A 56,886-nucleotide genomic window follows, 5' to 3' on the forward strand; every position below is an offset into this window, starting at 1 on the left:
ACCACCCGGGCCCCGGCCCGGACGGGGCCGACGGCGGCCGGGAAGGCGTCCCCTACCTGGTGCTGGAGCACGTGCCGGGCCCCAGCCTCGCGGAGCTGATCGGCCGCCCGCCGGTGGTGCCGGTGGCCCGCGCCCTGGAGTGGGCCGGGCAGATCTGCGACGCGCTGACCGCCGTGCACGAGGCGGGCGTCGTGCACCGCGACCTCAGCCCGGACAACGTGCTGCTCTCGCACCCCTACCCGGACCTCGGCAGCGCCCTGCTCACGGACTTCGGCCTCGCCGTCCGCTGCCCCGACGGCTGCTCCGCCCCCGCCCCGGCACTGCTCACCGGAACCCCCGCCTACCTGGCCCCCGAGCAGGCCCGGCCGGGCGCCCGGACGGACGGCCGCAGCGATCTGTACGCGCTCGGCTGCCTCCTGTACGCTCTGCTGACCGGACGCCCGCCCTCCGCAGCGGACAGCGCCCCACGGCGGCGCGACGACTCCCGCGCCGGAAGCACGGACACCGCCGGGCCGCCGACGTCCCCGCCCGCCCGGACCCGGCCCGGGCCGCCCGGCCGGTACCGCGCCGGAGTGCCCCGCGCCGTCGACACGTTCGTCCTGCACCTGCTGGCGGAGGACCCCGCCGACCGTCCCCCGCACGCCCGCGCCGCCCGCGACCGGCTGAGCGCCCTGTGCCGCGGGCTGCCCGGACCGCCGCCACGGCTCCCGCAGACCGAGCTGCACGCCGTCGAGGAGCGGGCCTACACCCTCGTCGAGCAGGAGGACCACACGGCCGCCGTCCCGCTCCTCGAACGCGTCATCGGGGAGTACGTGCGCGACCCCGGCCCCGAGCACCCCGGCACGCTCGGTGTGCGCCATGTGCACGCCTACGCCCTCGCCGCGGCCGGCCGGCACACGGCGGCGGCACGTGTCCACCGCCGACTGGCCCGGGACCGGGCACGGGCGCTGGGCCCCGAGCACCCCGAGACCCTCGCCTCCCGGCACCACCACGCCTACAACCTCGGCGAGTCGGGCCGCTGCGCCGAGGCCGCAGCGCTGTTCCGGAGCCTCGCCGAGGACCGGGCCCGGCTGCTCGGCGCCACCCACCCGGGGACGCTGAGCGCCCGGCACAGCCACGCCGTCAACCTCGCCGGGGCCGGCAGCCGCGTCGAGGCCGCACAACTGCTGGCCGCGGTCGCCGAGGACCGCGCACACGTCCTGGGCGCCGGCCATCCCGACACCCTGCTGTCCCGGCACGACCACGCCTGCGCACTGGGCGAGTCCGGCCGACCCGACCACGCCGCCCGCCTGTTGAGCACCGTCGCCGAGGACGCCGCACGCCTGCTGGGGACCGACCACCCGAGCACCGTCTCCGCCCGGCGATCCCGGAACGGCTTCCGCACGACGGCCCGGCGGCAGGAGCGGGAGCCGCCCGGGTGAGACCGGGCGAGGGCGCGGGCGGCGGGTGCGGTGATGGCCGCGCCCCCGCCGCCGGGACGGTGGCCGACCGGGGCCGAGCCGTGGAACCCGCCCGGAAAGCGGCGTGTGCCGGGCCCCGGGTGCGGTCGGGGCCCGGCACACAGGGGCGCCGTCAGTCCGGCCGGGGCCCCGCGGTGTGGGCGACGGTGCGGAGGAGGGGGCGGCTTGCTGCGCTCGCTGCCGCCAGGCCGGTGAAGCCGACGGCCAGGCAGCCCGCCAGCAGGGCGGCGCTGCGCCCGTCGAACTGGGGCGAGCCGCCCGCGAGGGTCAGCGGTGCCGCGCAGAACACCCCGGTGAGCACCGAGGCGCCCGTGAGCACCACGGCCGGCAGGAGCGACTCCGTGCGGCGGGCGGCGTCCAGCGCGCGCAGGGGGGTGCCCGCCAGGTGCAGCAGGCCGTAGGTGCGGCGGCGGTCCAGGACGGCGCCGGCGGCCGTGATGCCCGCGGAGGCGATGGCGACGGTGAAGCCGGCCCCGAGCACGCCGAGCGTCGCCTTCTGGAAGTCCCCGGCGAACTGCTCCCTCTGCCAGCCGACTTCCTCGCCCGTGACGGGCCGGCGGCCGGGCACCACATCGGTGAGCGCCGCGCGTGCGGCGTCCAGCCGGCCCGGGTCGGCGACCGTCGCGGTGACCTGGCGCTCGCCGCGTGCGCCGGTGCCGGTGGCGACCCAGTCGTCGTCCGTGCCGACCTTCGCGTCGATACCGGCGCGCTCCAGGCGCCCGGTGACCTCCTGCTGCACCTGGGCGACCCGGTCCCCGGGCACCGAGAGCGCCAGCCGGTCGGGGCCGCCCCACGGGGTGCCGCCGCCGATGCTGAACAGGACGAAGAACCCGGCGACGAACCCCGCCAGCGTGAGGCCCGAGACGGCACGCCAGGCGGACTTCGGATCGTCCAGCAGCCGCCGGCCCGCCAGCAGCGTCGCCGGGCGGCGGGCGGCGGCGGTGACGAGGGAGCCCAGCACGCCGACCACCCAGGGGCCGACGAAGGACAGGGCGACGAAGACGGCGGCGAAGAAGTACACCACCATGTCGATGTCCAGCTCCTTGCCGCGGGACATCAGCCAGTAGCCCACCAGGACCGCGACGAACAGCGCGGCCCGCACGATGTTCATCCGGGGCGCGCGGGAGCGCTGCACGACCCCGAGCGGTCCGACGACGACCTGCCGCAGCCCCCCGAGCGCGCTCGCCGTCACCATCGCCACCACGCCGGCGAGCACCGCCAGCAGTGTGGGCACCCCCACCCACAGGTCGGCGGTGTACCAACTCCCGCCCGCCACAGGCACCTCGGCGGCCAGCGGCAGCAGCGCCGCATAGCCGAGCGCGCCCACGACGGCGCCCGCCGCACCCGTCAGCAGCGCCTCCGCCGCCGTCATCCCGGCGATCCGGCCGGGCGTCGCGCCCAGCAGCCGGACGGTGGCCAGCCGCGCGTCCCGCCGGGAGACGGACAGCCGGGCCGAGGAGGCGCCCAGCACCAGCAGCGGCACGACGACGAGCACCGTGGCGAGCTTCATCAGGTCCTGGTACTGCGCGCCGTAGCCGTCGGCCGTGCGCTCGCCGGTGAAGTCGGCGACGCGTGTGGGGGTGACGATGTCCCCGGGGCGGCGCGGGTCGGTGCCGCGCTCGGTGGTCATCGCGGGATCGCCGGGCCGGTGCCCGACGACGGCGACCTTCTCGCCCGGGCGGGAGAGCGCCTCGCGGCCGAGCGTGCCCGTGGTCTCCTCGCCGGGCAGCGTGCCGAGCGCGGGCGAGGTCCACACCTCGCCCGGCGCCGGGAAGCGCGGCATGCCGGGCGGCGCGGGCGCCGAGCCGTGCGCGCCCGGCAGCGCGGCCACATCGACGACGGTGACCGGCTCGCCGTCCCGGAAGGTGGTGTCCACCGCCTGGACGGCCACCGCCCGGTCGCCCTTCGCCTCGACGGGGCTGCGCCAGTCGGCGTGCGCGGCCCGCTCACCGAAGCCGAGGTTCGCGCCGACGCACAGGAGCAGCAGCGTCGTGCAGACCGCGGCGGCGGCGACGGACAGCCCGGCGGCGAGCAGCCCGTGCCGCCCGCCGCCGCGCAGCAGCCGCCAGGTGAGCGTCCAGGTGGTGCGGTCCAGCGCCCTCATCGTGCCGCTCCGGTGCCCGCGCCGGCCGGGGAACCGGGCTCCGCCGTCTCCCGCACGATCCGGCCGTCCCGCACCCGCACGGTGCGGTCGCACCAGCGGGCCACCGACTCGTCGTGCGTGACCACGACCAGGCCCGCGTTCTGCTGCCGGGTGATCTGCGTCAGCAGCCGGATCACGTCCTGCCCGGTGGCCTGGTCCAGCGCGCCCGTCGGCTCGTCGGCGAAGACGACCTGTGCGCCGCCGACCAGCGCCCGGGCCAGCGCCACCCGCTGCGCCTGCCCGCCGGAGAGCGCCCCGGGCCGGTGGTCCTCCTTGCCGGCCAGGCCCAGCGGCGCGAACCACTGCCGCGCGCGCTGCACGGCCGTACGGCGGTCGGTGCCGCCGAGCATCAGGGGCAGGGCCACGTTCTCCACGGCCGGCAGTTCGGGCAGCAGCTGCCCGAACTGGAAGACGAAGCCGAACCGGGTGCGGCGCAGCTCGCTGCGGGCCGGTTCGCGCAGCTGGTCGATGCGCTCCCCGCCCAGCAGGACCTCGCCGCTGTCCGGGCGCTCGATGTTCGCCAGGCAGTGCAGCAGCGTCGACTTGCCGGAGCCGGACGGGCCCATGACGGCCAGCGATTCGCCCGCGTGCACCGCGACGTCCACACCGTCCAGCGCGCGGGTGGCTCCGAAGGACTTGCACAGCCCGGTGCCGCTCAGCACCGGCGGGGGAGAGGGGAACTGGTTCATGCCCCCACCGTCCGCTTCCGGCGCCGGGCCCCGCCTCGGCCGGTCGGCCGGTCCCGCGCCCTCCCGTCGTCCTTTCGGCCGAGCCGGTGGCCGGGGCACATCCGTACGCTGCGGGTTGTGCCAGAAGTGACAGACACGAACGAACAACGTCCGAGCCGGCCACTGACCCGGCGTGCCGCCCTGACCGTGCTCTGGGGAAGCATGGCGGTGCTGTGGGTGTGCGACGTGGTGAGCGTCGAGGCGTCCTCCGCCTACCAGGGGCCCGGCGCGTGGTGGCTGCTGGCCCCCGGCGTCGTCGCCGGCGTCGCGGTGCTGCTGCCCGACGACCGGCTCGCGCTGCCCTGGCGGGCCGGCGCGGCCGTGGTCGCCTCCGTGGCGATGACGGCGACCCATCTCGTCGCGCTGGAGCCCGAGTTCTCCGGCTGGGGCCTGCTGGAGACGCTCTGCCTGCTCCTGCTGCTGGGGCGGGCGGCGCGGGAGATGCGGCAGCCGTGGCGGGCGTCGGCCCTGTGCACGGCGCTGGGGGTGGCGGTGGTCGTCGCGCCGCTGCGGCTGCGGGTGGCGGACAACATCCTCTACTCGTGGCTGCTGACCCTCGCCGTGGGCGGCGTCCTCGGGCTCGCCTGCTATCTGCGCGTCCTGGACGGCCGCAGGAGGCGGGCCGTGGTCGCCGTCCGGCAGAACGAACGGCTCGCCCTCGCCCGCGAGTTGCACGACTTCGTCGCCCACCACGTCACGGGCATCGTCGTGCAGGCCCAGGCCGCGCGCACCATCCGCGAGACGGCGCCCGAGCAGGTGGACCAGCTGCTGTGCGGCATCGAGCAGGCCGGCTCCGAGACGCTGGAGTCGATGCGCAAGCTCGTCCGGGTGCTGCGCGAGGACGACACGGGAGCGGTCCGGCCCGGGGAGCTGTTCGCCGAACTCGCCGAGCTGGTCGCCGCGTTCTCCGAGCGCGATGTGCCCGCCACCCTCCAGGTCGCGGCCGGCGCCCGGCAGGTGCGGCCCGACCCCGAGGTGGAGACCTCGGTGCGCAACGTCGTCCGCGAGGCGCTGACGAATGTGCGCCGGCACGCCTCGGGAGCCCCCTCGGTCCTGGTGCGGCTCGATCTGGCAGGCCCGGAGGAGGGGCCGCGGCGGCTGCGGGTCGAGGTGCACAACGCGCCCCCGGCCCGGCAGCCGCAGCCGAACGCCGAACCGCTCGGCGGCCGGGGCGGCCTGGGCCTCGTCGGGCTGACCGAGCGCACCGAGGCCGTCGGCGGGCGCCTGCACGCGGGGCCGGCCGAGGACGGCGGCTGGCGTCTGACCGCCGAGTTCCCGGTGCGTGACGCTGTGGCAGGATCATCCGCATGACCGGCGGTAACGAAACGGCGAGCCCTCTGCGGGTCCTGATCGCCGACGACCAGGACATGGTGCGCACCGGCTTCCGGATGATCCTCCAGGCGCAGCCCGGCGTCGAGGTCGTCGGCGAGGCGGCCGACGGTGCCGAGTGCGTCGAACTGGCCCGGCGGCTGCGCCCGGACGTCTGTCTCGTCGACATCCGGATGCCGAAGCTCGACGGGCTGGAGGTGACCCGGCTGCTGGCCGGGCCGAGGGCTCCCGACCCGCTGCGCGTGGTCGTGGTGACCACCTTCGACCAGGACGACTACGTCTACGGGGCGTTGCGCGGCGGCGCCTGCGGCTTCCTGCTCAAGGACGCGGGCCCCGGGCTGCTGGTGGAGGCGGTGCGCGCGGCGGCGCGCGGGGACGCGCTGGTCTCGCCCGCGGTGACCGTGCGGCTCCTGGAACAGCTCGGCGAGCAGCCGTCGGCCGGGCAGGACGAGCCGTCCCAGGGCCCGTTGACGGAACGGGAGTTGGATGTGGCCCGGCTGGTCGCCGTCGGCCGGACCAACCAGGAGATCTGCGAGGAGCTGTACGTCTCCCTGTCCACCGTCAAGAGCCATCTCGCCAGCATCCAGGCCAAGTTGGAGCTGCGGAACCGGGTGGAGATCGCCGCCTGGGCCTGGCGGTGCGGTGTGGTACGCGACGGCTGAAACCGTTCTGCGGCGGGGCCCGGCGGGGACCGCTCTCCTGACCGATCCCCGCCGGGCCCCGCCGATCCTTCGCTGGTCCCCGCCCGTCCTTCGCTGGGCGCCGCCGGTCCTTCGCTGGGCGCCGCCGGTCCTTCGCTGGTCCCCGCCGGTCCTTCGCTGGTCCCCGCGGAGCCCTGCCGATCCCTCGCTGATCCGCGCCGCTTCCGCCGGGCCCCGCTGCCGGGCCCAGCCGCCCGGTCGCGCCGCCCGGTCGCGTCGCGTCACTCGCCGTGCGCCGCCTTCCGGGAGCCCTCGTCGTCGCCCGGCTCCTCCTTCTCCAGCACGCCGTAGTCGAAGTTGACCTTGTCGCCCCGCACCTTGGTCACCGAGACCAGCATCGGCTTGCGCTCGCCCTTGAAGACGGCCTGGCAGCGCACGGTGTCGTACTTCTTCGGGCGCAGCCCGTCCGGGCAGCTCACCGACTCCGGCGCATCCTCCCAGGGGCGCGCGAAGTTCTCCTTGGCCTGCTTCTCCACCTCGGCCCGCGGCACCTTGCCGTCCGCCTGGTCGACGGTGGCGACCGAGCTGTTGTCCAGGATGTTCCAGGCCCCCACCGCTCCGACCGCCAGGACGGCGGCCGCGGCCAGGGCGATGACGATGCGCTTCATGGAAATGCTCCTCGGATCCCGTTCCGGCCGGCCCTCACCGACCGTTGTGCTCCGAGCCTGCCTGCCGGAGCGGGCCCGCGGCCTCGGCCGGGCGGCCGGTTGGTACGCCACGGCCTCGGCCGAAGGGACGAGAGCCGCAGCGTAGCGGGCCGTTCCGGCGGGGGACCGGCCGGGTTTCCGGGGGCCGGCTCAGTCCGGCGCGGGCCGGGAGCGCAGCTGCTCCAGCTGCGCGTGGCTCAGCTCGTACGCCCGTCGCATGTGCCGGGTGACCACCCGCAGTTCGTCCTCGGAGTGCCACGCCGATTTCGACGACCGCGCCTCCCTCGACGCGGCACTCGCCGGAGCCGGCCTCGGCGTCGACATCGCCGGGCTGCGCCGCGCCCACCCCGAAGTCGGCTGGCACAGCTTCACCGACTGGGCGGCCGGCCAGGACTGGCCCGCGCTCCTGCGCCCGGTGCCCGCCCGGCGGTGACCTCCCGGGAGGGTGTCCCGGAGCCGAGGGGCGCGAGTCGGCCCGGCTCTGCGGTCAGCGCAGCAGTCCCGTGACGGTCTCCACCGTGTCGGCCTCCTCGGGCCGTTTGTCCTCGCGGTAGCGCAGCACCCGTGCGAAGCGCAGCGTCACACCCTCCGGGTAGCGCGTCGAGCGCTGCACCCCGTCGAAGGCGATCTCCACGACCAGTTCGGGCCGGGTGCGCACGCCCCAGGGCTCCTCCGCCTCGGCCACCTCGCGCAGCCGCCGCGTCTGCCACTCCAGCAGCGCGTCCGTCATGCCCTTGAAGGTCTTGCCGAGCATCGCGAAGCCGCCGTCCGCCCGCCGCGCGCCCAGATGGATGTTGGACAGCCGCCCCGAGCGGCGGCCGTGCCCCCACTCGGCGCCCAGCACCACCAGATCCAGGGTGTGCACGGGCTTCACCTTCAGCCACGAGGCCCCGCGCCGCCCCGCCGAGTAGCCGGCGTCCAGCGCCTTGACCACCACACCCTCGTGCCCGCGTGCCAGCACCCGGGAGGCGAACTCGCGTGCCGCCTCCCGTGCGCCCGGCGCGCCGGGGTCGGCGACCACCAGCCGGCGCACCCGCTGCCGCTCGGGCACCACCCGGGCCAGGGCGGCATGGCGCTCCACCGCCGGGCGGTCCAGCAGGTCCCGGTCGTCCAGGGACAGCACGTCGAAGAAGACGGCGGACAGCGGCAGTTCGCTGCTGGCCCCGGCGACGTCCAGCCGGGAGGCGACCCGGCCGGACACCTCCTGGAACGGCCGCGGCCACCGCCCGTCCGGATCGTCCTCCCCGGCGGGGTCCCCGAGCGCGATCACCTCCCCGTCGAGCACGGCACGCTCGGCGGCGGCGTGCCGTGCGGCGGCCACCACCTCCGGCAGCCGGTCGGTGATCTCGTCCAGGGTGCGGGTCCACACGGTCACGTCGCGGCCGTCCTTGTGCACCTGCACCCGGATGCCGTCGAGTTTCTCCTCGACCGCGCTCGGGCCGAGCTTGTCCAGCGCCTCGTCCACGTCCCGCGCGGTGTGCGCGAGCATCGGCAGCACCGGCCGCCCCACCTGGAGCCGGAACCAGTCCAGGGCCCCGGCGCCCTCGGCCAGTACCGCCTCGGCGACCGTGCCCAGCGAGCCGCCCAGCATCACCGCGCGCCGCACCTGCGCGGCCGGCGCGTCCACCGCACGGGCGAGCCCCTCGACGGCGAGCGCGTCCAGTGCGCCCTGCCGCAGCTCGCCGCCGATCAGCCGGACGAGGAAGCGCTGCTCGTCGGCGGTCGCCCGGGACAGCAGCCCGTCCAGCAGCCGCCGGCGCCCGGCCTGGGCGCCCTTGCCGGAGACGGCCGCGATCCGGCCGAGCGTCTCGTCCACCTCCTCGGTGGTCAGCGTGGGCGCCTCCGCCGGCGGCGGCGGCTCGCGCAGGGCGCTCCAGCCCACGCCGGTGCGGCGCTGCGGCAGCCGCCCGGCCAGATAGGTGACGACGACCGGCACCTGGGAGGGCTCCACCCGCCGGAACAGCCCGGCCAGCAGCTCCACCTTCCGGTTGCGCGCGGACGCCCCGGCGATCTCCGCGGACGTGTGGGCGACGTCGGCCAGCAGCATGGCCCCATCGTCGCCGAAGGTCCCCGGTGCCGCAGCCCGCCGGCGGCCCGCCCGGCCGCCCCTGCGGCTGCCCGTGCGGAGGCGGACGGGCGGGCGCAGAATCGTGGCGTGGATCTTCCTGTGCTGCCCCCGGTGAAGCCGATGCTGGCCAAGCCCGTCGCCACGATCCCGGACGGCATGCAGTACGAGGCCAAGTGGGACGGCTTCCGCTGTCTGGTCTTCCGGGACGGCGACGAGATCGAGCTGGGCAGCCGCACGGGGAAGTCCCTGCTGCGCTACTTCCCCGAACTGGCCGTCGCGCTGCGGGAACTGCTGCCCGAGCGGTGCGTGCTCGACGGGGAGATCGTCGTCCCGGTCGGCGGGCGGCTGGACTTCGAGGCGCTCCAGGCCCGGATCCACCCGGCCGCGTCCCGGGTCCGGCTGCTTGCCGAGGAGACCCCGGCCGAGTTCGTGGCCTTCGACCTGCTGGCGCTGGGCGACGAGGCCGTCCTCGACCGGCCGCTGTCGGCCCGCCGGCAGCTGCTGGAGTCGGCCCTGGGCGCGGCGCGCGGGCCGCTGCACCTGGCCCCGGTCACCGAGGACATCGAGGTGGCCCGCGCCTGGTTCGAGCGGTTCGAGGGGGCGGGGCTCGACGGCGTCGTCGCCAAACGGCCCGATCTGCCCTACCGGCCGGGCGAGCGCGTGATGCTGAAGATCAAGCACGAGCGCACCGCCGACTGCGTCCTGGCCGGGCTGCGGCCGCACCGCGGGGACGCCGCCGCGGTGGGTTCGCTGCTGCTGGGCCTGTACGACGGCGCGGGCGCGTTGCAGTACGTGGGCGCCTCCTCCTCGTTCCCCGCGGAGCGCCGCCGCGCCCTGATGCGCGAGCTGGCCCCGCTGCGTACCGGGGCGGCCGAGGGCCACCCCTGGGGGCGGTGGGAGGACGCGCAGGCCCACGAGGAGGGCCGGATGCCGGGGGCGCCGAGCCGGTGGAGCGGGCAGAAGGACGCCTCCTGGGTGCCGCTGCGTCCCGAGCGGGTGTGCGAGGTGGCCTACGACCACATGGAGGGCGACCGCTTCCGGCACACCGTCCACTTCCGCCGCTGGCGCCCGGACCGGACGCCGGGCAGCTGCACCTACGCCCAGCTGGAACAGCCGGTGCGCTACGACCTGGGGGAGGCGCTCGACGGGCGCTGACCCGCCCGGCCGCCGGACTCCCCGCCCGTCTGCTCGTCCGTCCTGCGGTCCGCCCGCTCGTCCGCCTCGTCCGGCTCGTCCGGCTGTTCGTCCGCCGCTGCGCCGGTTCCGCCGTCCGGTGCGCCGGGCGGCGCGGGGCCGCGTGCCGCGGTCGGCTTGTGCCCGTGTGCCGCGATCCGGCCCGGCCCGCGGGCGTCGGCCGGCTCGGGCAGTCCGGCCGCGAACGCCTCGCAGCAGGAGTCCAGCATGGCCAGCAGCTCCTCGGTGGGGCTGTCCGGATCCCAGCTCCAGATCGCGGTGCGCACGGTGGTCATCCCGGCACCGGCGACCAGCCGCGGATACAGGGAGTCGGGCGACAGCCCGGTGCGTGCCGCGATGCCCTCGGCGAGGGCGTCGGCCAGATGGCTGTTGCTGTGCAGCAGCTTGGGCACCAGCTCCGGGTGCGCGGCCAGCAGCCGGCGGCGCTCGCGCCAGCCGGGGTCGTCGACCATCGGCGGGATGGAGGCGCGCAGCGCCCGGTGCAGGGCCTCCAGCGGGGCCTCTTCGGCGGGGCGCGCGGCGAGCAGCTCCAGCAGGTGGCCGACGAGGCGGTGGTCCCAGTCGAAGACCGCGTCGTCCTTGGTGTCGAAGTAGTTGAAGAACGTGCGCGGCGAGATGCCGACGGCCTCGCAGATGTCGTGCACGGTCACCGCGGAGGGCCCGCGTTCCAGATAGAGGCGGACGGCGGCGCGGCGCAGCGCCGTGCGGGTCTCCAGCTTCTTGCGCTCCCGCAGCCCGGTGGCGGCCGCGGCCGTCTCGGCGACCATTCTCGCTCCCCGTCCGGTTCCTCTCCGTAGCCCTCCCTACAGTAATGCATTTTTGCAGGACTGCATTTTTCTGTTAGCGTTTCTAATCATTGGCCTTGCCATGTATGTGGGTGCACGTGGGTGCGGCGCGCACCGTGTACCGCGCACCGGCGCCGCGTACCGCGGGGACCGTGCGTACGGGTGCCGCCCCGGCCCCGGCGAGGCGCGCAGCAGTGACGAACCCAAGGAGGCGGACCACGTCCATGGCGGAACACAAGGCGGAACCGGGCAGCGGGGGCGCCTCCTCGCTCGGTGCGACCGTACGCACCCTGGCGCAGACGCTCTGGTTCCCGGCGTTCTTCTTCACCGGCTTCCTCGTCTGCTACCTGCTCCCCTTCCACAACCCGACGCCGCACCACGTGGACGTGGCCGTGGCCGGGCCCGCGGCGGAGCAGCTGGACCAGGCGCTGGAGAAGCAGAGCCCCGGCGCCTTCGACATCCACCAGGTCGCCGACGCCGACGCGGCACGCGACGCGGTCACCAGCCGTGACATGACGGCCGGCTACGTGCCCGACCCGAAGACCCCGCAGCTGTTCGTCGCCAAGGCCGACGGCTACTCGCTGGAGTCGGTCCTCCAGAAGACGTTCACGGCCGTCGCGCAGCAGAGCGGCGGAAAGCTCCAGATGCACGACGTGGCGCCCACCGCCCCCGGCGACGGCATGGGCACCGGCCTGTTCTACGTCGTCCTCTCCTGCACCATCCCGAGCTACGTCAGCGTGATGATGCTGCTGAGGGCCACCACGTTCGGGCGGCGCAAGAAGGTGCTCACGCTGGTGGCCATCGGCGTCGTCGAGAGCGTCGTCGCCTTCTTCGTGGCCCGCTCGATGGACGTCATACCGAACGAGCCGCTGGCGATCCCGCTCGTCTTCCTGATGACCCAGGCCGTCGCCCTGACGTCGTTCGGACTCGTGCCGTTCTTCAAGTCGTTCTTCCCCGGCGTGGCCATGGGCCTGTTCGTGCTGCTGTCCATGCCGTCCAGCGGTGGCGCGATACCCGTGCAGATGGTCCCCGGCTTCTTCCGGGCCCTGCATCCGATCATGCCGATGGGCAATCTGATCGAGGGGCTGCGCGGACTGTTCTACTTCGACGGCAAGGACGTGTGGCGGCACGCGCTCGTGATCGCCGTCTGGGTCGTCGCCGGTCTCGCCCTCATCGCGCTCGGCGCCTGGAAGGACCGGCGTGCCGAGCGGAAGGAGGCCGCCGAGCGGGAGGAGGCCGCCGCCGTCGAGGAACCGCCGGTCGAGGACCCCTCGTTCGAGCTGCCGCAGCCCAGCGCCGTCGCCCCGCACACCCACCGGCTGGGCCGCCAGGAGCCGACGCTGACCGGGCGCGTCACCGACGAGCGCGGCGAGCCGCTCCCCGGCGTCGCCCTCACGGTCACCGGGACGCACGGCCGCGAGCTGATGCGGGCGATCACCGACGAGAACGGCGAGTACGCGGCGACGGGGCTGCCCGACCACTTCGTCAACGTCATCGCCAGCAGCCCCGAGCGGCTCGCCGCCGTCGCCCGGGTCATGGCGCGCGACGGCCACCCCGTCCGGCAGGACTTCCGGCTCACGCCTCGACGGACCGCGGCGGGCGCCCCGGCCGGCCGCTGAGCCCCCGACCGGGTCCCGGTCGGGTCCCGGCCGCCGGACCCGGTCGTGAGGCCGGGTCGCCGCACCCCGGCGGGTGCCCCCGCGAGGGCACCCGCCGTCGGCGGCACCGCCGCCCCGGTTCGTCCGGATTCGTCCTTCGGCGCCCTAGCATCGCCGCGTGAGCGGCGAAGACCACGGGCCCCCGGAGGAGATCTGGCGCAGGGGCCCCGTCCTGTCCATGAGCGACCGCCGGGTCGCACGGTATGTGGCCCGGCCGTTCGCGGCCTTCCTCCGGGTCGAGGCGTCCGGCGCGGTCCTGCTGCTGGCCGCCACGTGCGCGGCCCTGCTGTGGGTCAACTGCGGCGGACGCTCCTCCTACGAGACGCTGTGGACCACCGTGGCCGAGCTGCGCATCGGCCCCCTCCACATCGAGGCCGACCTGCGCGAGGCGGTCAACGACGGGCTGATGGCCGTCTTCTTCCTCGTCGTCGGGCTGGAGATCAAGTACAACGCCGTCGCGGGCGAGCTGCGCGACCGGCGGTTCGCCGCCGTACCCGTCATCGCCGCCCTCGGCGGCATGCTCGTCCCCGCGCTGCTCTATCTCCTGCTCAACTCCGGGGGCGAGGCGGGGCGCGGCTGGGGCATCCCGATGGCGACCGACATCGCCTTCGCGCTCGGCGTCCTCAGCCTGCTGGGCTCCCGCGTCCCCAACACCGCCCGCGTCTTCCTGCTCACCCTGGCGATCGCCGACGACCTGGGCGCGATCACGGTCATCGCCGTCTTCTACACCGACGACCTGCGGCCGTTGTGGCTGGCCGCCGCCGTACTGCTCGTGCTGCTCGCCGGGGTGCTGCGATGGCTGCGGGTGTGGGCCGTGCAGCTGTACCTGCTGCTCGGGCTCGCGCTGTGGCTCGCCCTGTTCGAGTCCGGTGTGCACGCCACCCTCGCGGGGGTCGCGATGGGGCTGCTGTGCCCGGCGCGCTCCCTGCTGCGTCCCGTCGAGGCCCGCCGCCGGCTGCGCCGGATCGCGCCCGCGACGGGGGAGCGCCCGTCGGTCACCGAGCTGAGCCGGTACCGGTTCCTGCTGGGCGAGACGGTGCCCGTCGCCGAACGGCTCCAGACCGCGCTGCACCCCTGGAGCAGCTACCTCGTGCTGCCGGTGTTCGCGCTGGCCAACGCCGGGGTGCCGCTCACCGGCGGGGCGCTGGGGGAGGCCGTGGGCTCGACGGTGACCGCCGGGGTGCTGCTCGGGCTCGTGGCCGGCAAGACCACCGGCATCGCGCTGTTCACCTGGCTGGCCGTCCGGCTGCGGCTCGGCGCGCTGCCCGGCCGGTTCGGTGCGCTGCTGACGCTGGGGCTGGCGGCGCTCGGCGGTGTCGGCTTCACGGTCGCGCTCTTCATCACCGCGCTGGCCTTCGGGGAGGGCTCGGCGCACGCGGGCGACGCCAAGGTGGGGATCCTGGCCGGCTCCGTGGTCGCGGCCGGCCTCGGCGCCGCACTGCTCACGCTCGACGCCCGGCGCCGCCCGGGGCGGGAGCCGGAGTCGGAAGCTGAACCGGAACCGGCGGGGAGCCCGGAGGGGCCCGAGGGCTCCGCGCGCTGACGCCGCGCCGCGCGCCCGCGCCTGTTGCGCGCCCGCGACCCGCCTCCCGCTCCTGGCCCGCCCGCGTCTGCGACCAGCTCGCGTCCGTGGCCCGTCCGCTTCTGCGGCCAGCCCGCGTCCGTGGCCCGTCCGCTTCTGCGACTCGTCCACGTCCGTGGCCCGTCCGCCGTGTCACACGACGACGGCCGCCCGGCGGGATGCCGGGCGGCCGTCGTGAGCCGTGCGGGCGGCGGTGGACGCCGGGTGGGCCCGGCGCCGGTGCGCTGCTGTGCTCAGGCCCCGCCGTCGGCCTGGGCCTCCTGCTCCTCGACGCTCTTGCGGACCTCGTCCATGTCCAGCGCGCGTGCCTGGCCGATGAGATCCTCCAGCGCGGCCTCGGGGAGCGCGCCGGGCTGGGAGAAGATCAGGGTCTTGTCCCGGATGATCGCGAGCGTCGGGATCGACTGGACCTCGAACGCCGCCGCCAGCTCCTGCTGGTCCTCGGTGTCCACCTTGGCGAAGGTGAGGTCCTCGTGCCGCTCCGAGGCGGCCTCGTAGACGGGCCCGAAGCTACGGCAGGGACCGCACCACGACGCCCAGAAGTCGATCAGGACGAATCCGTTGTCCGAGACGATCTCCTCGAAATTGTCCTTGGTCAGCTCGATGGTGCTCATGCTTTCTCCTGCTTCGGGGCAGCAGGGCGGGTCGCGCCCTGGCACCGGAGGAACACAGGGGTCCCCGCCGGCATTCCCGGCACCGTACCGGGCCCGGGATGCTCCCGCGAGAACGGGGCGGAAGCGGGAGAGCGGCCCGCCGGCGCAACGGGACCAAGCGTCGGCAAGCATCGGAACCGGGGCAGGAGCCACAACCGCGGCAAGCGCCGCCACCGGGGCAGGAATCACAACCCGGGCAAGCGGTGCGGACGGTGCGGGCGCGCAACCGGTCGCCCGGCCGTCCGCGTGCTTCCCGGTGTGCCGATCACGCCCGCTTCCCCGTCCGCCGTCCGGCGCGCCCTCCGCGCCCTCCGCGCGCTGCGTACCGCCCGCGTCCCGCGTGCCCTGGTCCGCCGGCTCCGGCTGCCCCGTACCCGCCGCGGGCGCCGCACGGCGCTCCGGGTGGCGGTGCTCGGCTGTGTGCTGGCGCTGCTGCCCGCCGCCTGGCTGCGGGTCTCCACGCGCGGGCAACTGGCGCCCGGTGTCGCTCAGGCGCCCCCGGCCCCGGTCGCCGTCGTCTTCGGTGCGGGGCTGTGGGACGGTGAGCCCTCCCCGTATCTGGCGCACCGGCTGGACGCGGCGGCCGAGCTGTACGCGCGGGGCACCGTGCGGGCGGTGCTGGTGACGGGCGACAACGGTCGGCGTGACTACGACGAGCCGTCCGCGATGCGCCGCTATCTGACCCGGCACGGCGTCCCGGCGCGGCGGATCGTCGCCGACCACGCGGGCTTCGACACCTGGGACTCGTGCAGCCGTGCGCGGCGCGTCTTCGGGGTCCGCCGGGCGCTGCTGGTCAGCCAGGACTTCCATATCCGGCGGGCGACGGCGCTGTGCCGGGCGGCCGGTGTACGGGCCCGCGGCGTGGGGGTGACCGAGCCGCGCGACGCGACCTGGTACGCGGCTCAACTGCGGGAGATCCCGGGCGCGGTGAAGGCCGCCTTCGAGGCCGCGTTCACCCCCGATCCGCACTTCCTGGGGCCGCACGAGGACGGGGTCCGGCAGGCGCTGCGCAACTGACAGGCGGGGGAAAAGGGAGCGAGGGGCCGGGCGGGGCGGTGGTGAGCCCTGCGTCCGGGGGCGGTTGTGGGCGACATCGCGCCGTGCGGCCGAAATAGTACGGGCTTCGTGGTGGTTGTGCTGTCCGTCCGTGGCGCGGGTCCGGTGTGCCGGTTCGCGTGCCGTCGGCCGTGACGCGTGCTCCGGGCAGCAGGATGGCAGTTGGCCATCAGGAACGACGCGGACATCGAGGACTTTCGGCGCATACCGTGCGGATCCTGCGCCGGGTCCCGTCCGAGAAGGAACGACCGGATGCACACCGACCCCGCGCCCACCCCCGGCACTCCCGGTACTCCCGGCGCCTCCGGCACCCCCGGCTCTCCCGGTACCCCGGCCTACGACCCCGCCGCCTTCCGCTCCGTCTTCGAGCGGAACTTCACCTACTGGTCGGGCTTCGCGCGCAACACCCACCGGTACGCCGACGCCACCGCGCTGTACGACCCCGCGACCGGCCGCGGCTGGACGTACGCACAGCTCGGCCGGGACGTCGGGCGGCTGGCCGCCGGTCTCGCGGCCGTCGGGGTGCGCCCGGGCGATCTCGTGGTGCACCAGTTGCTGAACGGGCCGGAGTTCGCGCTGCTCTATCTGGCCACCCAGCGGCTCGGCGCGGTGGGCTCACCGGTCAACTTCCGGCTCGCGCCGGGCGAGACCGCGCATGTGCTGGACTCGGGCCGCCCGGCCGTCTACGTCCACGACACCTCGCTCACCCCGGCGGCGGGCCGGGCCCTGGAACTGGCCGAGCACCGGCCCGGGGTCGTCGTCCACGTCGACTCGGGCGCCCCCGGCGACGCCCCGCTGCCCGGCTCGCTCCCGTTCGGCGAACTGCTCTCCCGCGGGGCGCAGCTGCCGCCGCTGCCGGAGCCGGACGCCGGGATCTACGGCGAGACCACCCGGCTGTACACCTCGGGAACGACGGGGCTGCCCAAGGGTGTTCCGCTCAACAACGCCACCGAGGTGCTCTCAGCGCACGACGTGATCATGCACTTCCCGCTGACGCCCGAGGACCGCACGCTCAACATGACGCCCTGGTTCCACCGCGGCGGGCTGTACTCGGGCGGCCCCAACCCCGTCTTCTACGTGGGCGGCGAGGTCGTCCCGCTGCGGCACTTCGACGCGGACACCGTGCTGGATCTCGTGGAACAGCGAGGCCTCACGTTTCTGATCGGCGCCCCGACCAACCTGGAGCGGCTCGCCGACGCCCAGGAGGCACGCGCCCGTGATCTGTCCACGCTGCGCGGCATCGTGACGATGGGCGCGCCGCTGGGCCGCGCCGCCTGTCTGCGCTACCAGCGCGTCCTCACACCGCGCATCTTCAACGGCTACGGCACGACGGAGGCGTTCTGGAACACCTTCCTGCGCCCGACGGACCTCCCCGAGCACGCGGGCAGCGCGGGGCGCGCGTGCACGGACGACGACGTGGCGGTGGTGCGGGTGTACGAGGACGGGCGGCGGGCCGCGCCGGACGATCTGGCGGCGAAGGACGGCACGGAGATCGGTGAAGTGATCGTCCGCTCGCCCAAGTCGGCGTACGGGTACATCGGCCGCCCCGACGAGGAGGCGGCCAACTACCGGGACGGCTGGCTGTACATCGGGGATCTGGCCACGTGGGACGAACAGGAGTACGTCACGCTGGTCGGCCGGCGGGACGACATGATCCTCTCCGGCGGTGAGAACGTGCACCCGGTCCAGGTCGAGGACGTGCTGACCGAGCACCCCGGGATCGCGGACGCCGTGGTGGTGGGCGCACAGGACCCGGAGTGGGGGCAGTTGGTGACCGCCTACGTCATCCGTAAGGACGCGGAGCTGACCGTGGCCGACTGCGAGCGGCACTGCCGCAGCCATCCCATGCTCGCCGCCTACAAGCGGCCCCGCGCCTACCGGTTCGTGGACTCCTTCCCCGTCACCGCCACCGGGAAGAAGATCCACTACCTGCTGCGTGAACAGGCCGGGCACGACCTCGCCGAGGGGCTGCTCGAACGCGTGCGGTGAAGTCCGCGCGGGGCCCCGTCGCCGGGTGGCGGCGGGGCCTTCGTGTGCCGGGGAAGGGGAGCGGCGGGCGTGCGGGCGCTCCGTTCCGGGCCGGTTCCGGGCCGGTTTCCGGCCGTTCCCACCGGTTCCGCGCCGGTCCCGAACGGTCGCCGCCGGGCCCGACTCCCGGCTGTGCACGACCCCTTGACGGTGCACTGACAGCCGGTAAAGTCTAGACCAATTGGTGAGTGCGGAACCCCGCTGTCCGGTTCCCTGACCGGTCGGAACGCCGGGCGTCCGGCGCGCCGCCGAACCCGTCGGCGCCGCACCGCAGTTGCTCCGTGCTCCCTACCCCCCACTCGACGAGGCCATCCCGGCAGCGCCCGGGGAACGGCGGCCTCAACCGGCAAGGAGTTGACATGCACAAGAAGAGGAAGCTGGCCGCGATTCTCGGCGCCGGGCTCTCCCCGCTGTTCGTCCTCGGACTGTCGGTGACCCCCGCCAGCGCCCACGGCTACATCAGTGACCCGGCCAGCCGGCAGGCCCAGTGCGCGGCCGGTGTGGTCGAGTGCGGCTCCATCAAGTACGAGCCGCAGAGCGTCGAGGGACCGAAGGGCCTCCAGGACTGCGCCGGCGGTCACGACGAGTGGGCCGAGCTGCGCGACGACAACAAGGGCTGGAACGTCGCGAACGTCGGTTCCTCCGCGACCTTCAACTGGAAGCTGACGGCCGCCCACCGCACCACCACCTGGCAGTACTTCATCGACGGCAAGCAGATCGCCGAGTTCGACCAGGGCGGCGAGCAGCCGCCGAACGAGCTGTCGCACAACGTCGACTTCGGCGGCATCACCGGCAAGAAGACCGTCCTCGCCGTCTGGAACGTGGCCGACACGGCCAACGCGTTCTACGCCTGCGTCGACGTCAACATCGGCGGCTGAGCCCGACGGCCGTGAGGCCGTGCGACGACCGCCGCACGGACGGTCGTCCCCCGCACCTCTCGCCGGGGTTCGCACCCGCGCGCCCGGGGCCGCACACACCGCGTGTGCGGCCCCGGTGCCGTGCGCCCGCGTGCGGGCGCGGCGCGAGCGGAGCGGTGAAGCGTGCGTGCTCCGGCGGCCGGGCCGGTGTCCCGGCTAGACCTCGGTGCGCGGCCCGTCCGACACATCCGGCCCGCCCGGCCCGCCGGATCCTTCCAACCCGTCCAACCCGTCCAAGCCGTACAGCCGTGCCGCTGAACCGCCCGCGATCAGCCCGGTGACCCGCTCGGCGTCCGGCGCCGACCACGCGCCCCGGTCGACCCACTCCCCGGTCACCCCCGAGACGGCCTCCTCGAAGAGCCGCGCCCCCACCACGTACAGCTCGGGAAGCCCGTACGCGTCGGTGGAGAACAGCAGCTTGCCGAACGGGACCAGCTCCAGCAGTTCGGCCAGCACCGCTCCCGAGCGCGCCCCCACGTACGGCACCGTCAGCCCGAAGTCCACATGGACGTGCGGGAAGACGGCGGCCAGGTAGCCGGCGCCGCGGTGGTACGGATAGCAGTGCAGCAGCACCAGCGGGGTGCCGTACGCCTCCGTCGCCCGGACGAAGTCCGTCAGCAGCAGCGGATCGCAGCGGTCCAGCCGCAGATCCGGATCGCCGAAACCGGTGTGCAGCTGCAACGGCAGCCCCGTGCGGACGGCCGACCACAGCAGATGCCGCACCAGCACCGGATCGGTCAGCCGGTCTCCCGGTGAACGGCTCGTCAGCCAGCGTTCGGCGTGGGTGCGCACCAGTGAGGTGTTCGGCGGGGCGGGCTCGAAGTCCAGCCCGCAGCGGTAGGCGACGACGGACTTGAAGCCGCGGGCGGTCCGGGTGGCCGCGTGCAGCGCGTCGGAGACCCCGGAGAGAAAGGCGTGCACATCCCGCGCGGTGTCCGCCGCCCGCTCCGCCAGCCGCTCCAGCCGGACGATCTCGTACGCCTCGGCACCGGCAGTCTCGGCGATCTCGCCCGGGGTCAGCAGCGCACCCGGCAGCCCGGTGTCCACCAGATACGCGCTGATCCCGCTGGCGCGCAGCATCCGGCGGGTGACCTCCGCCGTGCCCAACTCGGCCCGCCGCAGCAGGTATTCCTCCGGCGGGCAGTGCGGCTCCAGACCGAGCACGGGCGCGCACCAGCGGCGCAGCGCGAACCCCAGCTGGGTGTCGAACGGAGAGGCGCCGGGAGCGGCCGGGCGGGGCAGCGCGTGCGCCTCCGTCAGACAGCTCTCGAAGCCGGAGCGCCCCGCGGGCCCCGAGCGCAGTACGCCGTGGCAGTGCTGGTCCACCAGCGGCGGGAAGCCGGACATCTCAGTACCTCCCGCAGGTGGCAGCGGCGATCTCGACGGGCGTCGCACCGTCGAACAGCGCGATCTCGCCCGCCCGGACGGCGGCGATCGCGTCCGCCAGCGGCCCGCCCAGCGCCGCCCGCAGCGTCCGCGAACGCTCGAAGTGCCGCAGGGACTCGGCCAGGGAGGCGGGCAGCCGCGGCTGCCCGCCCCGGTGTGCGGGATCGCCCGCGACGGGTTCCGGCAGCCGCGGTCGCTCCGGGCCGCGGCCCAGCCCGGCGAGCCCGGCGGCGATCACTCCGCCCACCAGCAGATACGGATTGGCGCTGCCGTCCACGCACTTGAGTTCCGCGTTGGCGGCCTCCGGGGCGCCGGCCGCACCCGCGACGAAGCGCAGCGCCGCCTCGCGGTTCTCCAGCCCCCAGCACCGGTAGGCGCCCGCCCAGCGCGAGGGCCGCAGCCGCAGATAGCCCGCGGGGGAGGGGACGCCCAGCGCCAGCAGCGCGGGCAGCTCCTCCAGCACCCCGGCCAGGAAGCCCTCGCACTCCCGGCTCATGCCGAACGGTCCGTCGCCGCCCCCGCACAGCGCCCGCCCGTCCCGCCACAGGCTCAGATGCAGATGCCCGCCGCTGCCCACCCCCGACGGGTCGACCACCGGGCCGAACGCGGGGGTGAGCCCGTGCCGCAGGGAGACCGCGCGGACGGTCTCGCGCACCAGCACCGCCAGATCGGCGGCGCCCACCGGATCGGCCGGCGCCACCGACACCTCGAACTGGCCCCGCGCGTACTCGGGATGGGCCTGCAACACCTCCACCCCCTGCGCGGCGAGCGCTTCGAGGACGGCGCGCAGATACGCCGAGGTCTCCACCAGCCGTGCCATGCCGTAGGCCGGGCCGGCCGTCGGGTACTCCGGTTCGGCGCCGGGCGGCGGCAGCGGACCGCGGGTGACGATCCACTCCGTCTCGAACCCCATCCGCAGCTCGATCCCGTGCTCCTCCAGCGCCCGCCGGGCCATGCGCCGGGCGAACCCGCGCTGACAGCCCGCGTACCGGGTGCCGTCCTGCTCCCGGCGGTCCACCGGTGCCCAGGCCCAGCCGGGCTGAGCGGCCAGCACCGTCAGCCGTTCCAGATCGGGCACCAGCCGCAGATCGCCGTCGGGCCCGCCCAGGTGCGGGCCGGTCACCATGGAGTCGTCGACGAGATAGGTGTCGAAGCAGGGGGACATCCCGACGCCGGCGCGCACCGCCTCCGGCAGCCGCGCCGGCGGGACGGCCTTGACCCGGGTGAGCCCCGCGTTGTCGACGAAGGTGAGTGCCACGCCGTGCACACCGGCCGCTCGGAGCCGCGCGGTGGCCCGCGCCGCCTCGTCCGCCTCCGGTGTCCGCGCGGCGCGATCCGCCCGCGCCGTGGGTGAGGTGTCCATGGACGACGCGTTTACCCCGCCCGGGCCCCCGGGGCAAGTCACCTGTCCGGTACGGGCCGTCGGACGCGCCGGGATGTGCCCCTGGCACGGACCGTCGGCACACTCGTGCCTGAGTTCGGGCCGAGTTGGGCAAGTACCCCGGTGTGGGAGCGGTGTAACGGGGAGGGAAACTTGGAAGGTGGCGAGACCTATGCGGCTACGGTACGGGAGCGGCAGGATGCGGATCATTGACGTCACGGGCGGTGCTGCGGGCGTCGGCGAGACGACGACGGACAGGACGTGGGCGGGAGCGGTCGCCTCGCCGGCCGTGCCGCGCATGGTGCTGGGCATCCGGCTGCGGCGGCTGCGCGAGGCGCAGTACATATCGCCGGCCGAGGCGGCCGAGGCCATCCGCACCACCCCGGACAGGATCGCGCAGCTGGAGCAGGGCCGGATCGGCTGCGCCCAGCGGGACGTCGCCGATCTGCTGACCATCTACGGCGTCACCGACGAGAACGAACGCGCCGTCCTCACGGCCCTCGCGCAGCAGGCCAACACCCCCGGCTGGTGGCAGTCCTACCAGGGCGTGGTGCCCGGCTGGCTGCACACCTACATCGGCCTGGAGCAGGCGGCGAGCGTCATCCGCACCTACGAGGTGCAGTTCGTGCCGGGCCTGTTGCAGACCCGCGAGTACGCCCGCGCCGTCATCGAACTCGCCCACGCCGAGGAGCCGGAGGCCGGGCTGCGCCGCCGGGTCGCGCTGCGGATGCGGCGCCAGCAGATCCTCTTCGGCCCGCGCGCCCCGCACCTGTGGGCGGTGATCGACGAGGGGGCGCTGCGGCGGCTGGTCGGCGGCCCCGCCGTGATGCGCGCCCAGCTGACGCATCTGCTGACGCTGAGCGAACTGCCCCATGTGACGGTGCAGATCATGCCGTTCAGCGCGGGCGGCCACGCCGCCGCCGGCGGCCCCGTCACGCTGCTGCGGCTGCCGGAGAGCGAGCTGCCCGACATCGTCTATCTGGAGCAGCTGGACAGCGCCCGGTATCTGGAGGACGACGAGGAGATCGAGAACTACCGGCGGGTGACCGACCGTCTGGTGACCCGCTCCATGCCGCCCGAGGAGACCCGCGGCATGCTGCGCGACATGGCCGAGGAGGCCGAGGAATTGGCGCGGGCCGAGTCCGCTGCCGGGTGACCCCGCCGGGGCCGGCCCGTCCGCCGGCCCGGCTCAGACCCGCTCGAAGACGGCGGCGAGGCCCTGCCCGCCCCCGATGCACATCGTCTCCAGCCCGTACCGCGCCCCCGTGCGGCGCATGGTGTGGGCGAGCGTGGCCAGGATGCGGGCGCCCGTCGCGCCGACGGGATGGCCCAGCGAGATGCCCGAACCGTTGACGTTGATCCGCCGCTCGTGGTCCTCCTCGGTCAGCCCCAGGGCTCGCGTGCAGGCCAGCACCTGTGCGGCGAACGCCTCGTTCAGCTCGATCAGATCCATCGCGTCCAGACCCAGCCCGGCCTTGGCCAGCGCGTCCCGGCACGCCGTCACCGGGCCCAGGCCCATCATCCGGGCCGGCACCCCGGCCCGCGCGAAGGAGACCAGCCGCACCAGCGGCTCCAGGCCGAGCCGTTCGGCCGTCGCCGCACCGGTCACCAGGCAGGCGGCGGCCGCGTCGTTCTGGCCGCTGGCGTTGCCCGCCGTCACCGTCGCCTCCGGGTCCTGGGCCGCGCGGACGGGACGCAGGGCCGCCAGCGCCTCGGCCGTGGTGTCGGGGCGTGGGTGCTCGTCCGCCGTCACGCTGCGCTCGCCGCCGCGGGCGCGGACCGTCACCGGCACCGTCTCGTCGGCGAACAGGCCCTGCTCCAGGGCGTGTCCGGCCCGCTGCTGGGAGCGCAGGGCCAGCGCGTCCTGCTCCGCCCGGCCCACCGCGAACGCGCGGCGCAGATTCTCCGCCGTCTCGATCATGCCGCCGGGCACCGGGTGGTACCGGCCGCCCGCGGTGACCCGGCCGCGGGCCAGCGAGTCGTCCAGCCGGAGGCCGGGGCCCTTGATGCCCCAGCGGCCCTGGTGGGTGTAGTAGGGCGCCGCGCTCATCACCTCGGCACCGCCGGCGACGACGACCTCGCTGAAGCCGGCCCGGATCTGCATGGCCGCGTCCAGCACCGCCTGGAGGCCGGAGCCGCACCGCCGGTCGATCTGGCTGCCGGTCACCGTCTGCGGCAGCCCCGCGTCGAGCGCGGCGACCCGGCCGAGCGCCGGCGCGTCCGCGCTGGGGTACGCCTGGCCGAGGATCACCTCGTCGACCCGGTCGGGGTCGAGCCCGGTACGCGAGACGATCTCGGAGATCACCCGGGCGGCCAACTGGGCCGGTGTGCACCGCGCCAGGGCCCCGCCGAAGCCCCCGATGGGGGTGCGCAGCGGAGCGCAGATGACGACGTCCTCGGTCGTGGTGGGCATACGGGGCCTTTCCGGTCGGGGGCGGAAGGGGGGGCTGGGATGCGGTGGCTCAGGGCGCCGAGGGGCCCGGGGCGCGGCGGGACCGGCGGCCGGTGCGCCGCTGCCGGGCCGGGTCAGGAGCCGGGGTCCCGTCCGGCGCCGGGTTCGGGCAGCACCTCCTCGGCGATCCGCAGCACGCTGTGCAGCGCGGCCGAGGGATTGTCCGTGCGCCAGGCCAGTGCGGAGCGCAGCAGGACCGGCGGACCGGTCAACGGCCGGTAGACGAGCCCGGTCTGCTGGACGTGCATACAGGAGGTGAGCGTCAGGGTGACGCCGACGCCCATGGCCACCAGGGCCAGGATCGTATGGGTGTCGGGGGCCTCCTGGACGATGCGCGGGGTGTGGCCGGCCCGTTCGCAGGCGGCGGTCATCGCCTCGCGCAGGCTGGAGCCGGCGCCCGCGGGAAAGCCGACGAAGGGCTCGCCCGCGAGGTCGGCCACATCGATCCGGGGCCGCCGGGCCAGCGGGTGGTCGGCCCAGAGCGCGCACACCAGCTCCTCCTCGGCGATCACCCGGGTGGACACCGAGGGCCGCTGCACCGGCAGCCGGACGAACCCGAGGTCGAGCGAGCCGTCCACGACCTCGGCCAGTGCCCGGTGGGCGTACATCTGGCCGCACATGACCAGTTCGATGCCGGGGTGCGCCGCGCGTACCGCCCGGGTCAGCGGTGGCAGCGTCGCATGGCTGGAGGCACCGGCGAAGCCGATGCTGACCCGGCCGGACTCGCCCCGCCCGGCGGCCTCGGCGGCCCGGGTGGCGGCCCGCAGATCCTCCAGGATGCGGCGCACCGGCGGCAGGAAGGACGCCCCGGCCCCGGTCAGCCGCACCGAGCGGGTGCTGCGCTCGAAGAGCTGGACGCCCAACTCCCGCTCCAGCCGCCGGATCTGCTGGCTGAGCGGGGGCTGCGCCATGTTGAGCCGGCGGGCGGCCCGGCCGAAGTGCAGTTCCTCGGCGACGGCGACGAACGAGGACAGCTGCCGCAGCTCCATCGCGCTCCCTCGCGCTCGCTCCTCCGGAACGGCGGGCCCGTCGTCCGGCAGGACGCGGCGCTTTCCGGCGGGACGCGGCACTCTTGCGCGCCGCGTATCAATCGGACCCTAATTCGGTATTGGACACGGATCAATGGGCGCGTGCACGCTGTGAACCCACCGCCCCGGCACGCCGGAAGCCCGCCGTTGCGCGAGGATGCCGACGGCCGGTCGCCGCGGCGGCGGGGTCCGCCCGCACCGCGGGACTGCCGCACCGGCACGTCCGTCGCACCGAGAGGATGGGGTTCCAGCATGCGGATCAGGGTCGTGGGAGCCGGCACGATGGGCCGCGGCATCGCGCAGTGGGCCGTCACGGCGGGACACACCGTCGAACTCGCCGACGCGCGCAGCGAGTCGGTGGGCGAGGCCGTCGCGTTCATCGAGCGGATGCTCCTGCGGGCGGTGGAGAAGGGACGGCTCACCCGCGCCGGTGCCGATGCCGCACTCGGCCGGCTGGTGCGGCTGGACAGCCCGTACGCACCGCCGACGGAGAGCGCGCCCGAGCTGGTGATCGAGGCCGTCGTCGAGGAACTCGCCGTCAAGGCCGAGCTGTTCACAGGGCTGGAGCGGGTACTGCCCGCCGGAACGGTGTTCGCGACCAACACCTCCTCGCTGTCGGTGACCTCGCTCGGGGCCCGCCTCGCCGACCCCGGGCGCCTGGCCGGGCTGCACTTCTTCAACCCCGTCCCGCTGATGAAGGTCGTCGAGGTGGTGCCCGGCGCCGCCACCCTGCCCGAGACCGTGCCCTGGCTGGTCTCCTTCGTGGAGAGCTGCGGGCACCGCGCCGTCACCGTCGCCGACACACCCGGCTTCCTCGTCAACCACGCCGGACGCGGCCTGGTGACCGAGGCGTTCGCGCTGCTGGAGCAGTGCGTCGCGGACCACGCCGCGATCGACCGGATCGCCCGCGACGTCCTCGGGCTGCGCATGGGCCCCTTCGAACTCATGGACCTGACCGGGCTGGACGTCACCGCCTCCGTCATGGAGACCGTCTGGCGCGGCTTCCGGCACGACGACCGGCTGCGGCCCTCCGCGCTGACCGCGAACCGGGTCACCGCCGGGCTCCTGGGGCGCAAGACCCGCCGCGGCTTCTACGCCTACTCCGACCGCCCCGGCACCGACGGCGCGCCGGCCCCCGCGCCCGCCGAACTCCCGGAACCCGCCGTGGAACCCGGCGACGCCCGCCGCCCCCGCACCGTCGTCGGCGACGGCCCGCAGGCCGAGGCGTGGCGCGCCGCGCTGGACGCCGCGGCGGCCGGGGACGGGGCGCTGCACCTGGTGCCCACCTGGGGGACGACGGTCGCCGCCGCCGTCGCGGACCGCGGCCTGCCGCCCGAACGCACCGTCGGCGTCGACCCGTTGGCGCTGGACACCCCGCGCCGGGTGCTCGCCGTGACCCCGGCGACCGCACCGGACGCCGTCCGCGACGCCGTGGCCGTCCTGGCGGACGGCGGGCACCGGGTCACCGTCGTACGGGACACCGCCGGGTCCGTCGCCCAGCGGCTGCTGGCCTCCGTCGTCGGCGTCGCCACGGGCATCGCCGAGCGCGGTATCGCGGCGCCGGACGACATCGACACGGCGGTCACCCTCGGCCTCGGCTACCCGCACGGCCCGCTCGCCTGGGGCGACCGCCTCGGCACCGCCCGGCTGCACACCCTGGCCGGGAACCTGTACGCGACCACCGGCGACCCCCGCTACCGCCCCACCGGCTGGCTGACCGAACGCGCCCGGCTGGGGCTGTCGTTGCTGACCCCGGCGGCGCCGCTGCCGCAGTGAGGAGAAGCGCCCACCGGGCGGCCCCGGCGCGGGCGACGGCCGGGAGCGCCGGGGCCGCCCGGTGGGACGGGCAGCGGCAGGAGGCTGCCGGGTGAGCGAGCGGCCGGGGCGGCTGCCGGGAGAGCAAGCGGCCGGGGCGGCCCGAACAGTGCGGGCCGCCGGCCCGCACCGGCGTGACGGACGAAGGAGAACGATGGACCACCGGGACTTTCAGCTGACCCCCACCCAGCGCGACATACGGGCCATGGCCCGGGAGTTCGCCGACACGGAGATCGCGCCGCACGCCCGCGCGTGGGACCGTGCCGAACGCATCGACCCGGAGGTGCCCCGGCGGCTGGGCGCACTCGGCTTCCTCGGGCTCACCCTCCCCGAGGAGTACGGCGGCGTCGAGGCCGACATGCTCTCCTACGCGCTGGTCACCGAGGAGCTGGGGCGCGGCGATTCGGCCGTGCGCGGCCTGGTGTCCGTCTCGCTCGGCCTGGTGGCCAAGACGATCGCGGCGCACGGCAGCGCGGAGCAGAAGCAGCGGTGGCTGCCCCGGCTGGCGTCCGGGGAGGCGCTCGGCTGCTTCGCGCTGACCGAGCCCGGCACCGGCTCCGACGCCGGCTCGCTGCGCACCCGCGCCGTCCGGGACGCGGCGGACAGCGGGGACTGGACGCTCGACGGCAGCAAGATGTTCATCACCAACGGCACCGTCGCGGAGGTCGCGCTCACCTTCGCACGCACCTCCGAGAACGGCATCACCGCCTTCCTGGTGCCCACCGGCACCCCCGGCTTCACCGCGCGGGAGATCCACGGCAAGCTCGGGCTGCGCGGCCAGGCCACGGCCGAACTCGCCCTGGAGGGCGTGCGGGTGCCCGACTCCGCCCGGCTGGGCGAGGTCGGCCGTGGTCTCGGTATCGCGCTCGGCGCCCTGAGCCGGGGCCGGATCTCGGTGGCCGCCGGCGCCGTCGGCCTCGCCCAGGGCGCGCTGGACGCCGCCGTGCGCTACACCACCGAGCGGGAGCAGTTCGGCCGGCCGGTGGCCTCGTTCCAGCTCGTGCAGGAGCTGCTCGCCGAGTCCGAGGTGAGCATCAGGGCCGCCCGGCTGCTCACCCACCAGGTGGCGCGGATGGCGGACGCGGGCGTGCCACCGAAGGGGTACGCCACGGAGGCGTCCATCGCGAAGTACCACGCCTCCGAGACCGCCGTGGAGGTGAGCAACAAGTGCCTCCAAGCGTTCGGCGGTTACGGCTACATCGACGAGTACCCGGCCGGCAAGTATCTGCGGGACGCCCGCGTCCTCACCCTCTACGAGGGCACCAGCCAGGTGCAGAAGCTCCTCATCGGCCGGGCGCTCACCGGCGTCGACGCCCTGGACTGAGCGGCGCTGCTCACCGGTTGGGCGGCGACTCCTCCTTGAAGATCTTGGTGACGAGCTTGCCGTCCCGGGTCAGATAGCCGTGCAGCATGCCCTCGCTGCTGTGCGGTGCGTCGAAGGTGCCCGACCGGTCCAGCGCGATCACCCCGCCGTCGCCGCCCAGCTTCGGCAGCCGCTTCACCAGCACCTCGTAGGCGGCGCTCGCCACGTCGCGGCCGTCGAACTCCATCAGGTCGGAGATGGTCGCCGTGGCGGCGCCCCGGATGAACACCTCGCCCTGCCCGGTGGCGCTCGCCGCCATGGTGCGGTTCTTCGCGTAGGTGCCGGCGCCCAGCAGCGGGGAGTCGCCCACCCGGCCGGCCATCTTGTTGGTCAGCCCGCCCGTGGAGGTGGCCGCTGCCAGGTCCTTGTGCCCGTCGAGCGCGACGGCGCCGACCGTGCCCTTGGTCACCTGCCCGTCGGAGTCCGCGCCCTTCGCCTTGCCCTTTCCGCCGGCCTTCCCCTTGGCCTTCATCAGCTCGTCCCAGCGCTTCTGCGTCCAGAAGTAGTCCTGGGTCACCGGCTTGAGGCCCTGCGCGGCGGCGAAGTCGTCGGCGCCCTGACCGGCCAGCAGCACATGCTTCGTCCGGTCCATCACCAGCCGGGCCGCGGTGATCGGATTGCGGACGTGCTTGACGCCCGCGACCGCGCCGGAGGCCATGTCCGAGCCGCGCATCAGGGAGGCGTCCAGCTCGTGGCCCGCGTCCGCGGTGAACACGGCGCCCTTGCCGGCGTTGAACAGCGGATCGTTCTCCAGCTCGTTGACCGCCTTCTCGACGGCCTTCGTGCTGCTGCCGCCCGCGTCCAGCACCCGCTGCCCGGCACGCAGCGCCCTGGTGAGCCCGGCGCGGTACGCCTTCTCCTTCTCCGGCGGTGTGTCGTCCCGGCTGAGCGCGCTTCCGGCGCCGCCGTGCACGGCCAGCACCACGTCGTGCGCGTCCGGCCGGCCGCGTCCCGCGGGGCCGTCGGCGGCGGCGGGCGCGGTGTGCGGGCGGGAGCGGGCCGCGCCGTCGTCGCCGGGGACGACGACGAGCACGGCGGCGAGCGTGGCCACCCCGGCCAGGGCGGGCACCAGGCGCCGCCCGGTGCGCAGGGCGCGCTTGCTGCGCGGCAGTTGAGCCATCGGGTCCTCCTGATCATCGATCGTTGGACCCGGAGCACCCTAACCCCGTACCGGCCGGAGGGAACCCCCTCGTCACGACGTTGATCGATTCCGTGGACGGCCGCCGGGGCGCGGCCGGGCTCAGCCGCCGCCGGGCGTGTAGAGCGCCTCGATGTCCGCCGCGTACGCCTCGGCCACGGCCGCCCGCCGTACCTTGAGCGAGGGCGTGAGCAGCCCGTTCTCCTCGGTGAACTCGCCGTCGACGATGCGGAACGCACGGATCGACTCGGCCGGGGACACCGACGCGTTGGCGTGGTCGACGGCCCGCTGCACCGCCGCGCGGATCCCGGGGTCCTCGCGCAGCTCGCCGAGCGGGGTGTCCCGGGGACGGCCGCGCACCGCCAGCCAGTGCGCCACCGCGTCCCGGTCCAGGGTGACGAGCGCGGCCACGTACCGCCGGCCCTCGCCGACCACCATGCACTGCGCCACCGGCGGGCGGCTGCGCAGCCGGTCCTCCAGCGGCGCGGGGGAGACGTTCTTGCCGCCGCTGGTGATCAGGATGTCCTTCTTGCGGCCGACGATGGTCAGATAGCCGTCCTCGTCCAGCGCGCCGAGGTCCCCGGTGGCGAACCACCCGTCGCGCCGGGCCGCTTCACCGGCCCCGGGCCGGTTCCAGTACGTCTCGAAGACGATCCCGCCGCGCACCAGGACCTCCCCGTCGTCCGCGATCCGCACCGCCGTGCCGGGCACCGGCCGGCCCACGGTGCCCGGCCGGGGGCCGAGCGGGGGAGTGACGGTGGCGGCGGCCGTCGTCTCCGTCAGGCCGTACCCCTCGTAGACGAGGATGCCCGCCGCGTAGAAGAACAGGTTCAGCCGGCGGTCCAGCGGGGAGCCGCCGCTGATGGCGTAGCGCAGCCTGCCGCCCAGCTCCTTGCGTATCCGCCGGTAGACCAGCAGATCGTAGAGCGCACGGGCCAGGGACAGCCGGAGACCGGGGCCCCGGCCGGTGCCGAGGAAGCCGCGCAGATGTTCCTCGGCGAAGCGCACCGCGATCCGGTCGGCCCGCTCGAACGAGGAGCCGCGGCCGATCCGTTCGGCCGTCTCCCGCCCGGTGTCGTGGATCTTCTCGAACAGGTAGGGCACGCCCACGACGAACGTCGGCCGGTAGGAGCGCAGTTGCGGGCGCAGCTCCTCCGGCTTCATACCGGGGCAGTGCCCGAACTCGATCCGGGCCAGCAGACAGGCGATCTGGAGGCTCCGGCCCAGGATGTGGGCGAGCGGCAGGAACAGCAGCGTGGAGGCGGTCTGCCCGGTGGCGGCCCGGAACACCGGGTGCAGCAGCTCCACGGTGTTGGCCGCCTCCGCCAGGAGGTTGCCGTGGGTGAGCACACAACCCTTGGGCTCGCCCGTCGTCCCGGAGGTGTAGCAGAGCGTGGCGATGCTGGACGGCCCGAGCCCGGCCCGGCGCTCGGCGATCCGCTCCTCGGGCACGTCGCGCCCCAGCGCGGCGAGTTGGGCGAGCGCGCCGCCGCCGTCCGCGCCGTCGATCTGCCACAGCCGGGGGCGACGGGGGAGCGCGGCGAGGGCGGGTTCGGCCGTGGCGGCCATCTCGGCGGTCTCCACGCAGACGAACGCCGCGCCGGAGTCGCGCAGGATCCAGCCGGTCTGCTCGGTGGACGAGGTCGCGTAGACGGGCACGGTCCGGCCGCCCGCGGCCCAGACGGCGAAGTCCAGTACGCACCACTCGTAGCGGGTGCGGCACATCAGGGCGACGCGGTCGCCGGGTGCGAGCCCGGCGGCGAGCAGGCCCCTGGCGGTGGCGGTCACCTCGCGGGCGAAGGCCGCGGCCGTCACGGGCTGCCAGGTGTCACCGGCCTTGCGGCGCATCACCACGGCGCCGGGGTCCGCCGCGGCGTTGGTGAACGGGATGTCGGCGGCGCTGCCGGTGGTGGGAGGCTCGACGAGCGGCGCGGCCCGCACTTCGCGGACGGTGCCGCCTTCCCGGATCAACTCCAGCGGCTCGCGGTCGGCGAGATCCGTGCGCCGCCGCGCCGTCCTCAGATCCTTCCTGACGCCCATCTCCGGCTCCTGTCCCTGGGGCGGGTGCGGGTGTGGTGCGGGTGTGGTGCGCGGGGTGTGCGGGGGGTGTGCGAGGGCTGTGCGAGATGTCCGCGGTCCGTCGGCGCGGCGCCCGGCAGGGCAGCGCGAACCGCCCGCCGAGGGGGTGGTGACGGGCCTTCGGCCGCTGACTGGCCAGTAAACTTACTCACGCGTAGCCATAAATCAATGCCCCGGACACGACCGGCTCCCACCGGCCGGGCCGTGGGCGGCCGTGCTCGGCGCGGGGTTCCATCGCGCGGGCACAGAGCGGCAGTTGCCCCCGCGCGGGCCGGTGTTCGATTTGCCTGCCCAGGCCCTGGTGTGGGGGAGTATGGGGTTGCTCCGTACGATCGGAATCCAGCCAGCAGCGGTCGGCACGGGGACCGTGGACACAACGAGCAAGTGGCACAGCCGGGAAGTAGGACGAAAACGCATGGGCCTCGGGACATTTCTGACGAGGAGGAAGCCGAAGACCACCGGAGCGCAGCGGACGGGCTCGTCCTCGGCTCTGCCGGACGGAGCCGGGCTCCTCAGCGTGGCGATCCACGACCCCCTCGGGCACCCGCTGCCCGGCGTGGACGTGACCGTCACCGACGCGGGCAACGGCCGCCGCGTCCTGAAGGCCACCAGCGACCCCTACGGCCGGATCACCGCCGTCGTGCCGCCCGGCCGCTACGCGCTCATGGGCACCATCGAGGGGCTCCAGCCGGTGCACCGCACCCTGGAGGTCTCCGCCGGTCTCCTGCCCGAGCCGCACCAGCTGCAGATGGAGGCGGGGCAGCAGCCGGGGCTGCCGCAGACCGGGGTGTGGATGTTCGACCCGCCGCACACCGCGATCCGCTTCGTCGCCCGGCACGTCGGCATGGCCAATGTGCACGGCCGCTTCACCCGCTTCGACGGCGGGATACGCGTGGCCGAGCGGATGGAGGACTCCTACATCGAGATCACCATCGACGCGGCCAGCATCGACACCGGCAACAAGTCCCGTGACCGGCACCTGCGTTCCGCCGACTTCCTGGACGTCGAGCGCTACCCGTATCTGCACTTCGTGAGCAACCGGCTCACCCACCGCAGCGGCACCAGGTGGACCGTCCAGGGAACCCTGACCCTGCACGGCGTCAGCCGCAGCGTCAGCCTGGACACCACCTATCTCGGCGCCGTGAACGGCGGATACGCCGAGGAGCTGCGCTGCGCCGCGTTCGCCACGGCCGAACTGCACCGCGACGACTACACGCTGGACTACCGCAGCATGCTGGCGCGCGGCATCGCCGTCGTCGGGCCGACCGTCAAGATCGAGATGGACATCCAGGCGATGTACCGCAACGAGGGGACGCCGACGCCTCCCGAGTGAGCCCCGGACGCACCGCGGGCGCCGGGCCGGGCCCGTCGGCCGTACCGACGAGGCCCCGCCCGGCGCCCGTGCGTCACCGGTCCTGCTTTCAGCCCGGCTGGCTGCTGTCCTTCATGCTGCCCCAGCCGTGCCACCGGTCGATCCCGATCCAGGCGCTGACCCGCTCCCGGTCCCGCTGCGGATAGGGACCGCCGGTGTACTGCTGCGCCAGCCGGTCGATGTCCGCGAGACCGGTGTCCGTGCGGAACTCCACGACCCGGCCGATGAGGCTGATGTGCGTGTACCAGTTGTCCTCGTCGAGAACGGTGAGCGTGACGCGTGGGTCGTTGCGCAGATGCGTCAGCCGCTTGCGGCCCTCGTCCATGTTGACCAGCACCCGGCCGTCGTCCCACAGGTACCAGGTGGCCGTGGAGACGGGCTGGCCGTCCGAGCGGAGCGTGGTGATGACGGCCGGGTTCGGCCGGGCGAGCATGGCGACTGCCGCCTCCGGAAGCGGGGGCTTCGACATGGCGGTACCTCCTCGTGCGGTGCGGATGGACGCGGGATCAGCGTCCCACACGGTGCCCGGACCGCCCGCCGGACGACCGCTGTCCGGGCGGGTGCCGCCGCTGTGCGGACGCTCCCTAGTGCTCGTGCGGGCCGTCGTGGTGGACGGGCCCGTGCGCGGTGGCGCAGTGCGGCGCTCCGGCCGGTGCCGGGATCGCGGGGACGTGGTCGATCTGGAGCGTCGTGTGCGTCAGCCCGTACTCCTCGCGCAGCAGCCCGTCCAGCTCCCGCCGGACCCGGTGGCAGTCGCCGCCGGGCTCGACCAGGACGTGCGCGGAGAGCGCCGGCTCGCCCGAGGTGATCGTCCAGATGTGCAGATCGTGCACCTCGGTGACGGCGGGAGCGGCGACGAGCCGGTCCCCGACGGCGTCCGGGTCCAGCCCGACCGGCGCGGCCTCCAGGAAGATCCGCCCCGAGTCGCGCAGCAGCCCGTAGCCGGCCTTCAGCATCAGCGCCACCACGGCCAGCGTGGCGATGGCGTCGGCGCGCGCGAAGCCCGTCAGCACGACGACCAGGCCGGCGACGGCGGTGCCGATGAACGCGAACAGGTCGTTGAGGATGTGCTGGTAGGCGCCCTCGACGTTCAGCGAGGACCGGTTGGCCTTCGACAGGCACCAGGTCGCGAGCAGGTTGACGACGATGCCGCCGAGCGCGGTCACCAGCACCATCCAGCCGGTCACCGCCGGCGGGTCCAGCAGTCGGTGCACGGCCTCGTAGCCGAGCCAGCAGGCGGCGAGTATCAGGGTGAGCCCGTTGGCCTGCGCGGAGAGGATCTCGGCGCGCTTGAGGCCGAAGGTGTAGCCGCCGCGGGCGGGCCGCGCGGACAGCCGCATCGCCACCAGCGCCAGGACGATCGAGACGGCGTCGGTCAGCATGTGGGCCGCGTCCGAGAGCAGCGCCAGCGAACCGGCCAGCACGGCGATCGTCGTCTCGACGACGATGAAGGCCGCGATCAGCGCGAGCGCCAGCGTCAGCCACCGCCGGTCGGCGTCCGCTGACACCCCGTGCGTGTGGCCGTGCCCGTGGCCGTGCCCGTGGCCGTGCCCGTGGTCGTGACCGGGTGCGTGCCCGTGGCCGGGCGGCCGGCCCTGCCCTGGCCCGGTGCCGTCCGGGCTGCCGTGTGTGCTGCCGTCGGCTCCGTGCCCGGCGTCCCCCCGTCCGTGGTTCCCCTGCCTGTGTCCGTGCGTCGCACCCACCACAGTCCTCCCCATCGGTTGCCGCCGAGTGGCGGTCGGATGCAGGCAGTGAAACCCACCGGTGGGCACGGCTGCAAAGGCTGTAGCGGTGACCGTTGTCAGTACCGATAACAGGGCTCTGACCTGCGGTTTCTTCATGAAATCCATTGCCGTGGCCGGGGTGTGCGCGAGCCCTTCCGGACCCGGCGGCCGGGCGCCCGCGCGGTCGGCCCCGCCCCGGTCACCCGCTCGGCGGGCCCGCCGGCCACCCCGGCCACCGGACGGCTCGGACGGACCGGGAGCCGACCCGGCCGCGGCCCGGGAGCCGGCCGGGAGGCCCGGCGGCGGACCGGGTCCGACGACTCTGGAGGCCCCGGACGGCGGGATCTGAGAGGCTGGCGGTCAGGGTGATCGACATGACTGACATGAGCGAGCCGGGCCGCGCGCCCGGTGCGGGAAGCCCCGACGGGCCCGCGGACGCCCGGGCCGAGGCCGCCCGCCGGGCCGTGGTGGACGAGGTGCTCGCCCGGCTCGGGCTGCGGGCCAAGGCCCGACTGCTGAGCGGGTCCGGCATGTGGTCGGTCGGACCCGAACCCGACGCCGGGCTCGGGCGGCTCGTGTTCTCCGACGGCCCCGCCGGGGTGCGGGGCGAGGCGTGGACCCCCGAGGAGCCCAGCGTCGCACTGCCCTCGCCCACCGCGCTCGGCGCCACCTGGGACGCCGGGCTCGCCCACGGCGCCGGGCTGCTGCTCGCCCAGGAGGCCCGCCGCAAGGGCGCACACGCGGTGCTCGCGCCCACCGTCAATCTGCACCGCACGCCCTACGGCGGCCGGCACTTCGAGGCGTACTCCGAGGACCCCGAACTGACCGGCGTGCTGGGCGCCGCGCTGGTGCGCGGGCTCCAGGACGGCGGCGTCGCCGCCACCCCGAAGCACTACGTCGCCAACGACTCCGAGAGCGACCGCTACACCGTCGACGTCCGGGTCGGCACCCGCACCCTGCGCGAGCTGTACCTCGCCCCCTTCGAGCGGATCGTGCGCACCGCACACCCCTGGGCCCTGATGGCCGCCTACAACTCCGTGGACGGCACCACCATGAGCGAGCACGACGTCCTCAACAACGGGGTGCTGCGCGCCGAATGGGGCTTCGACGGCGTCCTCGTCTCCGACTGGACCGGGGCCCGCTCCACCCTCGGCTGCGCCCGCGGCGGGCTCGACCTGGCGATGCCCGGCCCGGACACCGTCTACGACGACCATCTCGTCGCGGCCGTGCGCGCCGGCCGGGTCCCCGAGGAGACCGTGGACGCGCTGGCCCGCCGGGTGCTCCTGCTCGCCGCCCGCACCGGTGTCCTGGACGGCGCCCCGCCCGCGGTGCCGGCCGCCGCGCTGCCCGCCGAGCTGGACGCGGCGCACACCGTGCGCGCACTCGCGGCCCGCTCCTTCGTCCTGCTGCGCAACGAGGACGGCGTACTGCCGCTGGACCTGCCGCACGACGGCCCCGGGCCGCCGCCGCGCGGGCCCGGGGCGTCCGGTGCCGTGCGCAGGCTGGCGGTCAGCGGACTGGCCGCCGCCGTCCCCCGGTTCGGCGGGGGAGGCAGCGCCCAGGTCTTCCCCGAGCAGCTCGACACCCCGCTGGACGCGCTGCGCGACGCCCTGCCCGCCGGCACCGAACTCGCCCACGACCCGGGCCCGGACCCGCGCACCCGGCTCGGCGCCGCGAGCAGTGACGCCGGCTTCCGGCTGACGGCCGTCCTCTACGGGCTCGACGACGCCGAGCTGGCGCGCGCCCCGCAGCGCGACGGGAGCGTGCGCTGGATGGGCGGGCTGCCCGGCGGCGTCCCGCTCGCGGACCTCGGCCGGGTCGAACTCGTCGGCGAGTTCACCCCCGAGGACGACGGGACCCACCGCCTCGCGGTGCGCGGCGTCGGCCACTTCCGGCTGGAGGCGGCCGGCCGGGTGCTCTACGACGGCGAACTGCGCCCCGAGGGCGAGGACCCCGCGGCGGCCTTCCTCAACCCGCCGCAGCAGACCTTCCTGCTGGACGCGCGGGCCGGCGAGACCGTGCCCGTGCGGCTCGTCCATCCCGTCGGGGTGAACGGCGCGGCGGCCGGGTTCGGCCTGGTCTCCTTCGAACTGGGGCACGGCGCACCGGTGGTGCCCGACGAGGAGCTGATCGAGCGCGCCGTCCGCAGCGCAGCGGAGGCCGATGTCGCCCTCGTCTTCGTGGGCACGACGGACGAGACGGAGAGCGAGGGCGTCGACCGCGACCGGCTGGCGCTGCCCGGACGCCAGGACGAACTGGTCGCCCGGGTGGCCGCCGTCAACCCGCGCACGGTCGTCGTCGTCAACGCCGGCGCCCCGGTGCTGATGCCGTGGCGCGGCCAGGTGGCGGCCGTGCTGCTGACCTGGTTCCCCGGGCAGGCCGGGGGCCGGGCGCTCGTCGATGTGCTGTCCGGCAGGGCCGAGCCCGGCGGCAGGCTGCCCACCACCTGGCCGGCGGCCGAGGAGGACGTGCCCGTCCGCCAGGTGACGCCCGACAGCGACGGCCAACTCCCTTACAGCGAGGGCCCGTACATCGGCTACCGGGCCTGGCGGCGGGGCCCGCGGGGCGGCCCGGAGCCGGCGTACTGGTTCGGGCACGGCCTCGGCTACACCGACTGGTACTACGAGGCGCTGCACCTCACGGCCCCGGAGCCCGCGGGGGACGACCGGGGGGACGGCCGGGGAGACGGTGACCCCTACCGGCCCGCCGTCGAGGCCGTCGTCCGGGTGCGCAACGCGGGTCTGCGGGCCGGGCGCGAGGTCGTCCAGCTCTATCTCGGTCCGGAGGGGCCCGAGCGGAAGCTGGCGGCGTTCGCGGTGGTGGAGGCCGAGCCGGGCGGCACGGCGGAGGCGCGGCTCACGGTGCCGCGCCGTGCCGTGCAGGAGTGGGAGCCGACGTCGGAGACCTGGCAACCCGTGCCCGGCCCCCATCTGTTCGCCGCCGGGCGCAGCGCCGCCGACATCCGGCTGACGGCCCGCACGGCGGCGCAACGGCCGGACTGACGGCTGGGGATGCCGGCTGGGGATGCCGGCGACGGGCGACGGCCGACGCTGAGCCGCACGCCCCCCGGGGAGGGAGGCGTGCGTCGGTCCGGGGCTCTGCTCGGCGGCCCGGTGCGGTGCTCAGGCCGTTGTCGTGCGGTACTTGCCGCAGGCGAACTGATTCCGGCCGTTCGACATGCACAGCCGGAACTTGACCTTCGAGCCCTCCTTCAGATTCTTGTGCAGAATGGTGCCGTGGGTCTTTCCGCCCTTGTCGTACCAGTAACTCCCGCTGATTCCACGGCCGTCGGCCTTGGTGGCGAAGATGGTCACCACCGGCTGGTAGCCGTCCTTCGCGTCGTCGTAGACCGTGAAACGGTCGCCCTTCGCGGTGAACGCGGCGCGCGCCGAATGGACATAGCTCTTCCCGGACTTGGAGTGGCCGGGGTTCACCCAGACGTCGAGCGCCTGGGCCTGCGGGGCCCCGATGGCGCCGACGGCGAGCAGGGTGCCGATTCCGACGGTGGTGGCGCGCCTGGTGCTCTTCTTCATGAGGTAACGGATCGCATCCTCAGTTGTGGATCATGGTCGTCGGCGAGTTTACGGAAGGCGTTCCGGGCGCAACAACCGCTCATTGTCACGGCTTTTCGACAGGTCCGTTCCGGCCGTTTCTCCGGGCAATGCGGAATGCGCCGACGGGCGTCCCGCGGCGGTATGTCGCGATATCCCCGGCAGAATCGGCGATCGCTGGATTCCCGGCGTGCGGACGGTCGTTCCGGACGCCGGACACGGACGCCGGGCGCGGATATCGGGCACGGATATCGGACGCGGATATCGGGCACGGAAGCCGTCGGCACGGGCCCCGGTCACCGCTGCCGTCGTCGCGGCGGGCGCACGGTGGTGCGGAAGGCGCCCGGGGTCGTTCCGGCGCGCTGCTGGAAGAACTTGGAGAAGTTGGTGGCGTCGGCGAAGCCCAGCTGCGCGGCGATCTGGGAGGCGGAGCTGTCGGTGTGGGCGAGCAGGCGCTTGGCCTCCAGCACGACACGGCGGTCCACGAACTCCTTCGCGCCCAGCCCCGCCGCGGTACGGGTGGCACGCGAGAGCGTGCGCGGTGAATAGCCCAGTGCCTGGGCGTAGTCGGCGACCCGGCGGGTGCGGGTGAAGTCCCGTTCCACGGCGGCACGGAAGCGGCGGAACGTCTCCGGGCCGCGGCCCTGCCCCGGCGCGGCCGGACCGTCCGGCGGCCCCGGTGTTCCGGGCGTTCCGGGCGTTCCGGCAGTTCCGGGCGTCGCGTCCGGCAGCCGGATCAGCCGCAGCAGCAGCGCGGACAGCAGATGACGCAGCAGCTGGGTGTGCGCGGCCGGCGGTGGCCCGGCCGGTCCGGTGCGCGCGGCGGCGAACTCGAAGCGCAGATGATCCAGGGCCAGGCGGACGGCGCGTGCCCCGGCGTCCACCGGGTGGCGGTGCACCGCGCCGGACGCCTCGTCCAGCCCGACGGCCTCCGCCGTGGCCGGGTCGGGGAAGGCGGGCAGGAACAGCACGAGCGTCCCCTCCGCCTGCTCCAGATCGCCGTACTGCTGCACCTGTCCGGGCCGGACCCACAGCCAGCCGCCGGGCGCCGTGCGGTGCTCGGTGAAGTCGACGGACTGCCGCAGCGTTCCCGACTCGACGGCGAACAGCTGGTGGAAGTCCGGCCGTTGTGGTTCCGCGGGGTTCTGGCCGTGTGCGGCGGTGCGGGTGCGCAGATCCGAGAGCGTCATCACCTCCAGACCCGTCGCGGGGGCGCCGGGCCCGGGGGACCAGGGCAGCTCGGGGATCGTGCCCGCGCCGGTGCGGACCGGGTACGGGGCGATGCCGCCGCCGGGCGCCGGTGCCGGGTCGGCCTCCGCGGGATCCGTGGAGGCGGCCGGTTCGTCCATGTGTCCGTTTCTCACCATAGGTGGTCGTGAGCCTACCTCGCGGGGGTGCGGTCGCACGGTTAGCTTCGGTGGTGTCGCCGCCCGCCGCCACGGTGTGCCGGTGACGGAAACTGCCATCGAGCACCAGGAGAACACCATGGCGAGGATCGCCCTGTTCGGGGCCACCGGGCACATCGGGAGCCGGATTCTGCGCGAGGCGCTGAGCAGAGGACACGAGGTCGTCGCCGTCGTCCGCGACCCCGGCAAGCTGGAGCGCACCGACCAGGGCACCCGGCTGACCGTGCGCACCGGCGACGTGCTCTCGCCCGAGTCGGTGGCGGAAGCGGCCGGTGCGGCGGACGTCGTGGTCAGCGCGGTGGGCGGCGGCGACGGGCCGGGGCATCTGGCCACGATCGAACCGGCCGCCGAATCGCTTGTCGCCGGCCTGCGCACGCTCGGCGACCGGGCGCCCCGGCTGATCGCCGTCGGCGGCGCCGGATCACTGCGCACGCCCGGCGGCGGGCAGGTGTGGGACGCCGACGGCCTGCCCGAGGGCGTCCTCCAGATCATGCACGCGCACGGTGACGCGCTGGAGTTCTACCGCGGCGTCGAGGACATCCGCTGGACCAACATCAGCCCCGCGGCCACCATCGAGCCGGGCATCCGCACCGGCACCTACCGCACGGCGCTGGACGACCTCGTCGTGGACGACGAGGGCAACAGCCGGATCTCGATGGAGGACTACGCGGTCGCCGTCCTCGACGAGGTGGAGAACCCGCGGCACCTCCGCGAGCGCTTCACCGTCGCCGACTGACGGCCGGACCGGCCGCTCAGGGCAGCCGGCGGTCCAGCGCCGAGCGGCCCTCGGCGGCGATCTGCTCGCGCGCCCAGGCCAGATTGGCCTCCGTCAGATCGCGCCCGGAGGCGAGCACCACGTCCTCCGGCGTGGGCTCCGCGTCCGGGCCCGTGTGCAGGACGTCATCGGGCGTCGGACTCTCGTAGCGACGGCGGAACTTGGCGATCTGGCCCTCGGAATCGACGACGCGGGCCTTGCCCGTGTAGAAGGGGTGGGACTCCGAGGAGATCTCCACGTCGATGACCGGGTACGTCTGCCCGTCGTCCCATTCGATGGTGGTGTCACTGCTGGCCGTCGAACGCGTCAGGAACGCGTAGCCGGCCGCCTGGTCCCGGAAGACCACCTGGTGGTAGTCGGGGTGGGTGTCAGACTTCACGAGCCGCCCTACCTTTCAGGTTCCCGCGTACAGGACCCGTGCTGCCCAGGCTACGTCCGGCATCCCGTCCCGGCATCCGCGCAGGTCGCGGCCCGTTCCCCGGCCCGGGAGGGGTACGGGCCCGAGGTGCGCGGCGCCCCGGGCGGGCCGAGCATGGAGTCCCCGGAGGTGGGGCCGACCCCTCGCCGGAGGCACGGACGCGCACCGCCGACGGAAGCCCGACGGACGCGAGGGACGCGAGGGACACGAGGGACGCGAGGGACACGAGAAACGTGGTGAAGCAGCGCAACGGCACCGGGTGGTACGCGGCAGCCACCTATGTCTTCGCCGTGGGCATGGCCGGCACGACGCTGCCGACCCCGCTCTACGGCCTCTACCGGGGGCAACTGGGCTTCTCCGAGCTGATGGTGACGATCGTCTTCGCCGTCTACGCGGCCGGTGTCATCGCGGCGCTGCTCGTGGCCGGGGACTTCTCCGACGTGCTCGGCCGCCGGCCCGTCCTGCTGGCCGCGCTGGCGCTCTCCGCCGCCAGCGCCGTCTGCTTCCTGTTCGAAGGGGGCCTGCCGCTGCTGTTCACCGGGCGGGTGCTGTCGGGATTCGCCGCGGGGCTGTTCAGCGGCGCCGCCACCGCCGCCGTGCTGGAGCTGGCACCGTCCGGCAGCAGCGGTTTCGCGGCGACCGCCGCCAACATGGGCGGTCTCGGCTGCGGTCCGCTGCTGTCCGGTGTGCTGGCCCAGTACGCGCCGAAGCCGCTCATGCTGCCCTTCCTCGCCCATCTGGGGCTGCTCGCCGTGGCCCTGGTGCTCACCCTCGTCCTGCCCGAGACGGTGCACAGGCCCGAGCCGAGGCCCCCGCTGCGGCCCCGCGGCATGGCCGTGCCCCGGCAGGTGCGGCCGGTGTTCGTGCCCGCCGGGCTGGCCTGTTTCGCCGGGTTCTCCGTGTTCGGGCTGTTCACCGCCGTCTCGCCCGGCTTCCTGTCGGAGACGCTGCACGTCGGCAATCTCGCCGCCTCGGGCGCCGTCGCCTTCTCCGTCTTCGCCTCCTCGCTGGCCGGGCAGGCGCTGATGAGCAGGACGGGCGTCGCGCGGGGCCTGCCGCTGGGCTGTGTCGGGCTGGTGGCCGGGATGGTGCAGGTCGGCTGCTCGCTGCTGGTCGCCTCGCTGCCGCTGCTGGTGACCGGCGCCGTGACGGTGGGGATCGGGCAGGGGCTGGCGTTCCGGTCGGCGCTCTCCGCCGTGGGGGAACGGGCGCCGGAGGAGCACCGGGGCGCGACGCTGTCCGCGCTCTTCGTCACCGCGTATCTCGGGATCTCGCTGCCCGTCGTGGGCGTCGGGGCGCTGAGCGTGGGGATGGGGCTGCGGGACGCGGGGCTGGTGTTCTCCGCGTGTGTGATCGTGCTGGCCGCCGCCGTGGGCTTCCGGCTGCACCGCGCCCGGGGGTGAGCCGGTCCCGCCGCCGTGCTCCGCGGCGCAGGGCGCTGCTGCCGGGCGTTCCCGGCCGGGTCACTGTGCGGAGTACGCGCCGTCCACCAGGTGGTAGCTGCCCTGGACGAAGGAGGCCGCGTCGGACAGGAGGAAGGCCGTCAGCTCGGCGACCTCCTCGGCGGTGCCGAGCCGTCCCTGCGGGTGCAGTGCGATCAGCCGCTCCCGCATCGGGTTGTCCGTCTCCCGCAGCAGCGGCGTGTCGATGAAGCCGGGCCCGACCGCGTTGACGCGGATGCCGCGGGGCGCGTATTCGAGCGCGGCGGTCTTCGTCAGCCCGATGACGCCGTGCTTGGCGGCGCAGTAGGCCGCCTGGCCGGAGAAGCCGTGGGTGCCCAGGATCGAGGACATGTTGACGATGGCACCGCCGCCGCCCTCGGCCATGACGGGCAGTTCGTAGCGCAGCCCGTGGAAGACGCCGGTGAGGTCGGTGTCGATGACCCGGTTCCAGGCGGCGATGTCGTACTCGCCGGTCGGCAGGGACGGGCCGGAGATCCCCGCGTTGTTCACGGCCAGGTCGAGCGAGCCGTAGGTGTCGACGGTGAAGCGCACCGCCTCGGCGACCGAGGACGGGTCGGTGACGTCGACGGTGACCGGCTCGGCGCGGGCCCCCGCTGTCTCCAGTTCGCCGGCCGCGAGCTGTGCGCCGTCCTCGTCGTAGTCGGCGACGACGACGGCGGCGCCGTCCTCGGCGAGCCGCCGGGCGACGGCCAGGCCGATGCCGGAGGCCGCGCCGGTGACCAGCGCGGTCCTGCCCTCGAATGCGGGGGTCGTCATGCTTCGGCCTCTCGTCGCTGGGGAGCCGTCCCGGCGCGGCCCGGGGGCCGCCGGTTCGCCCTCGTCGCCCTCGCCCTCGGTGACACGGTGGCCGGAACGCGGCCCGTGCGCACCGGTGTCGTGGCCGAACGGGTGAGCGGCGGCCGGCGCGCGGGAGCGCGGCGCGGGCGTGCGCGGCCTCTTGTCCGCGCCCGTCGTGCCCCTGACAATCACGCGAGGTCTCCGCATCCGCACCGTGGGAGGACGACGATGGCGCAGCCCCCGCAGCAGCCCGGCCCCAGCGGACCCGCCGAGCGGCCCGCAGGGCAGCGGCAGGGAACCGGACGCCGGGCGGTGCTGGCCGGCGCGGCCTCGGCGGTGGCCGCGGGCGCTGCCGGCCTGGCCGCCGGCCCCGCCGCCGCGGCCGGCCGCCCCGGCGGCCCGGACGACGGCCGGGAGAGCCGCCGGGCCACCGCCCAGCCGCCCGACCGTGAACTGCGCGCGCTGCTGCGGGAGATCGACCCCCGCCGCATCGAGCGGACCGTCCGCACACTGGCCGCCTTCGGCACCCGGCACACCCTCTCCGCTCAGGACGATCCCGAGCGCGGCATCGGCGCGGCCCGGGACTGGATACACGAGCGGATGGCCGCGTACGCCGAGGCGTCCGGCGGCCGGATGACCGTCGAGGTGCAGAGCTGGATCCAGGAGCCGGGGGAGCGGATACCGCGGCCGACGCGGCTGGCCAACGTCGTCGCCACGCTGCGGGGCACCGAGGATCCGGAGCGGGTGCACGTGGTCTCCGGCCACTACGACTCGCGTGCGAGCGACGTCATGGACGCCGAGAGCGACGCGCCCGGAGCGGACGACGACGCCTCGGGGGTCGCCGTCGTCCTGGAACTCGTCCGGGTGATGGCCCGCCGCCGGCCCGCGGCGACGCTGGTGTTCGCCGCCGTCGCCGGCGAGGAGCAGGGGCTGTACGGGGCGGCGCACCTGGCCGAGTCGCTGCGGCGGGACGGCGCACGGGTGCGGGCCATGTTCACCGACGACATCGTCGGCAGCTCCACGGCGGACGACGGCTCCCGCGACCCGTACACCGTGCGGCTGTTCGCCGAGGGAGTGCCGACGGCCGAGACCGCCGAGGAGGCCGAGCTGCGCCGCAAGGTCGGCGGCGAGAACGACTCGCCGTCCCGGCAGCTGGCCCGCTTCGTCCGCGACGTCGCCGAGAACGAGGCGACGGGCATGCGGGTGCGGACCGTCCACCGCCGCGACCGGTATCTGCGCGGCGGGGACCACATCCCCTTCCTCGAACGGGGCTTCCCCGCGGCCCGGTTCACCGAGCCCGCCGAGGACTTCGCCCACCAGCACCAGGACGTGCGCGTCGAGGACGGCAAGCAGTACGGCGATCTGCCCGAGTTCTGCGACTTCGACTACATCGCGCGGGTGGCCCGGGTGAACGCGGCCGCGCTGTGGTCGCTGGCCGTCGCGCCCGAGGCCCCGCCCGGCGCACGCATCCTCACCGGTTCGCTCACCAACGACACCGCACTGGAGTGGGAGCGCCCGCCCGCCGGGCAGGGACCGCGCCCGGTGCGCTACGAGATCGTCCGCCGGGAGACGTCCCGGAACGAGTGGACCCATGTGCGCGACGTCGGCGACACCACCCGGTACACCGTCGGGCTGTCGAAGGACAACCTGTTCTTCGGCGTCCGCGCGGTCGGGCCCGGCGGCCACCGCAGCCCGGTGGCCTTCCCCGTGCCCGGCGAACCCGCCACCTGACCCGGCCGCCCCGGCGTGATCGAATACTGCCGGGGGACGAGCCGGCAGGGAGGACGACGTGGAGGCCAGCCCGAGCGGCGCACAGCAGGCGCCGGAGATCGTCAGCAGCGTGCCCGGCACGTTCGCGCACGGTGTGTGGACCGAGCGGCACCCCGCGCTGCTGCGCCGGCTGACCGAGGCCACGCCCTACGGGCCCCGGCAGCGGGACGCGCTCGACGCGCTGTTGACCGAGACGCTGCACGGCACCGTCGCGGCCCTGCCCGAGCACGCGCAGGACGCCGCGCTGTGGAACGGGCCCTGGGACCGCGGCCACTACGGCAGGCGCTGGCTCCAGGCGCCCTTCCTGTGGGCCGAGAGCTACTTCTACCGGCGGCTGCGCACCGCCACCGGCTACGCCGACCCGCAGGAGGACGGCGGCGCCCGGCGGGGCGTCGACCCGTTCGCGCCGTTCAAGGAGGCCGAGCTGGCGGGCGAGGGCGTCGACGAGCAGCTCGCCGCGCTCGACGGCCTCGACGGCGCCGACGAGGCGGAACGCACCGACGCACTGCTGCTCGGCGCCCTGTGGGGCAACCGGGCCGATCTCGGATTCCTGCTCACCTCCGACGAGGCGAGCGGCGACCGGCCGCTGGTGGCCGACGAACGGCCGGCGCTGCACCGTCTGCTGGCCGGCGCGGCCGAGCGCGGCGTCGTCCCGGGCCGGATCGTGCTCGTGGCCGACAACGCGGGCCGGGAGCTGATCGCCGATCTGCTGCTGCTCGCCCACCTGCTGGAGACCGGCACCGCCACCGAGGTCCTGCTGCACGTCAAGCCGCACCCGTACTACGTCTCCGACGCGGTCCCGGCGGACGTGCTCGCGGCCGTGCGCAGGATCGCGGCCGCGCCCGCGGCGGCGGGCCGGGCCGGGCGGCTGCTGACCGGGGCGCTGCGCGAGGGGCGGCTGCTGGTGCGCTCGCACCCGTTCTCGTGCGCGCCGCTCGGGTACGCCGCGATGCCCGGCGATCTGCGGGCCGACTTCGCCTCCGCCGCGCTCACGCTGCTGAAGGGCGATCTGAACTACCGGCGGCTGGTGGGCGACCGGCACTGGCCGGCCACCACCCCCTTCGCGGAGGTCACCGCCGGATTCCCGGGCCCGCTCGGCGCCCTGCGCACACTCAAGTCCGAGGTCGTCACCGGGCTGGCGGCGTCGACGGCCGCCGCGCTGGACGACAGCGGCGAGGAGTGGCGCACGAACGGGCAGCACGCCCTGATCCAGGTCCGGGAGGCCGAAGCGGAGTGACCCGCGGTACGGGCCCGCGCACACCGGGTGCCGGGCCCTGGCGGTTCTTCACCCGTATGGCGGATGCCGGGGCGAGCGGGGCGCAGGGGGCGCACACCATGAAGGGGTACGGAACGTACCGCCAGCAGGAGGCCCCCATGCCGACGGCGAAGGACATCATGCACCCCGGTGCCCGGTGGATCTACCGGGAGGAAACCCTCGACAGGGCAGCCCAGTTGATGCGGGAACTCGATGTCGGCGCGCTGCCCGTGAGCGATCAGAACGACAGGATGTGCGGGATGATCACCGACCGCGACATCGTCGTCAAATGCGTCGCCATGGGCCACGACCCCGCGCGGGTGCGGTGCGCCGACCTGTGCGAGGGCACCCCGCGCTGGGTCGCGTCGGACGCCGACACCGCCGAGGTGCTGCGGGAGATGCGCGACCACCACATCAAGCGCATCCCGGTGATCGAGGACAAGCGGCTGGTCGGCGTCATCAGCGAGGCCGACCTCGGCCAGCACCTCTCGGACGAGCAGATCGCCGAGTTCGTCGAGACCGTCTACGCGCTGCCCGGCCGGGGCTGACCGCAGCCCCGCGCGCCGGCGCCCGGCCCGCGCCCCGTACCGCGGCCGCCCACGGGTGTGCCGCCGTACGGGGCGCACCGGTTGCGGGACGGCCGCGCGAGGCGTGACATGGCTGGTGTCGGCTCGTCGACCGAGCGTGCGGTGCGTCCATGTGGGGGCGCCGCCCTCGCGCACCCGGAGGATGACGTCCCATGAAGCTCCTGCATCTGTCCGCACGCCCGCTCCTCGGCTCGCTGTTCGTCACCGCCGGGATCGAGACGCTGCGCGAACCCGAACCGCGGGCCGAGATGGCGGGGCCCTTCCTGGAGAAGGTGCGCGGGACGCTGCCGGCCCTGCCGCGGGACGATGTGCAGCTCGTGCGCGTCAACGCGGCCGTGCAGGTCGCCGCCGGTGCCCTGCTCGGCATCGGCCGGCTGCCCCGGCTGTCCGCGCTCGCGCTGTGCGCCTCGCTGATCCCCACCAACCTCGCCGGCAACTCCTTCTGGGAGCACGACGACCCGGCCGAACGGGCCCAGCGGCGCACCCAGTTCCTCAAGGACTCCGCGATCGTCGGCGGACTGCTCGCCGTGGTCAGCGACGCGAGCCATCTGGCCCGGGCCCGCGCCCTGCGGCACCGTGCCCGGCAGCAGCAGATGCACGCCTGGAAGGCCCGCGCCGGCGTCCAGGGCATGGGCCCCGGCAAGGGCCCCGGTAAGGGCCTCGGCAAGGGCCTCGGCAAGGGCCCCGGTAAGGGCCTCGGCAAGGGCCTCGGAGAGGGCCCCGGCAAGGGACCCGGGCAGGCGTCCTCCCGCTGCGCCGCGAAGGCCGCGCACCGGGCGGGCCAGGCCAAGGGCCGCTGGCAGCAGGCGAAGGCGCACTGCCCCGGGCACGGCAAGCAGTCCTGACCGGAGCCGCCGCCCGCCGCCGGGCAGCCGCGGCGGGGCGCTAACCTGCCCTTCCGTGACCGGAGTTCACCAGGTGGCCGGCGCGGCCGCCACCGCCGCTTACCACGCGTCGATCGCCCGGGCCGAGGAGGGCGCCGACGGCACCGTCCGGCACCGGCTGCGTCCCGAGGTCGGTGACGGCACCATCGAGGTGACGCCGCTGCCCAGCGGTTTCCACCTCGTCCGCTACGACGTCGCCTTCGCCGGGGGCCACCGGCTGCGTTACGCCTTCCCCGGGGACCACTTCGAGCTGGAGCACTGCGTCGAGGGACGTCTGCACATCAGCGAGGCGGACACCGGCACCGGCGAGCTGTGTGCCGGAGCCGTGGCGCTGAGCCCCCGCTGCGCCACCGACGGTGCCGTGGAGCACCGCGACGGCGAGCGCTACCGGGCCGTCTCGGTCACCGGCAGCTGGAGCGGGCTGGAGACCTACCTCGCGGTCCGCGGCGCGGGCGGACTGCCCGCCACCGGACCGGAGCAGCTCGCACGGGCCCGCTATCTGGCCGGCTCGTCCGCATTGCACCAGGTGGCCCGCCCGCTGGAAGAGATCTTCGTGCACCGGCGCAGCTCGCCCGGGCGTCCGCTGTACCTCGAATCGCGGCTCGCCGCGGCGTTCGCCGCGCTGGTCGACGGGCTGACGGCCGGGGCGACGGCCGCGCGGACACGGGACATCGGCCTCGCGGAGCACGAGGTGGCCGCGCTGCGGCGGGTGCCCGACCTGCTGTGGCGGCGACGGCACGCGCCGCCGACGTCGGCCGAGCTGGCCCGCGCCTCGTCCATGTCGGTCCGGCGGCTCACCACCGGCTTCCGCGCGCTGTACGGCGCCTCGGTACGGGAGTTCCACCGGCGCCGCTGCCTCGACCGGGCCGCGGCGCTGCTCGTCGAGACCGACTGGCCGGTCTCCCGGATCGCACACGAGGTCGGCTACGCCTCCGCCGGCAACTTCGGCTACGCCTTCCGCCGCGACCGGGGCATCACCCCCGCCCGCTTCCGCCGCGCACACACCTGACCCCGGCACGGCTGCACACATCTGGACTCCGTGCGGCCGGGCGCACACCTGAACCCGGCACCGCCGCGCACACACCTGAACCCGGCACCGCCGCGCAGATCCGAACCCGGCACCGCCGCGCACACCTGAACCCCGTGCGGCCGGGCGCACAACCGGAACTCCGGGGCCGTCGGTGGCGCCGTCGGTGGTGCCGCCGGGGCTCGGTGCCGCTGCCGCGCACAGCCGAACTCCGCGCCGCGTGCGGTGCTTTCGCGGCTCCGGCGGGTCCGCGGCAGCGCTGTGGACGCTCCGTGCGGCGGGCTGTACGGCGGAGATCGCGTGCCCGATGCCGACGCCGTGGCGGGGTGCACGGCGGAGATCGTGTGCCTGTCGGTGACGCCGGGGCGCTCCGTGTCGCGGGCCGTACGGCAGGGGCCGTGCGTCGTGGCGCTCCGGGAGCCGTGTCGCGGGCCGCGCGCTCCACAGCGGCGGGCTCCGCGCTCCACACCGTGCCGCGGTGCCGGTGCGGACCATGGGCGCGCGGCGGTCGCGTCGGCCGCCGGCCGCGCTCGGCGAGCGCGCCCGACGTCTGGTTGGAGACCGATGAACGCCCCTGGAGAACCCCCGGCCCGCGCGGGCCGCCTCGTCCTCGCCCTCGGCGGGCTCTCGGCCCTGTCACCGTTCGCCACCGACATGTACGCGCCCGCCTTCCCGGAGATCGTCGCCTCGTTCCACACCTCGGGCGCAGCCGTGCAACTCTCGCTCACCGCCTGCCTCGTGGGGATCGCGGCCGGTCAGCTCGTACTCGGTCCGGTCAGCGACGCGGTGGGACGGCGCCGGCTGCTCCTGGTGGGCTGCGGGCTGTTCACCGTGTTCTCCGCGGTCTGCGCGCTCGCCCGGTCCCTGGCCGTGTTCGAGACCGCCCGGCTGTTGCAGGGCTGCGCCGCCGGTGCCGGGCTCGTCGTCGGACGGGCCGTCGTCAGCGACCGGTTCACCGGCGTCCACGCGGCCCGCCGGCTCTCCGCGTTGAGCGTGATCGCGATGACGGCGCCGGTGCTGGCGCCGGTCGCCGGGGGCGCCGTCCTCGGTATCGGCTCCTGGCGCCTGGTGTTCGGCGCGCTGGCCGCCGCCGGGCTGGCGCTGTGGGCCGCGGTCGGCGCGTGGGTTCCCGAGTCGCTGCCCGCCGAGCGGCGCGTGTCCGGCGGTGTGCGGGCCGCGTTCGGTGCGACGGCCGGACTGCTGCGGCGGCGCCGGCTCGTCGGCGGGCTGCTCGTCATGGGGTGCGGACTCGGCGCGCTGTTCGCCTACATCACCGGCTCGCCGTTCGTCTTCCGCGACGGCTTCGGCCTGTCGCCCACCGGCTACGGTCTCGTCTTCGCGGTGAACGCCGCCGGTACCGTGCTGGCCGGTGTGCTGTTCGGCCGGCTGGCCGGGCGGGTGCGCCTCGGCACGCTGCTCGCCGCCGGTGCGGCCGTCACCCTGGCCGCCACGGGCACCCTGGTGGCGCTGCACGCCGCCGGTGCCGGCGGCTTCCCGGCCACCTGGGCCTGTCTGTTCGGTCTGACGTCCGGCTTCGGGATGGTCCTGCCCGCCGCGACGACCCTCGTCCTCGACCTGGGCGCCGACGCCCCGGGGGCCGCCTCCGGTCTCCTCGGCGGCGCCCAGTTCGTGCTCGGCGCCGCCGCCGCTCCGCTGCCCGGCGCGGCCGGGGACACCACCGCGCTGTCGATGGCGGTCGTGGTGTGCGGCTGCGCCCTCCTCTCGGCGGCGGCGCTGCCCCTGCTGGCCGGGCCGCGGGGCGGGCGCGGACGGGCGGCGGTCAGGCGGAGGGAGCGGCGCGGGGCGGTCCCTCGTCGCCGTCGCCGGTTCCGACGGGTCCGGTGGCGGCACCGGTGCGGGACGTGCGCGCCGCGGCGCCGGAGCCACCGGGTCCGCCGGAGCCGCCGGGGGCGCGGAAGGCGTTGACGGCGCAGGTGACGGCGAGGTTCGCCACGAGCCCGACGACACCGCCGTTGACGCCGCACAGCGGGTCGTTGTCGGTGGCCCACAGCCCCACCACCACGGCCAGGCCCACGAGCATGCCCGCGACCCCCGCCACGGCCGTCATCCGCCGCCAGAACAGCGACAGCAGCGCCAGCGGCACCAGTTGGGCGAGCCCCTCGTAGGAGAGCACCGACAGCTGCACCAGCGTGTTCGGGTAGAACAGGGCCCCGCCGAGCGCGAGCAGCCCCGCCAGGAAGCACACCAGTTGGGAGAGCCGCTTGGCGCGCACATCGGCCGCGCCGCCCGCCGGGCCCTCGGCCCGCCTCGGCCACCGCGGGTCGGAGCCGTTCCCGCCGCCCAGCAGCGTCCGCCCGCACAGCGTGCCGATCGCCAGCATGAACACGCTCATCGGCACGATCGCGGACAGCGCACCGGCGACGCCGATCACGGCCACGACGGGCGCCGGCAGCGAGTCGGTCACCAGCCGGAACAGCGCCAGGTCCGGGTTGCCGAGCCCCGGCAGCGCGAACAGGGCGACGGCGCCCACCATCATCGGGATGAACAGCAGCAGCTGGTACCAGGGCAGCAACAGGGCGTTGCGGCGCAGGGCGTTGGGGCTGCGGGCGCTGAGGTAGCCGGCCACCGTGGTGGGGAAGATGGAGATGGTCACGGCGTTGAGCAGCAGCGTGGAGACGAACCAGGTGCCGTCCATGCCGCCCGAGTCGTGCCCGGGGAAGGTGAGCCACTCCGGCTTCTCCCGCACCAGCCGGTTCAGCAGATCGCCCGGCCCGTCCAGGTAGTGCAGCGGGATCCACACCGCGAGGAAGACCACCGCGACGATCACCAGCACGTCCTTCAGCACGCTCACCCAGGCCGAGCCGCGCAGCCCGGAGACGAGGACGAACGCCTCGGCCACCACGAACGAGACGACGGCGGCGACGCGCAGGTCCACGCTGCCGTACGTCATCGCGTTGACCACCACGCCCATGCCCTGGATCTGCACCTGGACGTAGGGGACGATGAAGACCGTCGCCGTGACCGCGACGAGGATCCCCACCGGCCGGGAGCGGAACCGGTGTTCGGCGATGTCGGCGATCGACAGCAGCCGGTGCCGGCTCGCATACGTCCACAGGGCCGGACCCACCACATAGCCCACCGCGAAGCCGACGGTGAGGTACGCGACCAGGTACAGGATCGGCACCCCGTAGGAGTAGGACCAGCCGGCCGTGCCCAGGAACGAGAAGCTCGTGTAGCTCTCGCCGGCCATCAGCAGCCAGATGAAGAGCACGCCCAGGCCCCGGCTGGAGACCGACCACTCGGCCAGGCCCTTGTCCCGGCCGCGGGCGCTGAGCACCCCGATCACCAGGGTGGCCACCATCGCCAGGCCGAACACCGTCGTCGCGACCGCCGCCGAGCCGCTCATCGCGCCCCTCCGGCGGCTCCCGGGCCGGGGCCCTCGCCGTCGTGCGGTGCGGTGCCGTCCGGCGGGGGGTCGTCGTCGGCCGGCAGCGGCTCCAGCGCGCCGCTGCGGAAGGCCGGGTCCAGCCGGGCGGCGAGCCAGATGACCAGCGGGCTGAGCACCGTCGCGCCGATGACCCACACCAGCAGGAACGGGACGCCCAGGACGCGGGGTTCGATGCTGTTGGCGACGAGCGGCGCCAGGCAGTACAGCACCGCGGGGACGAGCAGCAGCCACAGTGCGGGGCGTCTGGCTCGGGTACGGGGAAAGCTCTCCCCCTCGGGGGGTGCCGGCTCGGACATGGGGTGCTCCTTGAACGGTGGTCACCGAGATCCTGCCCCACCCCCGCTCCGGCCGGTGAACCGGTCCGGTCGGTCCTCCGGCGGGTGCTCCGGCGGGTGCTCCGGGGCAGGGCCCGGCCGGGCGGGGGTGGTGGGGCACGCGGTCGTGGGGTGTGCGGTCAGACGGAGGGGGCGTAGCGGCCGTCGACGGCCGTCCAGCCGCCGTCGACGGTCAGCACGCTGCCGGTGACGAACGTCGAGGCGTCCGAGACGAGGTACACCACGGCGCCCGCGATCTCGTCGGCCCGCGCCCACCGTTGGAGCGCCGAGGCCCGTGCGTAGGCGTCGTACCACTCCGGGGCCGCCGCGATCTGGTCGGTCAGCGGCGTACGCACCACCCCGGGCGCCACGGCGTTGAACCGCACGCCCTGCGGCCCCCATTCGGCGGCGGCGGTGCGCAGCAGCTGGACGAGCCCGGCCTTCGAGGCGGCGTAGACGCCCTGGCCCGGCTCCACCTGGAAGGCGCGCATGGACGCCAGGGAGACGACCGAGCCGCGCCCGCGCGCCGCCATGGCCGGGGCGCAGGCCCGTACCAGCGAGAAGTGGGCCCGCAGATTGAGCGCGACGACCCGCTCGAACTCCTCCGCCGAGTAGTCGGCGATCCGCTTGCGGACGTTGTGGCCGACCGTCACCACGAGGCCGTCCAGCGGGCCCCAGGCCCGGGCCGCCTCGCCGAGCGCGTCCTCGTCCAGCACATCGAGCGGATACGGCGCGGCCCCGGGCCCCGCCAGCCGGGCCGTCTCGGCCGCGCCCTGCTCGTCCCGGTCGGCGACGGTCACCTCGGCGCCCTGCGCCGCCAGCGCCCGTGCGGCCTCCCGGCCGATACCGCTCGCCCCGCCGACGACGGCGACCCGCCGCCCGTCCAGCCGGAACAGCCTGCCGTAGTCGGGCCCGCCGACGGCCGGTTCGCCACCCCCGCTGCCCGCGCCTCCGGAGTCGCCCGGGCCGCTCGCGCCTCGGGCGCCACCCCGCTCGGTGTCCGCCGCCCCGCTCATGGCCTGATCACCGCCATCTTCGTCACCGTCAGCTCCTCGATCGCGAACCGGGGGCCCTCGCGGCCGATGCCGGAGTCCTTCACGCCGCCGTACGGCGCGACATCGCAGCGGTAGCCCGGTACCTCGTTGATCACGACGCCGCCCACGTCCAGTTCGTCCAGCGCCCGGAAGGCCACGTCCAGCCGGCGGGTGAAGACCGCGGCGTGCAGCCCGTAGCGGCTCGCGTCGACCGTCGCGAAGGCCGCGTCCAGATCGGGGACGGCGCGCAGACAGACCACCGGGCCGAAGACCTCCTCGTCCCACAGCGGCTGTCCGTCGGGCACGTCCGCCAGCAGCGCGGGCGTCAGACAGCGGCCCTGCCGGGAGCCGCCGGCCAGCAGCCGGGCGCCCGCCGACCGGGCGCGTGCGATCCACTCCAGCACCCGCTCGGTGGCCGGTTCGTCGATGAGCGCGGCGACCCGGGTGGCCTCCTCGCGCGGGTCGCCGACCCGCACCCCGGCGAGGCGCTCCACGATGCGCTCCTCCAGCGCCGCGGCGACGGGCTCTTCGGCGATGACGCGCTGGACGGCGATGCACGCCTGCCCCGAGGCGTAGGTGCCGCCGCGCACGACCGCCTCCGCCGCCGCGTCCAGATCGGCGTCGGCGGCCACCACGAGCGCGGCGTTGGAGCCGAGTTCGAGGACGGTCCTGCGGGGCGCGGCGTCCCGTGCGATGCGGTGGCCGACGGCGGCGGAACCGGTGAAGGAGACGGCGGCGACGTCCGGGTGCGTGGTCAGCGCCCGGCCGACCCGGGCGTCGCCGGTGACGAGCTGCACCAGGGCCCGCGGCGCACCGGCCGCGGCGAGCCGCTCGCGCACCAGGTGCACCAGCCACAGGGTGGCCAGCGGTGTCGCGGGTGCCGGTTTGACGATCACCGGGCAGCCGGCCGCCAGCGCCGGGGCGATCTTGTGCGAGGCCAGCATCATCGGATAGTTGAACCCGGCGATGCCGACGACGACGCCGACCGGCCGCCGGGTCCAGAAGCCGGTCAGGCCGTCGCCGGAGGGCAGCCCGTCCAGCGGGACCGTCTCGCCGTGGATGTGCACGACCTCGTCGGCGGCCGCGCGCCAGGTGGCCACCGCGCGCAGCACCTCGGTGCGGCAGTCGGCGCGCGGCTTGCCCGTCTCCAGGACGAGCAGGTCCTCCATGCCGCGGGCCACCTCCTCCAGCGCGTCGGCCACGGCGGCGAGCACCGAGCGCCGGGTGCGGGTGGGCAGCGCGGCGGCCGGCCGGCGCAGTGCCGCCGCGTGTTCCACCGCGCGCCGTGCCAGCTCCGGGTCGCCGACGGGTGCCTGCCGTACGGGGGTTCCGTCGTAGGGGAAGACGACGGTGGAGGTGCCGGCGCCGGTCTCCCCCGCGGGCACGCCGTGTTCGCCGACGGGCAGCCCCTCGGGCCAGGCCGCCTCGGGCCACAGGTTCATACGGTGCCTCCCGGCGTGGTGGCCGCCGGGTGTGCGGCGGCCGAGGTGAGGAAGTGGTGTGCGGCGGCGGCGTACACACGGGCGTACTCGCCGATCTCCCGCACCTCGACGTACTCGTCCTTCTGGTGCGCGATCCACTTGCCGCCGGGGCCGTAGACGACGGTGGGCAGTCCGGCGTCCCGGGTGAGGACGGTGCCGTCCGTGGTGCCGGGTACGGCGCCGAAGGCCGGGGGAGCGCCGTGCACCCGGGTGTGCGCCGCGACCAGCCCGGTGACCAGCGGATGGTCCTCGGCGATCTCGATCGCGGGCCGGTCGTCGACGACGGTCTGGACGACGTCCACCCCCGACTCCGCGGCCGCCTCCCACGCCGACTCCCGTATCCGGGCGATGAGTTCGGCGTGGTCGGTGCCCGGGACCGTCCGTACGTCGACCCCCACGACGCCGTGCGCGGGGATCACATTGAGCTGGTCCGGGTCGCCGCCCAGCAGCACGGTGGGGGTGACGGTGACGGAGCCGGCGTGCGGATGGGTGCCGTACCGGGCGACGGCCCACTGCTGCACCTCCGCCAGGCGTTCGACGATCCGGGCGCCCGCCGCCACCGGGTTGCGGCCCTCCTGCGGCATCGCGCCGTGCGCCATCACGCCGGTGAGGTCCAGCCGCAGCCGGATGCCGCCGCGCGCCGAGGTGCACACCTCGTACCCCTCCGGCTCGCACACCACGACACCGTCGACCTCGGCGGCGAGCGGGGAGGCCGCGAACGCCTTGGCGCCGAGCATCATCCCTTCCTCGTCGGCCAGCACGCCCAGCACGATCCGGCCGGGGAACGGCCCCGCCAGCTGGAGGGCGCGCACGCCGTGGATCATGGCCGCGAGCCCGGACTTCATATCGGCGGTGCCCCGGCCGTACATCCTGCCGTCGTGGATCTCGGCGCCGTAGGGGTCGACGCTCCAGTCCCGCGGGTCGCCCTCGGTGACGACGTCGGTATGGCCCTCGAACATCAGGGTCGGCCCGGGGCCGCCGCCGCCGTCGAGCACCGCGACGACACTGGGCCGGCCGGGCGCGACCTCGGTCACGGTGTGCTCCCAGCCGAAGCGGGTGAACAGCTCCGACACCAGCTCGGCGGCGGGCCGTTCGACGGCCTCGGCGCCCTCCGCGTTGACGGTGCGCAGCCGAACGAGGTCCCGGGTGAGGGCGACGGCGGCCTCGGTGTCGAGCAGGGAATCCCACGGCTGCGCGCCGGGACCGGGCTGTCCGGGGTGCATAGAACCTCCAAGTTCCCCTGGGGGGAGGGGAGTCCAGCCCCTGGCCGGGAGGCCAGGCCACTGGTCAGACCAGTTGATTTTCCGTACTCTGCTCGGGCGCCCCGCGGCCGGTCAAGGGGTCGGACGGAGCGGACGGAGCGGCCGGCCGGGGAGAGCGGCCCGTGCACGGAGAACGCGTGGAGGGAGAAGGGGAGCCCGATGACCGTCGAGAGTTCCGGTGAGGTGTCGTTCGAGCCGGTGCGGCCGGTGCGCGCCTATCAGCGTGTGGCCGAGCAGATCGAGGAACGCATCCTGTCCGGAGAGCTGCCGGCCGGCTCGCGGCTGCCCGCCGAGCGCGAGTTGGTGCGCCAGTTCGACGTCGGGCGCTCCACCATCCGGGAGGCGCTGCGGGTGCTCCAGTCGTCCGGGCTGGTCCGCTCCCGGCCCGGGGACCCGCTGGGCGCCGAGGTGCTCGGCGTCTCGCCGGACAACCTCAGCCAGGCACTCGGCCGGCTGACCCGCTCGCACCTGTCCGGCCCGGCCGAACTCGTCCAGTTCCGCATGCTGTTGGACGCCGAGAGCTACCGGCTGGCCGCCCGGCTGCACACCGAGGAGGACCTGGCCCGGATGACGGCGCTCGCGGACCGGATGGCCGGGTGCGCCGACGGGGAGCCGCACGGCGGGGCACAGGGGGACGCGCGCGGGAGCGGGTCCGGCGACCGGCACGGCGGCACGCGCGGGGACGCGCACGCCTTCAGCCGGGCCGACGCCGAGTTCCACCGGGTGGTCGCCGAAGCGAGCGGGAACGCCCTGCTCGCCCTGTGCGCACGGGCGGTGCACGACGCC

General features: G+C 75.0%; 45 protein-coding genes and 2 pseudogenes (2 of these 47 running past the window's edge). 24 read left to right on the forward strand and 23 right to left on the reverse strand.

Annotated elements, in window-relative coordinates; translation table 11 throughout:
• Positions 1–1,421 carry the 3' portion of a serine/threonine-protein kinase gene (locus tag SCA03_RS00985; RefSeq protein ID WP_141275158.1) on the forward strand. Its footprint begins 244 nt before the window's first position, so the window shows 1,421 of its 1,665 coding nt (coding positions 245–1,665); its start codon lies off the left edge, out of view; its stop codon occupies positions 1,419–1,421.
• 151 nt (positions 1,422–1,572) lie between these two features.
• On the opposite strand, the gene SCA03_RS00990 is transcribed toward SCA03_RS00985, so the two are convergent.
• Entirely contained in the window at positions 1,573–3,564 is a 1,992-nt protein-coding gene (locus SCA03_RS00990) for an FtsX-like permease family protein (protein ID WP_086816533.1), read from the reverse strand.
• Positions 3,561–4,292, reverse strand: coding sequence for an ABC transporter ATP-binding protein (locus SCA03_RS00995; protein ID WP_037867044.1), 732 nt, complete (start codon positions 4,290–4,292; stop codon positions 3,561–3,563). Before SCA03_RS00995 ends, SCA03_RS00990 begins: the two co-directional genes overlap by 4 nt.
• Before the next feature lie 117 nt (positions 4,293–4,409).
• Between SCA03_RS00995 and SCA03_RS01000 the strand changes: the two genes are divergently transcribed.
• Together SCA03_RS01000 and SCA03_RS01005 are read left to right on the forward strand one after the other, a co-directional pair.
• Positions 4,410–5,642 carry a sensor histidine kinase gene (locus SCA03_RS01000; RefSeq protein ID WP_230988427.1) on the forward strand — a complete coding sequence of 411 codons (1,233 nt, stop codon included), beginning with the start codon at positions 4,410–4,412 and terminating at the stop codon, positions 5,640–5,642.
• Positions 5,639–6,322, forward strand: coding sequence for a response regulator (locus SCA03_RS01005; protein ID WP_030890066.1), 684 nt, complete (start codon positions 5,639–5,641; stop codon positions 6,320–6,322). Before SCA03_RS01000 ends, SCA03_RS01005 begins: the two co-directional genes overlap by 4 nt.
• A 260-nt stretch (positions 6,323–6,582) precedes the next feature.
• Here SCA03_RS01005 and SCA03_RS01010 read toward each other — a convergent pair whose 3' ends face one another.
• Complete coding sequence (locus SCA03_RS01010) at positions 6,583–6,969, reverse strand: DUF4333 domain-containing protein (RefSeq protein ID WP_037850641.1); 387 nt, start codon at positions 6,967–6,969, stop codon at positions 6,583–6,585.
• 265 nt (positions 6,970–7,234) lie between these two features.
• Between SCA03_RS01010 and SCA03_RS01015 the strand changes: the two genes are divergently transcribed.
• Complete coding sequence (locus SCA03_RS01015) at positions 7,235–7,441, forward strand: hypothetical protein (RefSeq protein WP_086816535.1); 207 nt, start codon at positions 7,235–7,237, stop codon at positions 7,439–7,441.
• A gap of 54 nt (positions 7,442–7,495) precedes the next feature.
• Here the strand turns inward: SCA03_RS01015 and SCA03_RS01020 are convergent, their stop codons facing one another.
• Positions 7,496–9,055 (reverse strand): ATP-dependent DNA ligase, encoded by a 1,560-nt coding sequence (locus tag SCA03_RS01020; protein WP_086816537.1) that lies wholly within the window; start codon positions 9,053–9,055, stop codon positions 7,496–7,498.
• A 108-nt stretch (positions 9,056–9,163) separates the two neighbouring features.
• Here SCA03_RS01020 and SCA03_RS01025 point away from each other — a divergent pair, with 108 nt between their 5' ends.
• Entirely contained in the window at positions 9,164–10,231 is a 1,068-nt protein-coding gene (locus tag SCA03_RS01025; protein ID WP_086816539.1) for an ATP-dependent DNA ligase, read from the forward strand.
• Here SCA03_RS01025 and SCA03_RS01030 read toward each other — a convergent pair.
• On the reverse strand, positions 10,198–11,037 hold the full coding sequence (locus tag SCA03_RS01030; protein ID WP_086816541.1) for a TetR/AcrR family transcriptional regulator: 840 nt from the start codon (positions 11,035–11,037) through the stop codon (positions 10,198–10,200). The two genes, SCA03_RS01025 and SCA03_RS01030, sit on opposite strands and share 34 nt — an antisense overlap.
• Positions 11,038–11,279: 242 nt before the next feature.
• Here SCA03_RS01030 and SCA03_RS01035 point away from each other — a divergent pair, with 242 nt between their 5' ends.
• Complete coding sequence (locus SCA03_RS01035) at positions 11,280–12,674, forward strand: carboxypeptidase regulatory-like domain-containing protein (RefSeq protein ID WP_086816543.1); 1,395 nt, start codon at positions 11,280–11,282, stop codon at positions 12,672–12,674.
• Positions 12,675–12,831: 157 nt separating this feature from the next.
• The gene (gene nhaA, locus SCA03_RS01040) at positions 12,832–14,256 is read left to right on the forward strand and encodes a Na+/H+ antiporter NhaA (protein WP_141275159.1); all 1,425 of its coding nucleotides are present in this window, start codon (positions 12,832–12,834) and stop codon (positions 14,254–14,256) included.
• A 272-nt stretch (positions 14,257–14,528) separates the two neighbouring features.
• Here nhaA and trxA read toward each other — a convergent pair whose 3' ends face one another.
• Positions 14,529–14,909, reverse strand: coding sequence for a thioredoxin (trxA, locus tag SCA03_RS01045; RefSeq protein ID WP_030890038.1), 381 nt, complete (start codon positions 14,907–14,909; stop codon positions 14,529–14,531).
• Between the two features lie 384 nt (positions 14,910–15,293).
• On the opposite strand from trxA, the gene SCA03_RS01055 reads away from it, so the two are divergent.
• The 3 genes from SCA03_RS01055 (at position 15,294) to SCA03_RS01065 (ending at position 18,910) form a co-directional block, all read left to right on the forward strand.
• Positions 15,294–15,965 carry a SanA/YdcF family protein gene (locus SCA03_RS01055; protein ID WP_371863887.1) on the forward strand — a complete coding sequence of 224 codons (672 nt, stop codon included), beginning with the start codon at positions 15,294–15,296 and terminating at the stop codon, positions 15,963–15,965.
• Positions 15,966–16,256: 291 nt separating this feature from the next.
• Positions 16,257–17,993, forward strand: coding sequence for a class I adenylate-forming enzyme family protein (locus tag SCA03_RS01060; protein WP_086818199.1), 1,737 nt, complete (start codon positions 16,257–16,259; stop codon positions 17,991–17,993).
• A 398-nt stretch (positions 17,994–18,391) separates the two neighbouring features.
• Positions 18,392–18,910 (forward strand): lytic polysaccharide monooxygenase auxiliary activity family 9 protein, encoded by a 519-nt coding sequence (locus tag SCA03_RS01065; protein WP_030890030.1) that lies wholly within the window; start codon positions 18,392–18,394, stop codon positions 18,908–18,910.
• A 195-nt stretch (positions 18,911–19,105) separates the two neighbouring features.
• Here SCA03_RS01065 and SCA03_RS01070 read toward each other — a convergent pair whose 3' ends face one another.
• Together SCA03_RS01070 and SCA03_RS01075 are read right to left on the reverse strand one after the other, a co-directional pair.
• Complete coding sequence (locus SCA03_RS01070; RefSeq protein WP_086818200.1) at positions 19,106–20,296, reverse strand: amidohydrolase family protein; 1,191 nt, start codon at positions 20,294–20,296, stop codon at positions 19,106–19,108.
• 1 nt (position 20,297) lies between these two features.
• Positions 20,298–21,698: a type I glutamate--ammonia ligase gene (locus SCA03_RS01075; protein WP_141275160.1), complete on the reverse strand. Its 1,401-nt coding sequence runs from the start codon at positions 21,696–21,698 to the stop codon at positions 20,298–20,300.
• Positions 21,699–21,915: 217 nt separating this feature from the next.
• Here SCA03_RS01075 and SCA03_RS01080 point away from each other — a divergent pair, with 217 nt between their 5' ends.
• Positions 21,916–22,872, forward strand: a complete 957-nt coding sequence (locus SCA03_RS01080; protein ID WP_078873984.1) for a Sco1979 family transcriptional regulator — start codon at positions 21,916–21,918, stop codon at positions 22,870–22,872.
• Positions 22,873–22,905: 33 nt separating this feature from the next.
• Here SCA03_RS01080 and SCA03_RS01085 read toward each other — a convergent pair whose 3' ends face one another.
• The gene (locus tag SCA03_RS01085) at positions 22,906–24,129 is read right to left on the reverse strand and encodes an acetyl-CoA C-acetyltransferase (protein ID WP_030890023.1); all 1,224 of its coding nucleotides are present in this window, start codon (positions 24,127–24,129) and stop codon (positions 22,906–22,908) included.
• A 113-nt stretch (positions 24,130–24,242) separates the two neighbouring features.
• Positions 24,243–25,157 (reverse strand): LysR family transcriptional regulator, encoded by a 915-nt coding sequence (locus SCA03_RS01090; protein ID WP_030890021.1) that lies wholly within the window; start codon positions 25,155–25,157, stop codon positions 24,243–24,245.
• A 291-nt stretch (positions 25,158–25,448) separates the two neighbouring features.
• Between SCA03_RS01090 and SCA03_RS01095 the strand changes: the two genes are divergently transcribed.
• Together SCA03_RS01095 and SCA03_RS01100 are read left to right on the forward strand one after the other, a co-directional pair.
• Entirely contained in the window at positions 25,449–26,972 is a 1,524-nt protein-coding gene (locus tag SCA03_RS01095) for a 3-hydroxyacyl-CoA dehydrogenase (RefSeq protein ID WP_086814887.1), read from the forward strand.
• 193 nt (positions 26,973–27,165) lie between these two features.
• Positions 27,166–28,335: an acyl-CoA dehydrogenase family protein gene (locus SCA03_RS01100; protein WP_086814888.1), complete on the forward strand. Its 1,170-nt coding sequence runs from the start codon at positions 27,166–27,168 to the stop codon at positions 28,333–28,335.
• A 10-nt stretch (positions 28,336–28,345) separates the two neighbouring features.
• Here the strand turns inward: SCA03_RS01100 and SCA03_RS01105 are convergent, their stop codons facing one another.
• Positions 28,346–29,494 (reverse strand): isoaspartyl peptidase/L-asparaginase family protein, encoded by a 1,149-nt coding sequence (locus tag SCA03_RS01105; RefSeq protein ID WP_030890588.1) that lies wholly within the window; start codon positions 29,492–29,494, stop codon positions 28,346–28,348.
• Between the two features lie 120 nt (positions 29,495–29,614).
• Complete coding sequence (locus SCA03_RS01110) at positions 29,615–31,552, reverse strand: AMP-dependent synthetase/ligase (RefSeq protein ID WP_086814889.1); 1,938 nt, start codon at positions 31,550–31,552, stop codon at positions 29,615–29,617.
• 454 nt (positions 31,553–32,006) lie between these two features.
• Between SCA03_RS01110 and SCA03_RS01115 the strand changes: the two genes are divergently transcribed.
• Positions 32,007–32,924: a YceI family protein gene (locus tag SCA03_RS01115; RefSeq protein ID WP_086814890.1), complete on the forward strand. Its 918-nt coding sequence runs from the start codon at positions 32,007–32,009 to the stop codon at positions 32,922–32,924.
• Between the two features lie 88 nt (positions 32,925–33,012).
• Here the strand turns inward: SCA03_RS01115 and SCA03_RS01120 are convergent, their stop codons facing one another.
• The gene (locus tag SCA03_RS01120; RefSeq protein ID WP_086814891.1) at positions 33,013–33,432 is read right to left on the reverse strand and encodes a PPOX class F420-dependent oxidoreductase; all 420 of its coding nucleotides are present in this window, start codon (positions 33,430–33,432) and stop codon (positions 33,013–33,015) included.
• Between the two features lie 115 nt (positions 33,433–33,547).
• Positions 33,548–34,681, reverse strand: a complete 1,134-nt coding sequence (locus tag SCA03_RS01125; RefSeq protein WP_141275161.1) for a cation diffusion facilitator family transporter — start codon at positions 34,679–34,681, stop codon at positions 33,548–33,550.
• A 380-nt stretch (positions 34,682–35,061) separates the two neighbouring features.
• Here SCA03_RS01125 and SCA03_RS01130 point away from each other — a divergent pair, with 380 nt between their 5' ends.
• A complete protein-coding gene (locus tag SCA03_RS01130; protein ID WP_086814900.1) occupies positions 35,062–37,689 on the forward strand; it encodes a beta-glucosidase family protein in 2,628 nt (875 codons plus the stop codon).
• Positions 37,690–37,809: 120 nt separating this feature from the next.
• Here SCA03_RS01130 and SCA03_RS01135 read toward each other — a convergent pair whose 3' ends face one another.
• Complete coding sequence (locus tag SCA03_RS01135; RefSeq protein ID WP_086814893.1) at positions 37,810–38,220, reverse strand: hypothetical protein; 411 nt, start codon at positions 38,218–38,220, stop codon at positions 37,810–37,812.
• A gap of 314 nt (positions 38,221–38,534) precedes the next feature.
• Positions 38,535–39,587 (reverse strand): AraC family transcriptional regulator, encoded by a 1,053-nt coding sequence (locus tag SCA03_RS01140; protein ID WP_086814894.1) that lies wholly within the window; start codon positions 39,585–39,587, stop codon positions 38,535–38,537.
• 136 nt (positions 39,588–39,723) lie between these two features.
• Here SCA03_RS01140 and SCA03_RS01145 point away from each other — a divergent pair, with 136 nt between their 5' ends.
• Positions 39,724–40,380, forward strand: a complete 657-nt coding sequence (locus tag SCA03_RS01145) for an NAD(P)-dependent oxidoreductase (protein ID WP_086814895.1) — start codon at positions 39,724–39,726, stop codon at positions 40,378–40,380.
• Positions 40,381–40,564: 184 nt separating this feature from the next.
• On the opposite strand, the pseudogene SCA03_RS35870 reads toward SCA03_RS01145, so the two are convergent.
• Positions 40,565–40,798, reverse strand: a pseudogene (locus SCA03_RS35870) (type B 50S ribosomal protein L31); the annotation flags it as partial.
• 74 nt (positions 40,799–40,872) lie between these two features.
• On the opposite strand from SCA03_RS35870, the gene SCA03_RS01155 reads away from it, so the two are divergent.
• A complete protein-coding gene (locus SCA03_RS01155; protein ID WP_371863888.1) occupies positions 40,873–42,240 on the forward strand; it encodes an MFS transporter in 1,368 nt (455 codons plus the stop codon).
• Positions 42,241–42,300: 60 nt separating this feature from the next.
• Here SCA03_RS01155 and SCA03_RS01160 read toward each other — a convergent pair whose 3' ends face one another.
• Complete coding sequence (locus SCA03_RS01160) at positions 42,301–43,056, reverse strand: SDR family NAD(P)-dependent oxidoreductase (RefSeq protein ID WP_030878018.1); 756 nt, start codon at positions 43,054–43,056, stop codon at positions 42,301–42,303.
• 249 nt (positions 43,057–43,305) lie between these two features.
• Here SCA03_RS01160 and SCA03_RS01165 point away from each other — a divergent pair, with 249 nt between their 5' ends.
• The 6 genes and pseudogenes from SCA03_RS01165 to SCA03_RS35875 all read left to right on the forward strand — a co-directional run.
• Complete coding sequence (locus SCA03_RS01165; RefSeq protein ID WP_086814896.1) at positions 43,306–44,808, forward strand: M28 family metallopeptidase; 1,503 nt, start codon at positions 43,306–43,308, stop codon at positions 44,806–44,808.
• Positions 44,809–44,866: 58 nt separating this feature from the next.
• Positions 44,867–46,084 (forward strand): damage-control phosphatase ARMT1 family protein, encoded by a 1,218-nt coding sequence (locus SCA03_RS01170; RefSeq protein WP_086814897.1) that lies wholly within the window; start codon positions 44,867–44,869, stop codon positions 46,082–46,084.
• A 137-nt stretch (positions 46,085–46,221) separates the two neighbouring features.
• Entirely contained in the window at positions 46,222–46,650 is a 429-nt protein-coding gene (locus SCA03_RS01175; RefSeq protein ID WP_030878027.1) for a CBS domain-containing protein, read from the forward strand.
• Between the two features lie 191 nt (positions 46,651–46,841).
• Positions 46,842–47,534 carry a DoxX family protein gene (locus SCA03_RS35625; protein WP_176602523.1) on the forward strand — a complete coding sequence of 231 codons (693 nt, stop codon included), beginning with the start codon at positions 46,842–46,844 and terminating at the stop codon, positions 47,532–47,534.
• Positions 47,535–47,589: 55 nt separating this feature from the next.
• A complete protein-coding gene (locus SCA03_RS01185; RefSeq protein WP_086814898.1) occupies positions 47,590–48,582 on the forward strand; it encodes a helix-turn-helix transcriptional regulator in 993 nt (330 codons plus the stop codon).
• A 582-nt stretch (positions 48,583–49,164) separates the two neighbouring features.
• Positions 49,165–50,322, forward strand: a pseudogene (locus tag SCA03_RS35875) (multidrug effflux MFS transporter); the annotation flags it as partial.
• Between the two features lie 58 nt (positions 50,323–50,380).
• Here the strand turns inward: SCA03_RS35875 and SCA03_RS01195 are convergent.
• From SCA03_RS01195 to SCA03_RS01215, 5 genes are all read right to left on the reverse strand, one after another.
• Positions 50,381–51,967, reverse strand: coding sequence for a sodium:solute symporter family protein (locus SCA03_RS01195; protein ID WP_141275162.1), 1,587 nt, complete (start codon positions 51,965–51,967; stop codon positions 50,381–50,383).
• Complete coding sequence (locus tag SCA03_RS01200; RefSeq protein ID WP_141275163.1) at positions 51,964–52,305, reverse strand: DUF3311 domain-containing protein; 342 nt, start codon at positions 52,303–52,305, stop codon at positions 51,964–51,966. Before SCA03_RS01200 ends, SCA03_RS01195 begins: the two co-directional genes overlap by 4 nt.
• 158 nt (positions 52,306–52,463) lie before the next feature.
• Complete coding sequence (locus SCA03_RS01205; RefSeq protein WP_141275164.1) at positions 52,464–53,339, reverse strand: SDR family NAD(P)-dependent oxidoreductase; 876 nt, start codon at positions 53,337–53,339, stop codon at positions 52,464–52,466.
• Positions 53,336–54,799 (reverse strand): aldehyde dehydrogenase family protein, encoded by a 1,464-nt coding sequence (locus SCA03_RS01210; protein ID WP_030878045.1) that lies wholly within the window; start codon positions 54,797–54,799, stop codon positions 53,336–53,338. Before SCA03_RS01210 ends, SCA03_RS01205 begins: the two co-directional genes overlap by 4 nt.
• Positions 54,796–56,061, reverse strand: coding sequence for a M20 family metallopeptidase (locus SCA03_RS01215; protein ID WP_086815135.1), 1,266 nt, complete (start codon positions 56,059–56,061; stop codon positions 54,796–54,798). The genes SCA03_RS01210 and SCA03_RS01215 overlap by 4 nt, the downstream gene beginning before the upstream one ends.
• A gap of 198 nt (positions 56,062–56,259) precedes the next feature.
• Here SCA03_RS01215 and SCA03_RS01220 point away from each other — a divergent pair, with 198 nt between their 5' ends.
• On the forward strand, positions 56,260–56,886 hold the 5' portion of the coding sequence (locus tag SCA03_RS01220; RefSeq protein ID WP_212766894.1) for a FadR/GntR family transcriptional regulator. Its footprint extends 222 nt past the window's final position; only the first 627 of its 849 coding nucleotides appear in the window; it begins with the start codon at positions 56,260–56,262; its stop codon lies beyond the right edge, outside the window.

The organism is Streptomyces cacaoi (genome assembly GCF_006539165.1).
Lineage (GTDB): Bacteria > Actinomycetota > Actinomycetes > Streptomycetales > Streptomycetaceae > Streptomyces > Streptomyces cacaoi.

Excerpts from the sequence above, each read along its gene's own strand:
- SCA03_RS01110 (WP_086814889.1), bottom strand. The coding sequence starts at position 31,552 with ATGGGCGTCAGGAAGGATCTGAGGACGGCGCGGCGGCGCACGGATCTC.
- SCA03_RS01085 (WP_030890023.1), bottom strand. The coding sequence starts at position 24,129 with ATGCCCACCACGACCGAGGACGTCGTCATCTGCGCTCCGCTGCGCACC.
- SCA03_RS01005 (WP_030890066.1), top strand. The coding sequence starts at position 5,639 with ATGACCGGCGGTAACGAAACGGCGAGCCCTCTGCGGGTCCTGATCGCC.
- SCA03_RS01195 (WP_141275162.1), bottom strand. The coding sequence starts at position 51,967 with ATGAGCGGCTCGGCGGCGGTCGCGACGACGGTGTTCGGCCTGGCGATG.
- SCA03_RS01215 (WP_086815135.1), bottom strand. The coding sequence starts at position 56,061 with ATGCACCCCGGACAGCCCGGTCCCGGCGCGCAGCCGTGGGATTCCCTG.
- SCA03_RS01075 (WP_141275160.1), bottom strand. The coding sequence starts at position 21,698 with ATGGACACCTCACCCACGGCGCGGGCGGATCGCGCCGCGCGGACACCG.
- SCA03_RS01105 (WP_030890588.1), bottom strand. The coding sequence starts at position 29,494 with ATGGCTCAACTGCCGCGCAGCAAGCGCGCCCTGCGCACCGGGCGGCGC.
- trxA (WP_030890038.1), bottom strand. The coding sequence starts at position 14,909 with ATGAGCACCATCGAGCTGACCAAGGACAATTTCGAGGAGATCGTCTCG.
- SCA03_RS01070 (WP_086818200.1), bottom strand. The coding sequence starts at position 20,296 with ATGTCCGGCTTCCCGCCGCTGGTGGACCAGCACTGCCACGGCGTACTG.
- SCA03_RS01210 (WP_030878045.1), bottom strand. The coding sequence starts at position 54,799 with ATGAACCTGTGGCCCGAGGCGGCCTGGCCCGAGGGGCTGCCCGTCGGC.
- SCA03_RS35625 (WP_176602523.1), top strand. The coding sequence starts at position 46,842 with ATGAAGCTCCTGCATCTGTCCGCACGCCCGCTCCTCGGCTCGCTGTTC.
- SCA03_RS01145 (WP_086814895.1), top strand. The coding sequence starts at position 39,724 with ATGGCGAGGATCGCCCTGTTCGGGGCCACCGGGCACATCGGGAGCCGG.
- SCA03_RS01090 (WP_030890021.1), bottom strand. The coding sequence starts at position 25,157 with ATGGAGCTGCGGCAGCTGTCCTCGTTCGTCGCCGTCGCCGAGGAACTG.
- SCA03_RS01200 (WP_141275163.1), bottom strand. The coding sequence starts at position 52,305 with ATGTCCGAGCCGGCACCCCCCGAGGGGGAGAGCTTTCCCCGTACCCGA.
- SCA03_RS01060 (WP_086818199.1), top strand. The coding sequence starts at position 16,257 with ATGCACACCGACCCCGCGCCCACCCCCGGCACTCCCGGTACTCCCGGC.
- SCA03_RS01205 (WP_141275164.1), bottom strand. The coding sequence starts at position 53,339 with ATGAGCGGGGCGGCGGACACCGAGCGGGGTGGCGCCCGAGGCGCGAGC.
- SCA03_RS01130 (WP_086814900.1), top strand. The coding sequence starts at position 35,062 with ATGACTGACATGAGCGAGCCGGGCCGCGCGCCCGGTGCGGGAAGCCCC.
- SCA03_RS01160 (WP_030878018.1), bottom strand. The coding sequence starts at position 43,056 with ATGACGACCCCCGCATTCGAGGGCAGGACCGCGCTGGTCACCGGCGCG.
- SCA03_RS01020 (WP_086816537.1), bottom strand. The coding sequence starts at position 9,055 with ATGCTGCTGGCCGACGTCGCCCACACGTCCGCGGAGATCGCCGGGGCG.
- SCA03_RS01100 (WP_086814888.1), top strand. The coding sequence starts at position 27,166 with ATGGACCACCGGGACTTTCAGCTGACCCCCACCCAGCGCGACATACGG.
- SCA03_RS01080 (WP_078873984.1), top strand. The coding sequence starts at position 21,916 with ATGCGGATCATTGACGTCACGGGCGGTGCTGCGGGCGTCGGCGAGACG.
- SCA03_RS00990 (WP_086816533.1), bottom strand. The coding sequence starts at position 3,564 with ATGAGGGCGCTGGACCGCACCACCTGGACGCTCACCTGGCGGCTGCTG.
- SCA03_RS01135 (WP_086814893.1), bottom strand. The coding sequence starts at position 38,220 with ATGAAGAAGAGCACCAGGCGCGCCACCACCGTCGGAATCGGCACCCTG.
- SCA03_RS01095 (WP_086814887.1), top strand. The coding sequence starts at position 25,449 with ATGCGGATCAGGGTCGTGGGAGCCGGCACGATGGGCCGCGGCATCGCG.
- SCA03_RS01115 (WP_086814890.1), top strand. The coding sequence starts at position 32,007 with ATGGGCCTCGGGACATTTCTGACGAGGAGGAAGCCGAAGACCACCGGA.
- SCA03_RS01030 (WP_086816541.1), bottom strand. The coding sequence starts at position 11,037 with ATGGTCGCCGAGACGGCCGCGGCCGCCACCGGGCTGCGGGAGCGCAAG.
- SCA03_RS01175 (WP_030878027.1), top strand. The coding sequence starts at position 46,222 with ATGCCGACGGCGAAGGACATCATGCACCCCGGTGCCCGGTGGATCTAC.
- SCA03_RS01120 (WP_086814891.1), bottom strand. The coding sequence starts at position 33,432 with ATGTCGAAGCCCCCGCTTCCGGAGGCGGCAGTCGCCATGCTCGCCCGG.
- SCA03_RS01065 (WP_030890030.1), top strand. The coding sequence starts at position 18,392 with ATGCACAAGAAGAGGAAGCTGGCCGCGATTCTCGGCGCCGGGCTCTCC.
- SCA03_RS01035 (WP_086816543.1), top strand. The coding sequence starts at position 11,280 with ATGGCGGAACACAAGGCGGAACCGGGCAGCGGGGGCGCCTCCTCGCTC.
- SCA03_RS00995 (WP_037867044.1), bottom strand. The coding sequence starts at position 4,292 with ATGAACCAGTTCCCCTCTCCCCCGCCGGTGCTGAGCGGCACCGGGCTG.
- SCA03_RS01140 (WP_086814894.1), bottom strand. The coding sequence starts at position 39,587 with ATGGACGAACCGGCCGCCTCCACGGATCCCGCGGAGGCCGACCCGGCA.
- SCA03_RS01010 (WP_037850641.1), bottom strand. The coding sequence starts at position 6,969 with ATGAAGCGCATCGTCATCGCCCTGGCCGCGGCCGCCGTCCTGGCGGTC.
- SCA03_RS01125 (WP_141275161.1), bottom strand. The coding sequence starts at position 34,681 with ATGGGGAGGACTGTGGTGGGTGCGACGCACGGACACAGGCAGGGGAAC.
- SCA03_RS01165 (WP_086814896.1), top strand. The coding sequence starts at position 43,306 with ATGGCGCAGCCCCCGCAGCAGCCCGGCCCCAGCGGACCCGCCGAGCGG.